The 57,671-nt window shown below is 52.8% G+C and carries 53 protein-coding genes and 1 tRNA gene (1 of these 54 running past the window's edge); 33 read left to right on the forward strand and 21 right to left on the reverse strand.

Features of this window, described 5'->3' with window-relative positions:
• Nucleotides 1-405: 405 nt before the first annotated feature.
• The 5 genes from ACT3R4_RS12100 to ACT3R4_RS12120 form a co-directional block, all read right to left on the reverse strand.
• Entirely contained in the window at nucleotides 406-732 is a 327-nt protein-coding gene (locus ACT3R4_RS12100) for a hypothetical protein (RefSeq protein WP_441679164.1), read from the reverse strand.
• A gap of 379 nt (nucleotides 733-1,111) precedes the next feature.
• Nucleotides 1,112-1,188 (reverse strand) — tRNA-Pro (locus ACT3R4_RS12105).
• 95 nt (nucleotides 1,189-1,283) lie between these two features.
• Entirely contained in the window at nucleotides 1,284-2,093 is an 810-nt protein-coding gene (locus tag ACT3R4_RS12110) for an inositol monophosphatase family protein (protein ID WP_172116560.1), read from the reverse strand.
• Nucleotides 2,094-2,186: 93 nt separating this feature from the next.
• Complete coding sequence (locus ACT3R4_RS12115; RefSeq protein WP_441679165.1) at nucleotides 2,187-2,639, reverse strand: anti-virulence regulator CigR family protein; 453 nt, start codon at nucleotides 2,637-2,639, stop codon at nucleotides 2,187-2,189.
• Between the two features lie 124 nt (nucleotides 2,640-2,763).
• Nucleotides 2,764-3,165 (reverse strand): pilin, encoded by a 402-nt coding sequence (locus tag ACT3R4_RS12120; protein ID WP_441679166.1) that lies wholly within the window; start codon nucleotides 3,163-3,165, stop codon nucleotides 2,764-2,766.
• A 228-nt stretch (nucleotides 3,166-3,393) separates the two neighbouring features.
• Between ACT3R4_RS12120 and pilB the strand changes: the two genes are divergently transcribed.
• The 6 genes from pilB to ACT3R4_RS12150 all read left to right on the forward strand — a co-directional run bounded on the left by pilB (nucleotide 3,394) and on the right by ACT3R4_RS12150 (nucleotide 9,089).
• Nucleotides 3,394-5,088 carry a type IV-A pilus assembly ATPase PilB gene (pilB, locus tag ACT3R4_RS12125; RefSeq protein ID WP_441679167.1) on the forward strand — a complete coding sequence of 565 codons (1,695 nt, stop codon included), beginning with the start codon at nucleotides 3,394-3,396 and terminating at the stop codon, nucleotides 5,086-5,088.
• A gap of 3 nt (nucleotides 5,089-5,091) precedes the next feature.
• A complete protein-coding gene (locus ACT3R4_RS12130; RefSeq protein ID WP_441679168.1) occupies nucleotides 5,092-6,324 on the forward strand; it encodes a type II secretion system F family protein in 1,233 nt (410 codons plus the stop codon).
• Nucleotides 6,325-6,341: 17 nt separating this feature from the next.
• On the forward strand, nucleotides 6,342-7,193 hold the full coding sequence (locus ACT3R4_RS12135) for a prepilin peptidase (RefSeq protein ID WP_441679169.1): 852 nt from the start codon (nucleotides 6,342-6,344) through the stop codon (nucleotides 7,191-7,193).
• A 131-nt stretch (nucleotides 7,194-7,324) separates the two neighbouring features.
• The gene (coaE, locus tag ACT3R4_RS12140) at nucleotides 7,325-7,915 is read left to right on the forward strand and encodes a dephospho-CoA kinase (protein ID WP_441679170.1); all 591 of its coding nucleotides are present in this window, start codon (nucleotides 7,325-7,327) and stop codon (nucleotides 7,913-7,915) included.
• 31 nt (nucleotides 7,916-7,946) lie between these two features.
• Entirely contained in the window at nucleotides 7,947-8,180 is a 234-nt protein-coding gene (gene yacG, locus ACT3R4_RS12145; RefSeq protein ID WP_172116555.1) for a DNA gyrase inhibitor YacG, read from the forward strand.
• A 33-nt stretch (nucleotides 8,181-8,213) separates the two neighbouring features.
• Entirely contained in the window at nucleotides 8,214-9,089 is an 876-nt protein-coding gene (locus tag ACT3R4_RS12150; protein ID WP_441679171.1) for a DNA replication terminus site-binding protein, read from the forward strand.
• Between the two features lie 8 nt (nucleotides 9,090-9,097).
• Here the strand turns inward: ACT3R4_RS12150 and ACT3R4_RS12155 are convergent, their stop codons facing one another.
• The 9 genes from ACT3R4_RS12155 to ACT3R4_RS12195 form a co-directional block, all read right to left on the reverse strand.
• Nucleotides 9,098-9,439, reverse strand: coding sequence for a hypothetical protein (locus tag ACT3R4_RS12155; protein ID WP_441679172.1), 342 nt, complete (start codon nucleotides 9,437-9,439; stop codon nucleotides 9,098-9,100).
• Between the two features lie 1,047 nt (nucleotides 9,440-10,486).
• The gene (locus ACT3R4_RS12160) at nucleotides 10,487-10,864 is read right to left on the reverse strand and encodes a histone-like nucleoid-structuring protein, MvaT/MvaU family (protein ID WP_441679173.1); all 378 of its coding nucleotides are present in this window, start codon (nucleotides 10,862-10,864) and stop codon (nucleotides 10,487-10,489) included.
• Between the two features lie 293 nt (nucleotides 10,865-11,157).
• Complete coding sequence (gene rpsA / locus ACT3R4_RS12165) at nucleotides 11,158-12,834, reverse strand: 30S ribosomal protein S1 (protein ID WP_172116551.1); 1,677 nt, start codon at nucleotides 12,832-12,834, stop codon at nucleotides 11,158-11,160.
• Nucleotides 12,835-13,029: 195 nt separating this feature from the next.
• Nucleotides 13,030-13,719 (reverse strand): (d)CMP kinase, encoded by a 690-nt coding sequence (gene cmk / locus ACT3R4_RS12170; protein WP_441679174.1) that lies wholly within the window; start codon nucleotides 13,717-13,719, stop codon nucleotides 13,030-13,032.
• On the reverse strand, nucleotides 13,712-15,991 hold the full coding sequence (locus ACT3R4_RS12175) for a bifunctional prephenate dehydrogenase/3-phosphoshikimate 1-carboxyvinyltransferase (RefSeq protein ID WP_441679175.1): 2,280 nt from the start codon (nucleotides 15,989-15,991) through the stop codon (nucleotides 13,712-13,714). The genes cmk and ACT3R4_RS12175 overlap by 8 nt, the downstream gene beginning before the upstream one ends.
• A 5-nt stretch (nucleotides 15,992-15,996) precedes the next feature.
• A complete protein-coding gene (gene pheA / locus ACT3R4_RS12180; RefSeq protein ID WP_441679176.1) occupies nucleotides 15,997-17,088 on the reverse strand; it encodes a prephenate dehydratase in 1,092 nt (363 codons plus the stop codon).
• Between the two features lie 5 nt (nucleotides 17,089-17,093).
• Nucleotides 17,094-18,197: a 3-phosphoserine/phosphohydroxythreonine transaminase gene (serC, locus tag ACT3R4_RS12185; protein ID WP_441679177.1), complete on the reverse strand. Its 1,104-nt coding sequence runs from the start codon at nucleotides 18,195-18,197 to the stop codon at nucleotides 17,094-17,096.
• Nucleotides 18,181-20,886, reverse strand: a complete 2,706-nt coding sequence (gene gyrA / locus ACT3R4_RS12190) for a DNA gyrase subunit A (RefSeq protein ID WP_441679178.1) — start codon at nucleotides 20,884-20,886, stop codon at nucleotides 18,181-18,183. The genes serC and gyrA overlap by 17 nt, the downstream gene beginning before the upstream one ends.
• A 145-nt stretch (nucleotides 20,887-21,031) precedes the next feature.
• On the reverse strand, nucleotides 21,032-21,466 hold the full coding sequence (locus ACT3R4_RS12195) for an acyl-CoA thioesterase (RefSeq protein WP_441679179.1): 435 nt from the start codon (nucleotides 21,464-21,466) through the stop codon (nucleotides 21,032-21,034).
• Between the two features lie 166 nt (nucleotides 21,467-21,632).
• Between ACT3R4_RS12195 and ACT3R4_RS12200 the strand changes: the two genes are divergently transcribed.
• From ACT3R4_RS12200 to ACT3R4_RS12260, 13 genes are all read left to right on the forward strand, one after another.
• Nucleotides 21,633-22,571, forward strand: a complete 939-nt coding sequence (locus tag ACT3R4_RS12200; RefSeq protein ID WP_441679180.1) for a recombination-associated protein RdgC — start codon at nucleotides 21,633-21,635, stop codon at nucleotides 22,569-22,571.
• A gap of 56 nt (nucleotides 22,572-22,627) precedes the next feature.
• The gene (locus ACT3R4_RS12205; RefSeq protein ID WP_193053489.1) at nucleotides 22,628-23,812 is read left to right on the forward strand and encodes a 1-acyl-sn-glycerol-3-phosphate acyltransferase; all 1,185 of its coding nucleotides are present in this window, start codon (nucleotides 22,628-22,630) and stop codon (nucleotides 23,810-23,812) included.
• Nucleotides 23,813-23,933: 121 nt separating this feature from the next.
• Complete coding sequence (locus ACT3R4_RS12210) at nucleotides 23,934-24,215, forward strand: hypothetical protein (protein WP_087105533.1); 282 nt, start codon at nucleotides 23,934-23,936, stop codon at nucleotides 24,213-24,215.
• A 128-nt stretch (nucleotides 24,216-24,343) separates the two neighbouring features.
• Entirely contained in the window at nucleotides 24,344-26,380 is a 2,037-nt protein-coding gene (gene metG, locus ACT3R4_RS12215; protein WP_441679181.1) for a methionine--tRNA ligase, read from the forward strand.
• Nucleotides 26,381-26,485: 105 nt separating this feature from the next.
• On the forward strand, nucleotides 26,486-26,692 hold the full coding sequence (locus tag ACT3R4_RS12220; protein ID WP_441679182.1) for a hypothetical protein: 207 nt from the start codon (nucleotides 26,486-26,488) through the stop codon (nucleotides 26,690-26,692).
• Nucleotides 26,689-27,270, forward strand: coding sequence for an electron transport complex subunit RsxA (gene rsxA / locus ACT3R4_RS12225; RefSeq protein WP_087105536.1), 582 nt, complete (start codon nucleotides 26,689-26,691; stop codon nucleotides 27,268-27,270). Before ACT3R4_RS12220 ends, rsxA begins: the two co-directional genes overlap by 4 nt.
• 9 nt (nucleotides 27,271-27,279) lie before the next feature.
• Nucleotides 27,280-27,888 carry an electron transport complex subunit RsxB gene (gene rsxB, locus ACT3R4_RS12230; RefSeq protein ID WP_441679183.1) on the forward strand — a complete coding sequence of 203 codons (609 nt, stop codon included), beginning with the start codon at nucleotides 27,280-27,282 and terminating at the stop codon, nucleotides 27,886-27,888.
• Nucleotides 27,872-29,545, forward strand: a complete 1,674-nt coding sequence (rsxC, locus tag ACT3R4_RS12235) for an electron transport complex subunit RsxC (RefSeq protein ID WP_441679184.1) — start codon at nucleotides 27,872-27,874, stop codon at nucleotides 29,543-29,545. Before rsxB ends, rsxC begins: the two co-directional genes overlap by 17 nt.
• Nucleotides 29,542-30,582: an RnfABCDGE type electron transport complex subunit D gene (locus ACT3R4_RS12240; RefSeq protein WP_441679185.1), complete on the forward strand. Its 1,041-nt coding sequence runs from the start codon at nucleotides 29,542-29,544 to the stop codon at nucleotides 30,580-30,582. The genes rsxC and ACT3R4_RS12240 overlap by 4 nt, the downstream gene beginning before the upstream one ends.
• A complete protein-coding gene (gene rsxG, locus ACT3R4_RS12245; RefSeq protein ID WP_441679186.1) occupies nucleotides 30,579-31,214 on the forward strand; it encodes an electron transport complex subunit RsxG in 636 nt (211 codons plus the stop codon). The genes ACT3R4_RS12240 and rsxG overlap by 4 nt, the downstream gene beginning before the upstream one ends.
• Nucleotides 31,211-31,912, forward strand: coding sequence for an electron transport complex subunit E (locus ACT3R4_RS12250; RefSeq protein ID WP_441679187.1), 702 nt, complete (start codon nucleotides 31,211-31,213; stop codon nucleotides 31,910-31,912). Before rsxG ends, ACT3R4_RS12250 begins: the two co-directional genes overlap by 4 nt.
• A 15-nt stretch (nucleotides 31,913-31,927) precedes the next feature.
• The gene (gene nth / locus ACT3R4_RS12255) at nucleotides 31,928-32,566 is read left to right on the forward strand and encodes an endonuclease III (RefSeq protein ID WP_441679188.1); all 639 of its coding nucleotides are present in this window, start codon (nucleotides 31,928-31,930) and stop codon (nucleotides 32,564-32,566) included.
• A gap of 22 nt (nucleotides 32,567-32,588) precedes the next feature.
• Nucleotides 32,589-33,659 carry a hypothetical protein gene (locus ACT3R4_RS12260; protein WP_441679189.1) on the forward strand — a complete coding sequence of 357 codons (1,071 nt, stop codon included), beginning with the start codon at nucleotides 32,589-32,591 and terminating at the stop codon, nucleotides 33,657-33,659.
• Here the strand turns inward: ACT3R4_RS12260 and ACT3R4_RS12265 are convergent.
• Genes ACT3R4_RS12265 through ACT3R4_RS12280 form a run of 4 tightly spaced genes read right to left on the reverse strand, consistent with a single transcriptional unit; the run spans nucleotide 33,656 to nucleotide 37,769 of the window.
• Nucleotides 33,656-34,729, reverse strand: a complete 1,074-nt coding sequence (locus ACT3R4_RS12265) for a tRNA-queuosine alpha-mannosyltransferase domain-containing protein (RefSeq protein WP_441679190.1) — start codon at nucleotides 34,727-34,729, stop codon at nucleotides 33,656-33,658. The genes ACT3R4_RS12260 and ACT3R4_RS12265 overlap by 4 nt on opposite strands.
• Nucleotides 34,730-34,757: 28 nt before the next feature.
• Complete coding sequence (locus ACT3R4_RS12270; protein ID WP_441679191.1) at nucleotides 34,758-35,765, reverse strand: ArsA family ATPase; 1,008 nt, start codon at nucleotides 35,763-35,765, stop codon at nucleotides 34,758-34,760.
• A gap of 31 nt (nucleotides 35,766-35,796) precedes the next feature.
• Nucleotides 35,797-36,075: a cory-CC-star protein gene (locus tag ACT3R4_RS12275; RefSeq protein ID WP_087105546.1), complete on the reverse strand. Its 279-nt coding sequence runs from the start codon at nucleotides 36,073-36,075 to the stop codon at nucleotides 35,797-35,799.
• Nucleotides 36,076-36,092: 17 nt separating this feature from the next.
• Nucleotides 36,093-37,769, reverse strand: a complete 1,677-nt coding sequence (locus ACT3R4_RS12280) for a carbon starvation CstA family protein (protein ID WP_441679192.1) — start codon at nucleotides 37,767-37,769, stop codon at nucleotides 36,093-36,095.
• 267 nt (nucleotides 37,770-38,036) lie between these two features.
• On the opposite strand from ACT3R4_RS12280, the gene ACT3R4_RS12285 reads away from it, so the two are divergent.
• From ACT3R4_RS12285 to ACT3R4_RS12300, 4 genes are read left to right on the forward strand one after another with little or no spacing between them, the layout of a single operon-like run.
• The gene (locus ACT3R4_RS12285) at nucleotides 38,037-38,411 is read left to right on the forward strand and encodes a response regulator transcription factor (protein ID WP_441679193.1); all 375 of its coding nucleotides are present in this window, start codon (nucleotides 38,037-38,039) and stop codon (nucleotides 38,409-38,411) included.
• Nucleotides 38,408-40,465: a 3'-5' exonuclease gene (locus ACT3R4_RS12290; RefSeq protein WP_441679194.1), complete on the forward strand. Its 2,058-nt coding sequence runs from the start codon at nucleotides 38,408-38,410 to the stop codon at nucleotides 40,463-40,465. The genes ACT3R4_RS12285 and ACT3R4_RS12290 overlap by 4 nt, the downstream gene beginning before the upstream one ends.
• On the forward strand, nucleotides 40,462-40,665 hold the full coding sequence (locus ACT3R4_RS12295) for a hypothetical protein (RefSeq protein WP_172116526.1): 204 nt from the start codon (nucleotides 40,462-40,464) through the stop codon (nucleotides 40,663-40,665). Before ACT3R4_RS12290 ends, ACT3R4_RS12295 begins: the two co-directional genes overlap by 4 nt.
• A gap of 2 nt (nucleotides 40,666-40,667) precedes the next feature.
• Complete coding sequence (locus tag ACT3R4_RS12300; RefSeq protein ID WP_441679195.1) at nucleotides 40,668-43,415, forward strand: ATP-binding protein; 2,748 nt, start codon at nucleotides 40,668-40,670, stop codon at nucleotides 43,413-43,415.
• Here the strand turns inward: ACT3R4_RS12300 and ACT3R4_RS12305 are convergent.
• Both ACT3R4_RS12305 and ACT3R4_RS12310 read right to left on the reverse strand, forming a co-directional pair.
• A complete protein-coding gene (locus ACT3R4_RS12305; RefSeq protein WP_441679196.1) occupies nucleotides 43,412-43,774 on the reverse strand; it encodes an HlyU family transcriptional regulator in 363 nt (120 codons plus the stop codon). The genes ACT3R4_RS12300 and ACT3R4_RS12305 overlap by 4 nt on opposite strands.
• Before the next feature lie 57 nt (nucleotides 43,775-43,831).
• Entirely contained in the window at nucleotides 43,832-45,052 is a 1,221-nt protein-coding gene (locus tag ACT3R4_RS12310) for an argininosuccinate synthase (protein ID WP_172116523.1), read from the reverse strand.
• A gap of 237 nt (nucleotides 45,053-45,289) precedes the next feature.
• Between ACT3R4_RS12310 and rnt the strand changes: the two genes are divergently transcribed.
• Together rnt and ACT3R4_RS12320 are read left to right on the forward strand one after the other, a co-directional pair.
• Nucleotides 45,290-45,958: a ribonuclease T gene (rnt, locus tag ACT3R4_RS12315; RefSeq protein WP_193054355.1), complete on the forward strand. Its 669-nt coding sequence runs from the start codon at nucleotides 45,290-45,292 to the stop codon at nucleotides 45,956-45,958.
• A 128-nt stretch (nucleotides 45,959-46,086) separates the two neighbouring features.
• Nucleotides 46,087-47,346 carry a 6-phosphofructokinase gene (locus tag ACT3R4_RS12320; protein WP_441679197.1) on the forward strand — a complete coding sequence of 420 codons (1,260 nt, stop codon included), beginning with the start codon at nucleotides 46,087-46,089 and terminating at the stop codon, nucleotides 47,344-47,346.
• An 83-nt stretch (nucleotides 47,347-47,429) separates the two neighbouring features.
• Here ACT3R4_RS12320 and ACT3R4_RS12325 read toward each other — a convergent pair whose 3' ends face one another.
• Entirely contained in the window at nucleotides 47,430-49,148 is a 1,719-nt protein-coding gene (locus tag ACT3R4_RS12325) for a bifunctional protein-serine/threonine kinase/phosphatase (RefSeq protein WP_193054357.1), read from the reverse strand.
• 294 nt (nucleotides 49,149-49,442) lie between these two features.
• On the opposite strand from ACT3R4_RS12325, the gene ppa reads away from it, so the two are divergent.
• From ppa to purH, 8 genes are all read left to right on the forward strand, one after another.
• Nucleotides 49,443-49,973 carry an inorganic diphosphatase gene (gene ppa / locus ACT3R4_RS12330; protein WP_087105558.1) on the forward strand — a complete coding sequence of 177 codons (531 nt, stop codon included), beginning with the start codon at nucleotides 49,443-49,445 and terminating at the stop codon, nucleotides 49,971-49,973.
• Nucleotides 49,974-50,159: 186 nt separating this feature from the next.
• On the forward strand, nucleotides 50,160-52,040 hold the full coding sequence (dsbD, locus tag ACT3R4_RS12335) for a protein-disulfide reductase DsbD (protein ID WP_441679198.1): 1,881 nt from the start codon (nucleotides 50,160-50,162) through the stop codon (nucleotides 52,038-52,040).
• A gap of 334 nt (nucleotides 52,041-52,374) precedes the next feature.
• Nucleotides 52,375-52,842: an acetyl-CoA carboxylase biotin carboxyl carrier protein gene (accB, locus tag ACT3R4_RS12340; RefSeq protein ID WP_441679199.1), complete on the forward strand. Its 468-nt coding sequence runs from the start codon at nucleotides 52,375-52,377 to the stop codon at nucleotides 52,840-52,842.
• 30 nt (nucleotides 52,843-52,872) lie between these two features.
• Complete coding sequence (accC, locus tag ACT3R4_RS12345; protein ID WP_172116518.1) at nucleotides 52,873-54,213, forward strand: acetyl-CoA carboxylase biotin carboxylase subunit; 1,341 nt, start codon at nucleotides 52,873-52,875, stop codon at nucleotides 54,211-54,213.
• A gap of 104 nt (nucleotides 54,214-54,317) precedes the next feature.
• Nucleotides 54,318-55,229 carry a 50S ribosomal protein L11 methyltransferase gene (gene prmA / locus ACT3R4_RS12350; RefSeq protein ID WP_441679200.1) on the forward strand — a complete coding sequence of 304 codons (912 nt, stop codon included), beginning with the start codon at nucleotides 54,318-54,320 and terminating at the stop codon, nucleotides 55,227-55,229.
• Between the two features lie 88 nt (nucleotides 55,230-55,317).
• Nucleotides 55,318-56,358 carry a tRNA dihydrouridine synthase DusB gene (gene dusB, locus ACT3R4_RS12355; RefSeq protein WP_441679201.1) on the forward strand — a complete coding sequence of 347 codons (1,041 nt, stop codon included), beginning with the start codon at nucleotides 55,318-55,320 and terminating at the stop codon, nucleotides 56,356-56,358.
• Entirely contained in the window at nucleotides 56,355-56,678 is a 324-nt protein-coding gene (gene fis / locus ACT3R4_RS12360) for a DNA-binding transcriptional regulator Fis (protein ID WP_087105564.1), read from the forward strand. The genes dusB and fis overlap by 4 nt, the downstream gene beginning before the upstream one ends.
• Before the next feature lie 50 nt (nucleotides 56,679-56,728).
• A protein-coding gene (gene purH, locus ACT3R4_RS12365) for a bifunctional phosphoribosylaminoimidazolecarboxamide formyltransferase/IMP cyclohydrolase (protein ID WP_441679202.1) crosses the window boundary here: on the forward strand, nucleotides 56,729-57,671 show its 5' portion. Its footprint extends 638 nt past the window's final position; only the first 943 of its 1,581 coding nucleotides appear in the window; the start codon lies at nucleotides 56,729-56,731; its stop codon lies beyond the right edge, outside the window.

Genomic DNA, 57,671 nt, shown 5'->3' on the forward strand with positions numbered 1-57,671 from the left:
TCGAAAGCTATTCATACACTGGATCTGCGTGATTTAAGATAGAAAATCATTAAATCCAGCAGTGATACGCTCAATCCACCAAGCTCACTTTTGGCCAGTAAAGGGCCAATCCACTTTTCATCTACGAAGCCACGCCGTAAGCGACATGCTGAACGATAGGCACGCTCTTCCAGGCGCTCTCACCAGCTAGTAGCTCAGAAAAAATTGCGGCAACGAAAAAACAGGGCTGGTCTTGTTAGAAAAGGTACTGAGAAGAAGACAGGGTGGAAAGCCTCAGAAGCTATCAAAAGGTTTTCACCATACTTTCATGAGTAGCTTGCCTGAAGCCTTCATGTCGAAAATAATTTGAATTTTCGACATGAAGTAAAACTAGATAAGTCAAATCATAAAGAAACGATTAATCCCTTATTCACTACTGAGATTAAGCGAAGCTTCCAGGCTTTGTTTCGCCATGAAAGCTTCTGCTGTTGAGCGCTGCGGATCTACTTCAGAAAGCCAAGCTAAAACATCAGAGAGTCGGTACCTGACATTACGTCCACGACGCACGAACCGTGGAGCGGGCTCTCCTAACAGCAATCCAGTCACCCTACTTTTACGTGCAGTCGAAGGGGCCGCAGGAATCAAGCTGGGAAAGACGGCGCTTTCAGGCAATTCAATCAGCTCCGGACTGTAGCCTTGATGGTAAAGGCGAAATGCGTTATCCAAGATGTCTTCACTTTTCTTTTTGGTCATGACGGGAGCTCCTAGTAATTTACCCTTGTCATGTTGCCCAATCGAACTCTCAGCTTGTTGGGTGTAACTTACCCATTTTCGCAATTGAACAGCTGTACTTTTTTGGCTGGCTGCGTTGTCTGCATTTCGGGTGATTACTTCTAGTCCATCAAGGTATGCGGCGCGGTTTTACAAAATCATTTTAACCGATCCCTCTTCGTCTCACGCGATTTGCTTCTGCGGTTGCCGATAGGATTGCGGGGGGCGAAAAAGGCAAACTGTTGTTGCCAGCTGCGCCTTCTTGTTTCCGACGCGTGCCACCTATTTGCTACCTAAAATCTAACAAAACAAAAACGGCCACTTTAGCAATTAGCTAAGTGACCGTTTTATATGTCTTTTTTGGTCGGAGTGACAGGATTCGAACCTGCGACCTTTGCAACCCCATTGCAACGCGCTACCAAGCTGCGCCACACTCCGATGTCTTGTGCATTTCCCTCAAGACGGTGCGTATACTATCGCTTTATGCGCCAAATGAAAAGTTCTTTTTGCGCTTTCTTTTCAAGTATTTGGCATTAGGCATGGTCTGCATCTAGCAACAGGCGGTGCATCGCGTCATACACGCCGGGCGCAGTCACCAGCAGTTCATTAGGATACAGATCCTCAGGCACGCCTTCTGGAACGGTACCCAAGTGCCCTACGCTTGCCCCAGCTTCCCGGGCAATAACCCAGCCAGCAACAAAGTCCCAAGGCGAAACGCTTTCATAATAAGCACCCAAGCGTCCGCAGGCCACATCACATAAGTCCAACGCTGCTGCTCCATTGCGTCGTACATCTCGACAATGCGCCAGTACTTCATTCAAGCGTGCTAGTAGTTTTTGGCGGGCCTCTTTTTGATAAGGAAAGCCTGTACCTACCAGGGTTTCAGCTAGCCTCGTTACCTTACTGGCCTGGATAGGTTGCTGATTGCAATAAGCGCCCTGTCCTTCTGCCGCACTGAAAGTTTCATCCAGGAAAGGCGCATAGACCACACCCACCTTGGCTACCCCCTCTTCCATCCACCCAATGGACACCGCAACATGCCGTAACCCTTGCGCAAAGTTGACGGTGCCATCAATGGGGTCTACCACCCAAAGTTTAGAAACATCGGCATTTAACGCATGCGCGGGGGATAGTTCTTCACTGAGGAGCGCTTCATCAGGGAAGTAAGTGTTTAATCGTTCTCTTATTAACTGATCGACGGCCACGTCAACATCCGTAACTAACTCATCACCCGCTTTGAGCCGTTGTGAAAATGACTGGTCTGCGCGTGCCTGACGAATGAGCTCTCCTGCCTCATGGGCGATAGAAACGGCTACATCCAGGCGCTCTTTCAATGTATGCATTGCTCTTCTTTCCTTATACGCATTGCGAGGACGTTGAGCATAGTCACACAATATGACTTTTTAAGTCACGATGATGCAATAAAAGCGAGAAAATTAACGCAGTGCATTCACCAGAATATCTACTACTACACGCGTGGCCGCCTCAATCAACACTACATCAGCGCCTACTCGCTCCCATTCATAGCCAGGATAGCGCGGCAAGTGGTCGGCCAATGGACCGTCAAAGCGTTTTGCGATACCGGGTGGCAGCGGTTTGCCACGCTGAATTTGTCGTTGAATGCCGGGAGGCAGTGATTCAGCAGCGGGTGCATTATACTGGCGTAGCAGGCGCAGTAGCTCGCGTTCATTGACGCGTGGCAAATCCACATATCGCTTATTGTGGCTTTCACGCTTCGAACGTGAGCTTGCTTGCTGATGCCGCTGCTCTTGCCCATTATCGCGTACCCCATGGGCTGGCGCGTGGGCAGGCGGCTGTGCAAACGTGTTGCTGGCACCTATCAATCCTCCCAGACAGCTTACCAACACGGCTAGACTCGTTCGCTTCATTTGAAAACCTCTCACTAAACATATTGGCTAACACGGTTGCTTGTAGTGTAGTGAGGAAATACGCACAGAGTATGGAAATATAAAGATCATACGGGGTCTTTTAACATCCACTCCCTATCGGATACTAAGTGCCCACCACCACGATTTTTCCCGCTTCGATATTAATAATGCCCCCGCGCGTTGAAGTAATTCCTGATACATTCTTATTTACGTCATTACTCGTAAACGCTTCAAACAGCTCTTGTTTATAGCTATCAGTGCTAATATCACAGGCTTGAAAGCTGAAATCATCAGAAATAGCTGAGTCTGATTGAGCTGTTTTGGACAGCGAATAATTTACCAATGCCATACTCCGATAGGAAGCCAGCTCTCCCTCGCAGGCGGTTAAAGACGCTTTATCAAGGTAATTCCCATACTGGGGCACTGCCACTGCCATCAAAACGCCTACGATAGCAATGACGATCATGAGTTCTATCAATGTGAAGCCATCTTCGTCCCCTTTGATCTTGCCGCTATGCTTATCCAAGCTGCCCCCTGTTTATCGACATCACGCACATTTTTATTGAAATTACTAACTAGTCTTACAGCAGTATCACAGATACAATACTAATCATAATTAATCAATTTATTAGCCGAAAAATAGCGTTTTAATTTATGAGAGCAGGCGAATTATTGTTTGTTAGCAATCTTTCATGAGCAACAATTAATACTCTAATATCAAAAGCTTAAGAGATCATCTTTTTCGAGATTATTGATGGAATTTGAAGGATTAGCCAAGCGTTTAATTAACAGCGAGCTGCTAAGCATCGACCAGGCCGAAAAAGCAGAAACAGCGTCACTCGCCTTGGGAGTATCATTATTACGCTATGTAGCTGAACAAAGACTCGTGGACGCTAGCGCCGCCGCTTCTGCAGCTGCCTGGGAATATGGCTTTCCAGTGATTGATTTAGAGACTCTTCAGCTAGAAGCGCTGCCCACAGCTACCAGCTTTCCTGTCCATCTTTTAACATCCTTAAAAGTCCTGCCTCTGGCTCAACGGGGGCGTCATCTCACGGTCGCCATTTTCTGCCCATCAGTCCTGTCTCAACTTGATGAGCTAACATTCTCTCTAGATGTCGTTAGCATTGAAGGAATTTTGGCCCCGTTCGATCAGCTTGAGACCGTATTAAATAGCTACCTCACCCATCATAAATATGCCTCTTTAGGTTCCATCAAGCATCTGCCTGATTATAAATTGGCCTCTGAAGATGACGATTTTCAGCTTGAGGACATGGCCCAAAGCATAGAAGACGGGCCTGTCGTTGAATTCGTTAATAAAGTACTGCTGGACGCTATTGATCGGGGTGCTTCAGACATTCACTTCGAGCCCTATGAGCAACACTACCGTATTCGATTCAGGATTGACGGCGTGCTTATTGAAGTTGCTCAGCCACCACTGACAATGCGAAATCAGATAGCAGCACGCTTGAAGATCATGGCTCGCCTTGATATCTCGGAGCGTCGCCTTCCACAAGATGGAGCCATTAAATTCTCGGCAAAACGCCATCAAACGTTAGATTTGCGTATCAATTCATTGCCGACCGTTTACGGCGAGAAGGTCGTATTACGTCTGCTTGATCCTACCTCTCTTCAGCTTGGCATTGACCAATTGGGCTTTTCAGATACCCAGAGGGGGCTCTATGAAAAAGCACTCAAACAGCCCCAGGGAATGATTTTAGTCACAGGCCCTACTGGCAGTGGTAAAACGGTCTCACTCTATACGGGCATCGCACTACTCAATCAAGTAGAGCGGAATATCTGCACGGCAGAAGATCCTGTTGAAATCAAGGTAGCAGGTATTAATCAAGTGAACGTGCTACCCCACATTGGACTGGATTTTGCCAATGCACTGCGCGCCTTTCTCCGTCAGGATCCTGACGTAGTGATGGTAGGTGAAATACGCGATCTTGAAACGGCAGAGATTTCAATAAAAGCAGCACAAACAGGTCATCTTGTACTTTCAACCGTGCATACCAATTCTGCGGCAGATACCCTGACTCGCTTATGCAACATGGGAGTATCGCCGTTTAACATTGCAAGTTCGGTGAGCCTGATTATTGCACAACGCTTAGCTCGAAAATTATGCAGTCATTGCAAACAGCCTACAAACATCCCCATGGATGCCCTATCCAGCGAAGTTACCAATGAAGATACCCTTCAACAAGCAACCTTTTACCGTGCTGAAGGATGCAAAAAATGCACACATGGATACAAAGGCCGGGTGGGTATCTATGAAGTGGTTCCCGTTTCCGAAACAATTCGGCAGCTCATTATGCACAACGCGTCCGCACTTGAAATTAACGAGCAGATCAAAAAGGAAGGACATGCCAGCCTTCGCCAAAGCGGCTTTTATTACGTTATCCAAGGCATTACCAGCCTGGAGGAAATTAATCGTGTCATTAAGGAGTAACGTTTGACTCGATATGCCGTTAAACGTAAAGCCAAGTCACCCCGCTTGTATCGCTGGAAATGGACAGGGACGGTGGGCCAAACACGTTTACTACATGGTGAAATTATCGGCCACAGCAAGGTCGCCGTTACCGCCGAGCTACGTAAACAAAATATTGACGTGCGGCGTGTCGCTAAAAAAAGCGACCTGAGTAGCCAAGGACGTATAAAGCCTCGCGATATCATGATTTTTTCACGCCAGATGGCAACGATGATTCAAGCGGGCATCCCCCTATTACAGGCTTTTCAGGTAGTGGCTGAAAGCCTGAAAAAACCGTCGATGGTGGCGCTTGTTCATCAGCTAACCAATGACGTAGCATCAGGGACAAGCTTTTCTGACGCCTTACGATACCACCCTCAATATTTTGATCGTTTGTTTATTAATCTGGTTGATGCAGGCGAACAGTCCGGCACACTTGACAAAATGTTAGAGCAAAATGCGGTTTATAAGGAAAAACTAGAGTCCCTAAAGGGGCGTGTCAAAAAGGCGTTGTGGTATCCGACGACCGTTTTGCTGACCGGCATCGCGATTACACTGCTATTACTTATTAAAGTGGTACCTCAGTTTGAAAGCATGTTTCAAAGCTTTGACGCTGAGCTACCGGCGGTGACACAGCTAACCGTCGACTTATCGATGCTGGCCCAACAACTATGGCTACCTTTACTGGGAACAGCCACAACAGTGATTCTATTGCTGCGATGGCTGACGCGCCGCTCTCCAGCGCTTGTCTACCTGCTTCATCGCCTTTTGCTACGCATTCCAGTTATCGGCAACATCATTGATAAAGCAGCTGTTGCACGATTTTCCCGTACCTTGGCCACGACGTATGCATCCGGCATTCCTCTGGTAGAAGGGCTTGCAACTGCGGCTGGCTCAACGGGCAATAAGGTATATGAACAAGCGGCACTCCAGACACAAAAGGAGGTAGCAACAGGTCAGCAGCTGCATTTTTCAATGCGAATGACCAACCGTTTCCCTTCTTTAGCGATCCAGATGGTAAGCATTGGTGAAGAAGCCGGTGCCCTTGATACCATGCTCCACCGTGTAGCCAGTTACTACGAAGAAGACGTCGATAACCAGGTGGATGCGCTGACGTCTTTAATGGAGCCCCTCATTATCATTGTGCTGGGCATTTTGGTGGGGGGAATCGTCGTTTCTATGTATTTACCTATTTTTAATCTGGGTACCGTCATCTAGGTATTCTGAGGAGCATTATGAGTTCTCTTACGCTGAGCACCGGCCTGGTGGTTTGTTTGCTGGGCCTCTGCTTGGGTAGCTTTGCAAACGTTGTTATCACTCGTCTTCCTGTCATGCTAATGCGTCACTGGCGGCTTGAGGCTCGTGCGGCTCTTGAGCTGCCTATGGAACAAGCACCTCGCTTTAATATTGCGACACCTCGCTCACAATGCCCACGCTGCGAGAGTTCCATCGCCTGGCACGATAATATTCCCTTAATCGGCTGGGTTAAACGACGCGGCCGCTGTGCAAACTGCCACACCCGCATTAGCTTGCAGTATCCCCTTGTAGAATTAAGCAGCGGTGTACTGGCCCTAACAGTTGCGCTTCTGCAGGGCATAAACCTCTCCAGCCTGTTTATTTATGCAGCCTGCGTAACCCTTCTCGTACTGGCCGTGATCGATCTTCGCACCTACTTGTTACCGGATATTCTCACCCTTCCCTTGCTGTGGGCTGGCCTTGTCTATCAGCTCTTATTTCAGCCCTACTTATTAACCAATGCCGTCGTTGGTGCAATGGCGGGTTACCTGATCCTTTGGAGTTTTTACTGGCTATTTAAACTAACCACTGGAAAAGAGGGCATGGGGTATGGTGATTTTAAGCTTCTTGCCGCTCTTGGCGCTTGGTTGGGTTGGAGCTTCCTGCCCCTGCTCTTACTGCTCTCAGCCGGGATAGGTGCTGTTGTAGGCGTTGTGGCACAGACACGCTTTCCACACTTACGTGGCGCACCGCTTCCTTTTGGGCCTTTTCTCGCGTTAGCAGGCTGGGCATGCCTCCTGGCAGGACATGACCTTATCGCCCTTTATTTGTCCTTTTTCCCTGGGGTTTAATACAAACCAAGACGGTATATTGCATCTCATGTCCAAAGCGGCGCCTACATGGGCACAATGCACTATAGGTGCCGACTTTCTACGTAAAAACACGTAAAATAGCGTTTTAAAGAACGCAATAAAGGGTAGCTATGATTATTGGCTTAACCGGAGGCATTGGTTCGGGTAAATCAACCGTAGCGCGCGCGTTTGAATCGCTAGGGGCCAGCTGGGTAGATGCAGATATCGTTGCCCGTGAAATTGTGGCACCAGGTGAGCCTGCCTTAAGCGCTATTATTGATTATTTTGGTTCAGATATTGTCAAGCAAGATGGAACGCTTGATAGAGCCGCTTTGCGTTCAATTATCTTTGAAGATCCACCCAAGCGTGAATGGCTAGAGTCGCTTACTCATCCGGTTATCAGAGAACGGTTAGTTGCTCATTTAACCTCTCTATCCCACGATTCACCCTATGTACTTCTCGTTTCACCGTTACTTTTTGAGTCAGGACAAAACATGCTGGTCGCTCGAACAATTGTGGTTGACGTGCCCGCCGATGTTCAACTTTCCAGAACACTCGCTCGTGATGGCGTAAGCCCTAAACAGGTACGTGCCATTCTTGCAGCGCAAATGTCTCGTGAAGAGCGCTTGGCTAACGCCGACGATGTGATAGATAACAGCGGAGATTATGACTTTATGATGCGTCAGGTTGAGCGTCTGGACAGTATTTATCGCACTCGTTAATTCAATTTTATCTATATATTTCAGGATTGTTATGACTCACCCTGCTAATGATACTCCCATGGAAGTTAACTGCCCCCACTGCGGCCAAAAAGTGGCTTGGGCACCAGAGAGCACCTACCGCCCTTTTTGCAGCAAGCGCTGTCAATTAATTGATTTTGGCGCATGGGCTGAAGAGTCCCACCGTATCGCAGGCGAGCCAGCCATGGATGAGGCCGACCTGGATACCCTCCTGGCCCAAGCGGATAAAGATGCGCCTCTTTCTTAACGAATGGTTTTCACGGTGAGGTAAGTATTGGTCATGCAAGAGCCCGATGTAACCGCTTATCACTTATTGCATGAGCTTGATAAACGATTTGATAATCTGGTTTGCGCTATTGAAGCGGCGCTGGTGCTTTATGAAAGGCAACGCCCGGCGGCGTGGGTCATGCATCAGCCGTCCGTCGAATTAAACTGGCTGCGAAATGCACTGCTGGATATGTGGCACCTGGAAGGCCAGGACGGTCGTGAAACGCGTAATTACATAGGAGTGATTGCCGCTGGCACTCCCCTTATTGAGGCAGTTGGCACTATTAACCATGCTAAAACAGCAATTAGCGAGTTAATCCATAGGATAAAAGAGCTCTCTCCAAAAGCATTCGGAGAAATCAAGCAACGCCTGCCACAACGCCACCCTCAAGTAGATAATGTATTGCGCCGTACCGGGCTTGCCAAACTCCACCTGAAACAGTGTTGGCGACAAATACCGATTGCTGAAGCTCCGGTTTCGCGTATACGGCTTGCCTGGTACAGCAGCGGGCGCTCTATCAAGCGTCTCAGCGTGCAGGAAGCGGAGAAAAAGCTAATGCAACTGGATACCGAAGCGCCGCATATACGTATTCAACTGCGCAAGCTGGCTAGCCTTCCTGGCGACGAAGCGTTGGCACAAGTACAAGCGCAGGCGCCTTTGATGCGGGCGAACCTTTTTTTTACTGAGCCTTTACTCGACGGGCACTCACGGCGGGCGCTCAATATTGCCATGCCGCTGTTTGTGCCCGCTCCTGACCAACGCCTGCCCCATATCAACTTGCCGCCGCTACACCCCCCTACGGAACGCACACGGGCAAGAAGGCGCGATGAAAAGCTTGAGCACGAAGCGTTTTTACCCAGCTTGCGTATTTATCGCTACCGATCCTGATCAAAGGCCTAGCCACCAGAGAGCTCAGGCGGCGCTTGATGTTGTGGCCAGAGCTCATAAAACAACAGCGTTGAAATGAGTTCGTGCAGCTCCTGGTCCGATTGGTTGTACTCATCCATTAACGCTTTCAAGCGCTCTCCAAACAAGCGCTCTCGTTCTTGTGAGCGTTTTACTGCGTCATCTTCTTCTAACGCTGCCAATGAGCGTACCGGTGGCCCGGTTGGAATATCGAAGTCACTCTTAGGATCTTCCAACTGGCGCAAAGCTTGCGCAAATGCATCATCCAACTCACGAAACTTACGCAGCTTGTCACGTTCATCCGACTGTTTTGGAGTTTTGTGATATTTCATTGATGTTTCATTCATACCTTACTTGAAATGGTCGAAGTACCGCCACAACAGGTATTTCCACAAGAGATACCCAATGCCGCACAGCCAGCCTGGAAGTCTGCCGTGCATCTCGGTGCAGTGGAATTACCACCAAGCGGTGACAACAGGTTATCGGCCAATGCCAATAGCCTTACGAGAAAAGGTTCAACGTATCATTCACTAAAAACGTATAGGGCGTAAACGACAAAGCCTATATGCCGGCTAACTCACATCCCCGGAAACGCTATTAAAGGCACAGCTATCCAATAGCGTTTTAAAGGCAAGACGAGCAGCCACAGAACCGTACACAAAAAAAATCAAACAATAGTCAACACGATACGATGGGGCAAGCTATATGCACAAGCAACCCATGTATGCCAGACAGCAACTCGATATTCCCGGACAGCGCCCGCCTTTCAATAGCGATATCAAATCAGGCCAAGCCTGTTTTTAATAAACCATAAAAGAGCGTAGTGTACAAACAGAATACTCTCCACCCCTTTGCTCTTACCAGCATAAAACAGCAGCGAGACCGGTCTACTGCCGAGCCGATAGAAGCAGTTGAATATGCCACGGAGCTAGACAAGGAACGACTACAGGCTACTTAGCATGTTCATACAAAACCGTATTGCCAGAAAGGCGACGCGATGGGCTCAACAGATAGCCAGTATTGGGCGCATACCCGGAAATAGCAATGGTACTCACCGTATGCTGCATCAAATAGCCCATGAAGGCACGCCAACCGTCTAGCCTAGCTCGCAAGCGCCATGCATGCCTATGGCGACGCTATCCTTCCTGCAAGCTATGTCACAGCAACGACACGGCCATATCAGCGACACGATTACCAAACACGCTAAATAATTTCAAGCTGGCAAAGAGTGCAGCACTAACTTTTGCGGCGCTAAGCTAACGGGAGATATTTTTTTAATATTGAATAGCTATCGGGCCTATTGTGAGCCGCGCACCGGAAATCTGCCTCTTGTTAAAGCAAAACCGGCATTTCTTAAGAGAAGTGCCGGTAGTTGCTAATTAATCTTCCATGCTTTCCAGCCAGGACTCAACAGTTTCGTTACCGTATTCATCCTTCCAGCTACGCAAACCTTTATGGTTACCACCACGGGTTTCGATAATTTCGCCCGTATTGGGGTTTTTATACGTTTTTAGGCGACGCTTACGGCGACTAGCATTATTGCTGCCAGAAGCCTTGGTGCCACGTTGATCGTTTGTCGGATCCAGCAGGGCGATAACATCTGCAGGACGCTTACCAAATTCATTCATTAGCGCTTCAAGCTTAGCCTTGAATTCCAACTCGCTTTTTAAACGCTGGTCTCCTTCAAGACGCTGCAAGTCTTCTTGCAACTGCTTAAGTTGCTGCTCTTTTTGGATATATTCGTTTAGAAGTGACATGGGGAGTCCTTATACTTCAGATTTATCTTCTGGATATTGAATTGACACTCATCATATCCATTAGTTCAGAATGCGCGCTCATTATTACTTTAAAAGCACTAATTGACAATAGTCTAGTGTACTTTCATTCAATTACTAAGAGGTTTTTTAAGCGAATAGCGTAGATTTAAAAGTTTTTAAGCAGGTTGGTAAATCTAATTTAATACAACTAACTGGCTTAGAAAACAGCTTGTTAATAAGCAAAAAAGCGCCGCCCATAGGGCGACGCTTCTTAGAACCAGCGACTAAATAGCTTAGTCTTGGCCCATCTGCTGCTTGATCAGATCACCGATGGTGGTCGGGCCACCAGCTTCGGGTTCCTGGTCACGCAGTTTCTTCAGGTTCTGACGAGTATCGTCCTGCTCTTTCGCTTTGATCGACAGATTAATCTGACGGCTCTTGCGATCGACATTGATGATACGCGCTTCAACACTGTCGCCTTCATTCAGCACATTGCGCGCGTCTTCAACGCGGTCAGCACTGATTTCAGAGGCTTTGAGGATGGCAATAACATCGGTTGCCAGCTCAACGTGTGCTTCTTTTGCGTCTACTTCAACAATACGGCCAGTCACCATGCTGCCCTTATCGTTAACAGACAGGTATTCAGCAACAGGATCGGAATCCATTTGCTTGATACCTAAAGAGATGCGCTCACGCTCAGGATCGATAGACAGAATAACGGCTTCGGCTTCATCACCTTTCTTGAAGTTACGAACCGCTTCTTCGCCAGTTTCTGTCCAGGAAATGTCGGACAGGTGAACCAGACCATCGATACCACCTTCAAGGCCGATGAAGATACCGAAGTCAGTGATTGACTTAATGGTACCTGAAACACGGTCGCCCTTGTTGTATTCAGCGTTGAACGTTTCCCACGGGTTAGCAGTACACTGCTTGATACCCAGAGAAATACGACGACGCTCTTCGTCGATATCCAGCACCATGACGTCAACATCGTCGCCCACTTGGACAACTTTAGACGGATGGATATTTTTGTTGGTCCAGTCCATTTCAGAAACGTGAACCAGGCCTTCAACGCCCTCCTCCAGCTCAGCAAAGCAGCCGTAATCGGTCAGGTTAGTGACCACAGCGTGTACTTTGGTGCCTTCCGGGTAACGCTGCTTAATGTTGACCCACGGATCTTCGCCCAATTGCTTCAGACCCAGTGAAACGCGGTTGCGCTCACGGTCAAACTTAAGCACTTTAACGTTGATTTCATCGCCAACAGCAACGATTTCAGACGGGTGCTTAATACGCTTCCACGCCATATCGGTAATGTGCAGCAGGCCGTCAACACCACCCAGATCTACGAACGCGCCGTAGTCTGTCAGGTTCTTAACGATACCTTTGATCTGCTGGCCTTCTTGCAGCGTTGCCAGCAGCGCTTCGCGCTCGGCACTGTTTTCAGCTTCAAGTACAGCACGACGAGAAACAACAACGTTATTACGCTTCGGATCAAGCTTGATGACTTTAAAGTCCAGCTCTTTATTTTCCAAATGCGCAGTATCGCGAACCGGACGTACGTCGACCAAAGAACCCGGCAGGAAGGCACGGATAGAGTCGACATCGACAGTGAAGCCGCCTTTGACTTTACCGTTGATCACGCCTTTGATGATTTCGTCTTTCTCGAAGGCGGCTTCCAGAATCTTCCAAGCTTCTGCGCGCTTGGCTTTTTCACGGGACAGACGCGTTTCACCGAAGCCATCTTCTACGGCTTCTAGTGCAACGTGAACGTCGTCACCGATAGCGATGTTTAACTCGCCATTTTCATCGCGGAATTGTGCCGCCGGGATCTGGCCTTCAGATTTCAGACCAGCATTGACGGTAACCCAGTCGCCATCGATGTCGACAACTTGAGCCGCGACGATAGCGCCTGGCTCCATGTTAATGTCGTTAAGGGACTGTTCAAACAGTTCAGCAAAGCTTTCGCTCATGGTTTTCCTACGTGATCAACGTTGTTGAGGCATAAATGCCTTCTCCGTACCACCAGCGAGTACGGGCCTAATGTCACTCTGCCTTTGGAGGTGTTAACGCTGGTTAGACCTGACCGGGCTCTCTGATATGAACGATCATATGAACTGCCGCCCTGCCATGTCATGACACCTTTCCAAAAACGCCGCAAGGGAGAATCAGGTGCCGGATGCTAACCCTTTTTGGGCAAGCAATTCCGCCAACCGTTCAACCACTTCCGGTATGCTCAGACGCGTGGTATCAAGCGTAATGGCATCATCTGCCAGCTTGAGAGGTGCCACGCTGCGCTGCGTGTCGCGTGCATCGCGTGCCTGAATCTCCTTCAAAAGACTCGAAAGACTAGCATTCATACCCGCTTCCTGCAACTGAAGATGGCGGCGACGCGCTCGTTCCTCAGCACTAGCAGTTAGAAATATCTTTAGCGGCGCGTCTACAAATACGACGGTGCCCATATCACGGCCATCTGCGACAAGGCCTGGCGCCTTCTGAAAATCTCTTTGCCGCTGAAGCAGAGCCGCGCGCACAGCGGGAAGCGCAGCCACCTGGGAAGCCAACTCGCCAGTGTGCTCGGTCCGGATTGCCTGGCTTACCTCATCACCTTCAAGCAGCGTGCGGGGCTTACCATTTTCGATGGGAAATGCCACATCCAGCGATTCGGCTAATGCAGCAACAGCCGCTTCATCATCAAGCGCAATACCATGCTTAACCGCCGCGGTGGCGGTTAGCCTGTATAACGCTCCGCTGTCGAGCAAATGCCAGCCTAAACGCTCGGCAACCAAACTGCTGATGGTTCCCTTGCCTGCCCCACCTGGCCCGTCAATGGTCAGAACAGGGATAGGCTTAGTCATTCTCGCCCTCCACGTTAACCCCCATGCCGATTTTATTGGCAAGCTCAACGAAGGTTGGGAACGACGTAGCGACATTGGCGCAGTCATCAATAATAATGTCATCACTTGCGCGTAGTGCGGCAATGGCAAAGGCCATAGCGATACGATGGTCACCTAAACTATTAACGCGCCCACCACCGTAGCTTGCAACCTCGGCATTGGCGTTACCGATAATATCGATTCCGTCGTCAACCACGGTATGTTCAACGCCCAAAATCGCCAACCCGTCAGCCATGGCCTGAATACGGTCAGACTCTTTGACACGTAGCTCTTCTGCACCACGAAGACGCGTGGTGCCAGCAGCATTTGCCGCCGCAATAAACAGCGCAGGGAACTCGTCAATCGCCAAGGGCACTTGATCCACCGGGATATCAATACCTTTCAAGGGTGCATAGCGGATACGAATATCAGCAACCGGCTCGCCACCCACTTCAGCTTCGTTAAGAAGTTCAAGGTTGGCGCCCATTAACGTAAGAATATTAATAACACCGATGCGAGTCGGGTTGATACCGACATGCTCCAGGGTGATATCAGCACCCGGCGTTATTGCAGCCGCCACCATAAAGAACGTTGCCGATGAAATATCAGAAGGAACGTCAATGGGGCCAGCGCTCAAGGCACCGCCACCTTGCAACCAACAGGTGTCCCCTTCGCGTGACACAGAATAACCAAAACCATTAAGCATACGCTCGGTATGGTCACGCGTTGGTGCCGGCTCACGCACCCGCGTCTCACCTTCAGCATAAAGCCCAGCCAACAGCAGGCATGATTTCACTTGAGCACTTGCCATAGGCATATCGTAGAAAATACCTTTGAGCGCCGCGCCACCTTTAATTTTAAGCGGCGGCCGACCACCTTCAGCCGTCTCAATGGAGGCACCCATCAACCGCAACGGGTCCGCCACGCGCCCCATGGGGCGTTTGGTTAGCGACTCATCGCCGGTAAGCTCGCTATCAAATGCCTGCCCGGCTAAAAGCCCCGAGAACAGGCGCATCGCCGTTCCTGAGTTACCCACATAGAGCGGCCCGGCCGGAGCCTTAAGCCCCTTCATTCCCACGCCATGGATAGTGACACACCCATGGTGAGGCCCCTCAATCGCAACGCCCATCTCACGAAACGCTTGCAGCGTCGCCAGGCTATCTTCACCTTCAAGAAACCCTTTGACCTCGGTGACGCCTTGAGCCAGCGCTCCTAGCATAATAGAGCGGTGTGACATCGATTTGTCACCCGGCACGCGCAAATGGCCTTTCGCCTGGCCGCCGGGCCGAACTCGGTAGGTTACCTTGCCTTGTGGTTGCATATTGTATTCCGCTTGGTAGCTGGTTTTATTCAATAACGTATCAAAGTAATGGCGTGCGTGGCTGGCACGATCAAAGGTCGCAATAAGGGCATCGCTATCGCCTCGCTCAATCGCGTGACGTAACTGAGCCAGGCCTTCTTCAAAATCATCTAAAGATGCCAGAACCGCCTCACGGTTAGCCGTAAAAATATCCCGCCACATGACCGGGTCGCTGCCTGCGATGCGCGTAAAGTCGCGAAAACCACCGGCGGCATAACGGAAAATCTCAAGCCGCTCATCCTGACGGGCTAGCGTATCCACCAGAGAAAAAGCCAGTAAGTGGGGTAAATGACTAGTGCGTGCAAGGACCTGATCATGGCGCTCAACGTCCATCTCCAACACATTCGCGCCGCAGGCCTGCCACAACGCACGCACGCGCGCCAACGCATCACAATCGACCCCTGGCTCAGGCGTCAAAATAACGTTGTGATCAGCAAAAAGCCGCGGATTAGCTGCCGCCACACCACTCTTTTCTGACCCCGCAATAGGATGCCCCAACACCATATTGGCTGGCACCGCACCAAACACACGCTCGGCGCAGTCACGAATAGTGGCTTTGGTACTGCCCACATCGGTTAGCACCACATTGGCCGCCGCTTGCGAAAGCACGCCTGCCAACGATGCCATCACCGGCTCCATGGCAAGCACGGGCACCGCGAGGACGATCATGGTCGCGCCTGCCACCTGGTCAGCGAGAGTGACGCCCCCCGTATCGATTAACCCCATCTCGACACCGCGAGCGATTTCATCTTCGCTGGGATCGCAAGCCACAATCACGCCATTAAACCCTGAGGCGCGCAGCGCTGCTGCGAGTGACCCACCAATCAAGCCGAGACCAACGATCAATAGCCGCTGTTCATTACAGGAAGGTGCTTCAACGACCGATGATGCCATAGCGGTCACAGCACGCCCTGCGGATAGGAACCTAAAACGCGAAGTTCCGAGGCGCGCAACCTTACCTCTTCCAACACGGCAGCAACGCGCGGTTCGTCAGCGTGGCCCTTAAAATCGATAAAGAAAACATAGTTCCATACGCCCGTACGTGATGGGCGCGTCTCGATGCGCGTTAAATCAATATTATGCCGATGGAAAGGCTCAAGCAGGTCGTGCAGTGCACCAGGTTGGTTACGCATGGCCACGACAATGGAGGTTTTATCATCCCCTGCCATTGGCACACGCTCACTACCAATAATCAAAAACCGGGTCGAGTTATCCGGGCGGTCTTCAATTTTGTCAGCTACGCGCTCAAGCCCATACAGTTTGGCCGCCATATCACCTGCAATGGCCGCACTGTGCCATTCAGTTTTGACCAGCTTGGCAGCCTCTGCATTCGAGGAAACAGGAACCCGTTCGGCGTGTGGGTAATGTGCATCCAGCCACTTTCGGCATTGACCAAACGACTGGGGATGCGAATAAATGCGGGAGATTTTATCGCGACGCGTCGTATCACTGATCAGCAGGTGATGGTGAATGCGTAGCACCACCTCGCCACAAATATGGATAGACGAATCCATAAACGTATCGAGGGTATGATTTACAACGCCTTCTGTTGAATTTTCAACAGGCACTACGCCATAGTTAACGGCACCCGCTTCTACTTCACGAAACACTTCATCGATAGCTGCCATGGGTAGGCTAATGGCGCTTTCGCCAAAGTGCTTTAGTGCCGCCTGCTGAGTAAACGTCCCTTCAGGACCCAGATAAGCGACTTTGATCGGCTGCTCAAGTGCCAAGCAAGCCGACATGATTTCTCGAAACAGCCGCGCCATTTCTTCAGAATCCAGCGGCCCCTTGTTAAGCGACATAATCCGTCGCAGCACTTGCGCTTCACGCTCAGGACGATAAAACACCGCATCCTTATCGTGAGCCAGCTTTACATGCGCCACTTTTTGAGCACAGTCAGCGCGCTCACTGATCAGGCGTAGTATATCGCCATCAAGTTGATCGATACGTTGGCGCAGGTCGTCCAGATTGATCGACGAGTCGGACATGATTATTAGCCTCTTCGCTGTTCAAAATCAGCCATAAAAGCAACCAGCGCATCAACGGCTTCTTCGGGTACTGCGTTATACAAGCTGGCACGCATACCGCCCACGCTACGGTGCCCCTTTAGATTCAGTAGCCCCGCTTGGTCGGCCTCTTGCAAGAACGCTTTATCGAGGGCTGAATCAGCCAGCACAAACGGCACGTTCATACGCGAGCGATTAGCCACTGCAATGGGGTTGCTATAGAAATCGCTGGCATCAATCGCGCCATAAAGCTTTGCTGCTTTACGCTGATTAATGGCATCCATAGCCACCAGGCCACCGACATCATCACGTAACCACTGGAATACAAGCCCTGCCAGGTACCACGCATAGGTTGGCGGCGTATTCACCATTGACCCAGCGTCTGCGAGCATTTGGTAATCAAACAGCGACGGAGTATTGGGGACCGCCCGGCCGAGCAAATCATCACGCACTACGGCAAGGGTTAGACCTGCCGGCCCAATATTTTTTTGGGCCCCAGCAAAGATAACGCCAAAGTCTGCAACATTAATGGGCTTGGACAAAATATTGGAGGACATATCACAGACCAACGGCACATGCTGGCCATCTTCACGTACAACCTGCGGCGTATAGTCAAATTCAAGCCCGCCAATCGTCTCATTGGAGGTGTAGTGCAGATAGGCCGCATCCGCACTTAGCGTCAACGCATCCTGGGAAGGTACAGCCACATGCCCACCCGCCTCACTGTTTCCAGCCAAGTGGCATGCATAGCCAAGTCGCTTGACTTCGCTAATCGCTTTTTTGCCCCAAATGCCCGTTTGGATAAAGTTGGCACTACCGCCCTGGCCCAGCAGGTTCATTGGCAGCATGGCAAACTGCATGCTGGCGCCCCCCTGCAGGAACAGCACCTTATAGTTGTCGGGCACACTTAGCAGCTGACGGAAATCGGCTTCCGCCTGCTCAGCAATGGCTATAAATTCATCGCTGCGATGGCTCATCTCCATAACGGATAAGCCACGCCCTTGGTAATCTACCAGCTCGTTGCGGGCTCTTTCGAGCACCGCAACAGGCAGGGCCGCTGGCCCTGCACAAAAGTTATAGTGACGTGTCATCAGTCGCCGTATCCTGTGCGCTGTCGCCCGCGTTGTCTGGCTCACCCTCTTCATCCAGTGCTTCAAGCTCACTGTCACCAGGCTCATCAACACGAACTGTTTTAACCAGTTTTTCTTCTTTACCCAGACGGATCAGCATAACGCCCTGGGTGTTGCGTGAGGTGGTAGACACCTCTTCCACACGCGTACGTACCATCGTCCCGCGGTCTGTAATCAGCATCATCTCATCGCTGTCATAAACCTGCATGGCCGCCACAAGGGCACCGTTACGCTCGCTGGTCTGCATGGCGATAACCCCTTGGCCACCACGACCGCGCAGCGGGAACTCTTCCAGGCGTGTGCGCTTGCCATAACCATTTTCGCTGGCCGTTAGAATGTAGATCTGGCCTTCTGCCTGGGTGCTTTCAGCAACGGTTTCTTCTGCCACATCAACATCCGTATCAGCCTCAGCATCAATCTGCTGACTCTTGGGAATGATCAGACTGATAACCTCAGCACCCTCTGCCAAGCGCATGCCACGCACACCGCGAGCGGTACGGCCCATTGCGCGAACATTGCCCTCTTCAAAACGGATCGCCTTACCGTTAGAAGAGAGCATCATGGCGTGGTCAGCGCCTGACGTAATAGCAGCACCCACCAGGCGGTCGCCCTCTTCAAGGTCAATGGCAATCAGGCCAACGCTGCGCGGACGCGAGAACTGCTCCAGGCTGGTGCGTTTCACCGTACCATTGGCGGTCGCGAAGAAAATATAGTGCTCAGGGTCGTAGTCACGCACCGGCAAGATGGCGTTAACCGACTCACCCTCTTCAAGCGGCAGCATATTGACCAGCGGTTTACCGCGCGAACCACGGCTCGCTGAAGGCATCTCGTAAACTTTCAGCCAGTACACTTTACCGCGGTTGGAGAACAGCAGAACGGTGTCATGGGTCGACGCGACGAGCAGATGCTCAATCACATCCTCATCTTTCATCGATGTTGCCGACTTACCGCGCCCACCACGCCGCTGTGCCTGGTAATCCGAAAGCGGCTGAGTTTTGGCATAGCCGGAACGCGACACGGTCACCACCATGTCTTCTTCGGCGATCAAATCTTCAATTGAGAGATCCAGATGGCTTGCCTGAATCTCTGTACGCCGGTCATTACCATACTGGTCGCGCACGGCATGCAGCTCTTCACGAATCACTTCCATTAGCCGGTCGGCCGAGGCAAGAATTTCGGTGAGTTCTGCAATTTTCTCAAGAATAGAGAGGTACTCATTGAGCAGCTTCTCAGTCTCAAGACCGGTCAGACGATGTAGGCGCAGCTCAAGGATAGCTTGCGCTTGAGCAGGCGATAGGCGGTATTCGGTCGCGGAAGGATTAAGGCCAAAGCTTTCATCCAGCTCTTCGGGCTTGCACGAGGTAGCGCCTGCACGCTCAAGCATGCCGGTAACCTGCCCCGGTTGCCATGTTTTCGCCAGCAGCTTCTCTTTCGCCTCGGCTGCGCTGGGCGAGGCTTTGATCATCTCGATGATGTCGTCAATGTTCGAGATAGCCACCGCCAGACCTTCAAGAAGGTGACCACGCTCACGGGCTTTTTTAAGCTCAAAGAGCGTCCGGCGCGTCACTACCTCACGGCGGTGACGGATAAACGCCTCTAACATCTCTTTTAGGTTCAACGTGCGGGGCTGGCCATTCTCCAACGCCACCATGTTGATACCAAACACATTTTGAAGCTGTGTCTGAGCAAAGAGATTATTAACGACGACTTCACCCGATTCGCCACGTTTAATCTCAATAACCACGCGCAAGCCGTCCTTGTCCGACTCGTCGCGCAGTTCGGCAATGCCTTCGATCTTTTTCTCTTTAACCAGCTCGGCGATTTTTTCAATCAAGCGCGCCTTGTTCACCTGATAAGGCAGCTCGGTAATGATGATGTGGTCACGGCCGGTTTTATCATGGTGCTCAATTGTATGGCTAGCGCGCACATGGATGCGGCCACGCCCGGTGCGATACGCATCTAAAATGCCAGCGCGGCCGTTGATAATCCCCGCCGTGGGGAAATCAGGGCCAGGAATGTACGCCATCAAGTCATCCACCGACAGCGTGTAGTCATCAATCAGCGCTAAACAGCCGTCAATCACTTCGCGCATATTATGCGGCGGAATATTGGTTGCCATGCCCACGGCAATGCCCGACGAGCCGTTAATCAGCAGGTTGGGAACTTTAGTAGGCAAAACGGCAGGGATGCGTTCGGTGCCGTCGTAGTTATCGACCCAATCGACGGTATCTTTCTCAAGATCGGCAAGAAGCTCGTGCGACAGACGCGACATGCGCACTTCGGTATAACGCATGGCAGCAGCGTTATCACCATCGATAGAACCGAAGTTACCCTGGCCATCGACCAGAACGTGGCGCATTGAGAAGTGCTGCGCCATACGTACGATAGTGTCGTAAACCGCACTATCACCATGCGGGTGATATTTACCGATGACATCGCCGACAACACGCGCCGATTTCTTGTACGGTTTATTCCAGTCATTCCCCAGTTCATGCATGGCGAAGAGCACACGCCTATGAACAGGTTTCAAACCGTCACGCACATCGGGTAGCGCGCGGCCGATAATGACACTCATCGCATAGTCGAGATACGACTGTTTGAGCTCGTCTTCAATATTGACGGGCAAGATTTCTCTGGCGATGTCACCCATGAAAGTCAGATCCTTTGCACTGCATTGGCACTGCGAGAGTTGAAAGCGCTAAAAGTACCGCCTTTAAAAAAAGACGATGCGCAGATACTGCTACATCATACCACTGCATCCGCACCAAGGGCAGCCAGGACACTCCCCTTGATTATTAAGGCGTAAACTGCTCTTTGGTAAGTAGTAATGCATTCAGCCGCTCGGCAAGCTCATTTTCAATCACCGAGGCTTTATTCGCCCGCATATCGAGAAGCACAAACGTAAGATCGGCCTGTGCAACTAATACGCCATCGCTGCGATAGATGCGGTGATGACACAGCGCACGGCGTTCTCCTACCTCGACGATCCCCGTCAGAACAGTCAGGTCATCGCCCTGAACGGCGGCGGCGCGGTAGTCAATATTCAGGTTCACCACCACAAATGCCCGCCCCGCCTGATGGAGCTCACTAATCATCGCTGGGTGCTCATCAAAAAACGCCCAGCGCCCCTCCTCCATAAACTCAAGATAGCGTGCATTATTGACATGCCCGTAGCCGTCCAAGTGGTAGCCACGTACACGCAGCTGAACGCGAGAAGGTAATACCGTCATCACAACTCCTTTTAATAAACACAAGCGCAAGCCAACAGGCTCATTAGCCACTACCTCAATCAAACACAGGTTTAAAACACATACAACTTATACCTAAGCGGCAAGGTGCTGGCAGGAACGCCCCGCTTTCGACATAATGTGCCACCTTTTGGATAGGACTGGTGACATGTGGTTTAAGCACCTGCATTTATATCGCCTACATGGCGCCCCTGAGCTCGACAGTTCAACGCTTGCCGACGCATTGCAAGCACATGCGGCCAAACCGCTCGGCAATGCGGATGCTCGCCGACTAGGCTGGACAGCACCAGCAGGCCGCCTTGGCGGCGGTCAACTGCTACACGAAATTCAGGGCCACCGGCTGTTATCCGTACTGCGTCAAGAACGCCTGCTACCTGCCTCTGTTGTCAAAGAGGAAGTCGACGAGCAGGTCGCTGATATAGAAGCACGCGAAGGTCGCAAGGTGACTCGCAAAGAGAAAACCGCGCTTAAAGAGCAGGTGACGGAAGCGCTTCTGCCTCGTGCCTTTGTACGCAGCCAAAAAATTGACCTTTGGTGGGACACACGACGCCACTTGATCGGCATCAATGCCAGCTCTCGTACCCGTGCTGAAGACTTGCTAGACCTGTTACGAGAAACCTTAGGCAGCCTCAAGGCAACGCCCTTGTCATCCCAAACACTGCCTATTCGTGCGATGACGACATGGCTTGGCGACCCCGCAAGCCGCCCGGCAGATTTACAGCTGGGTGACCAGGTGGAACTTAAAGCCAAAGGCGACGATGGCGTACTCCGCGCTCGCCAAGTCGACCTGGATAGCGATGAGATACAGCAGCTACTTGAGAGCGGACGCCAGGCAAGCAAGCTCGCCATGAGCCTTGAAGGCCGATTGAGCTTCGTTTTGCATGATGACCTGGCTCTGAAATCGTTGCGTTTTGGTGATGCCTTGATTGAAGAGGCCGACCATGCTGACGACGGCGATGACGCTCTGGCCCGGCTTGAAACCGACTTTATTTTGATGGCCCAAGCGTTATCCAATGACATTGTTCGTCTGATAGAGTGGCTGGGTGGTGAAAACAAGCAGGAACCTGCTGCCCCGTTAGGTAACTAAAGGGTTGATCGCGCTGCTATGAATTGTTCTTTATTGTTTATCATCCAACGGATCGCATGACTCATCACAACGACGCACCCAACGCACTGAACGCCGCTGACCCATGGGCGGATATACGCCCTTATACAGACAACGAAGTGGCCGATGTTCTCGCGCACCTGGCCCGCGATAGCGAGCTTCTTGATGCGCTTACTCGTTTTCGCCTTCCCCGCATGGCGCGCTGGGTTCCGCCGCTTGCCCGAAAGCTTGCAAGCCACGCGATACAGCGTGAAGTAAAAGGTGTGGCAACGGTGCGCGATTTTCAAATGCGCATCGCAAGCTACATGGATCGCATGATCCGCACCACTACCGACGCGTTTGAAGTGGCAGGCTTGGACAAGCTCGACCCAAATAGTGCTTATCTGTTTATTGGTAACCACCGGGATATTTCGCTCGACCCCGCGTTCGTTAACTACGCACTCTACCAGGCGGGCCGCGATACGGTGCGCATTGCCATTGGCGACAACCTGCTTAAAAAGCCCTATGTCACCGATCTAATGCGGCTCAATAAAAGCTTTATCGTCCCCAGAAGTGCGCGCGGAAAGCGTGCAATGCTGGCAGCGTACCAACAGCTTTCTGCTTATATTCGTTACTCAATTACCGATGACCAGCACTCCATCTGGATGGCTCAGCGTGAAGGCCGCGCCAAAAACGGCATTGACCGCACCGACCCCGCTATTATCAAGATGCTGACCATGGCCAAGCGTAATGCCGAGCGAGACATGATGTTTGGTGAAGCGGTAGCCGAACTCAAGCTGGTGCCTGTCTCGATTAGCTATGAATATGACCCTTGCGACGTGCAAAAAGCGCAGGAGCTACACGACGTGGCAACAGAAGGTAGCTATGCTAAAAGTGAATTTGAAGATATTCGCTCTATCGTTGCTGGCATTACCGGTGATAAAGGCAGAGTACAGCTGCGTTTTGGCTCCCCGGTAGGCGCCGACATGGCGACTCCCGATGAAGTAGCCGCAGAGATTGATCGTCAGGTTATCGGTGGTTACCGCCTCTTCCCAAGCCACTATTTAGCCCTGGAAGCACTCGGTGAAGCGCCGGAGTTAGTTGCCCGTAAAACCATCACTCGCCAGGACCGCGAACGCTTCCAGGCGCGAATGGCGGCGGTGCCGGAGAATCTGCGTCCTTACTGGCTGGCTCAGTATGCCAATCCGGTAAAACACAAAGCAGGCCGTTTAACGTTAACGTAGTAGGCTAAATCACTGGTCTAAACGTAGACAAGCCATACTCGCTGCACTAAAAATGCTATGGTCAATGCATGGACTGGCTTCGCTTGATAATCAGCTCAAGCGCCGCGTTAAGGAGACTCTTATGTCTGCATCAGAAATTCAAAAAACACGTATTATTAATGAACTGCGCGGTTTCATACGCAAACTGCTTCAAGATCCTGACATTCTTGGTCAGTCGCTGGTAATCGCGCGTCAGCAATTAAGCGAAGGCAGCAGCCCGGCTGTAATGGCGCGAATCGCCAATGAGATATCTGGCACTACCAGTGTCCACATTCCGGAAGATCCTGCCGAGCATTCAGAGGCTGACAAACTGTTTTTAGAGCTTTTAAAAGAGGTCGTGCAAGAAGAGCAAGCACTTTACTAACCACCCGACATCAAGACTGCACGCGCTTTAACGTCAATTTAAACGCCTGCATCGTACCTTGTTACCGGCCATCTGCCGGCTAACTTCGCCGTTTTATTGTTATCGTCTAACCGGAATTATCATTCACCATGTCTAACTCTGCCACGCGCAATATTCTGGTGACCAGCGCGCTCCCCTACGCTAACGGAGCGATCCACCTCGGTCACTTACTTGAATATATCCAAACCGATATCTGGGTACGTTTTCAGAAAAGCCGTGGCCAGCAGTGCTACTACGTTTGCGCCGACGACGCTCATGGTACGGCCATCATGCTGCGTGCCGAGCAGGAAGGTATTACGCCTGAAGCTTTGATTGACCGCGTCTCACGCGATCACCAGGAAGACTTCGCTCGCTTCAACGTTGACTTTGACAACTACCATTCCACGCATTCGGAAGAGAACCGGCACCTCAGTGAGGTTATCTATAAGCGTCTGCGTGATAAAGGCCATATCGCCACCCGCGATATAGAGCAGATGTACGACCCGCAAAAAGGCCTGTTCCTGGCGGACCGTTTCATCAAAGGCACCTGCCCGAAATGCGGCACCGACGACCAGTACGGTGATAATTGCGAAAAGTGTGGTGCCACTTACACCCCCGCTGACTTGATCAATCCGGTATCCGCCATTTCCGGCGCAATCCCGGAAGTACGCTCTTCAACCCATTACTTCTTTAAATTGCCGGACTTTGCCGAGTTCCTGCAGCGTTGGATCAACGATGGCCACGTGCAGCCACAGATTCGTAACAAGCTGATGGAGTGGTTTGAATCAGGCTTTAACGAATGGGATATCTCCCGTGATGCGCCCTATTTCGGGTTTGAAATCCCCGATGCGCCGGGCAAATACTTTTATGTATGGCTTGATGCCCCTATCGGTTACTTAGCCAGCTTCAAGAATTTGTGTGATCGTGACGGCATTGATTTCGATAGCTACTGGAATAAAGACTCCAACGCCGAGGTCTACCACTTTATTGGGAAAGACATTGTCTATTTCCACGCGCTTTTCTGGCCAGCCATGCTGCATGGCGCTGATTTACGCACGCCCACCGCGGTAAATTGCCACGGCTTTTTGACCGTAGATGGCGCCAAAATGTCGAAGTCGCGCGGCACCTTTATCAAAGCTGCGACCTATGCCGATTACTTGAATCCCGAGTACTTGCGCTATTACTTCGCTGCAAAGCTGACGTCCAAAGTGGACGACCTGGACCTCAACCTGGATGATTTTGCCGCACGGGTTAATTCAGACCTCGTGGGTAAAGTGGTTAACATTGCCAGCCGCTGCGCCGGGTTCGTTAAAAAGTTAGGTGGCGGCACCCTTTCAGCGCACTGCGCCGAACCGCAGATGGTCGCCCGATTTATTGCCGCGGGCGATGACATTGCCGATGATTTTGAAGCACGCGAATTTAGCCGTGCCATGCGTAAAATCATGGAGCTGGCGGATGAAGCCAATACCTACATTGCTGAGAAAGAGCCTTGGGCGCTCGCTAAGCAAGATGGCCGTGACCAAGAAGTGCTTGAGATTTGTTCCGTCGGCATCAACCTCTTCCGCCAGCTGATGGTGTACTTAGCCCCCGTGGTACCCACCATGGCCGCTCAGGCACAAGTCTTCTTGAAGCTTGATTCGCTTAACTGGGAAAGCCGTCATAATGTGCTGGTTAATCATGAGGTGGAGAAATTCAAACCTCTTATGACCCGCGTAGAGCGTGACAAAATTGACGCCATGATTGAAGCCTCCAAGGAGGACCTGGTGGAAGAGCAAAAGCTTAAAGAAGCTCCCAAAGGGGCTCTAGCAGATGACCCCATTGCCGCTGAAATTAGCTTTGACGACTTTGCCAAGGTAGATCTGCGCATTGCCCGGATTACTAAGGCGCAGTACGTAGAGGGCGCGGACAAGCTGCTGCAATTAACGCTGGATTTAGGCGGTGAAACCCGCAATGTTTTCTCCGGCATTCGCAGCGCCTATGCGCCTGAGGCGCTTGAGGGACGTCTTACCGTCATGGCAGCCAACCTTGCGCCGCGTAAAATGCGTTTTGGTCTTTCCGAAGGCATGGTGCTTGCCTCCGCCAATAAAGACGGCATTTATCTGCTTTCACCTGACGCTGGTGCCGAACCCGGCCAACGTGTAATGTAGCCGACCTTCAAGCACTTCCGGGGGGATAGAGACGACCAAGCTCTACCCCTTCTTACGTGTATTGCTTAATAAACCTTTTAAAAGACTCTCCGTTTAGGCCTGATTATGCGCCGGCACTTCTCTCAATCACTGCGTTTCCAATTGTTAGTAGCGTTGAGTGATGTGCTATTGCTCACCCCATGCTCGTTAGTCATGATGAGCATCGCCGATCAAGTGCTTTCTAATGCCAAAACGGCAGGACATCATCAGGTCAAGATATTCACACCGCCTAACGCTGGTTTTTCTGTTGTCAGTCACGATACGTCGCTATGAGTGAGTTATTCATCATTTTGATCAGCACCGCGCTGGTCAATAATTTTGTCTTGGTGCAGTTTTTGGGGCTCTGTCCGTTTATGGGGGTTTCCAATAAACTGGAATCTGCCATGGGCATGTCGCTGGCAACCACCTTCGTGTTAACACTCGCCTCTGCTGCCAGCTACGTTGTCTATTACGGCTTGTTGGTGCCGCTGGATGTAACCTATTTGCGCACCATCAGCTTTATTGTAGTGATTGCTGCGGTTGTCCAGTTCACCGAGATTATGGTGCGCCATTTAAGCCCGCTGCTGCATCAAGTGCTGGGCATCTTTCTGCCCTTGATCACGACCAACTGTGCGGTGTTGGGTGTTGCCCTGCTCTCGCTCAACCGCGAGTTAAGCTTTTTCCATACTACGCTTTATGGGCTTGGGGCGGCACTCGGTTTTTCATTGATTCTGGTGCTGTTTGCCGCCATGCGTGAGCGTTTGGCCGGGGCGGATATTCCCAAACCGTTCAAGGGTGCGGCTATTGCCATGATCACTGCCAGCTTGATGTCACTCGCCTTTCTCGGTTTTTCCGGTTTAACCCAAGGGTAATTCAATACCATGAGCGATACGTTTTCTCTCTGGGGTATTGTCAGCGCCATTGGCATACTCACTGGCCTGGGGGTCGGCTTCGGCGCCCTTTTAGGGGCTGTTAGCGAGCGTTTCAAGGGCGATGAGCACCCGCTTGTCGATCAGATTGATGCGCTGCTCCCCCAAACTCAGTGCGGCCAATGCGGTTACCCAGGCTGCCGCCCTTACGCCGAAGCGGTTAATGAGGGCGACGCACTCAACAAGTGCCCGCCCGGTGGCGAGGCAACCATTCATGCCTTGGCAGATCTACTAGGCCGTGAGCCTGAGCCACTTGATGGCGAGGTGCCCAGCGAAGCCAATGTGGCATATATCCGCGAGGCAGAGTGCATTGGCTGCACCAAGTGCATTCAGGCGTGTCCAGTGGATGCCATTATTGGCGCGGCCAAGCAGATGCACACCGTGATTGAGGATGAGTGCACAGGCTGTGACTTATGCGTTGACCCATGCCCGGTAGACTGTATCGACATGCTGCCCCGGAGCACGCCGCTTGGCCAGTGGCAGCCCGTTGTTTTACCCACTGGCGTCATTGCAAGCGACCGTACACCAGCAACAAGGGGGCCAGATGGCACACCCATTTGATTTCCCAGGCGGCATCTACCCACCGGAGCGAAAGGACCGTTCAACGCTATCACCGTTGCAACGTGCCCCGTTACCGTCGCAGGTCATCCTTCCTCTGTGCCAGCATAGCGGCCGCCCCGCCACCCCCTGCGTGGCCCGGGGCGATCATGTTCGCGTTGGCAGCCTGATCGCCAAGCGCGATGGTTTGATATCCGCAGATGTTCACGCGACAGTGAGTGGCACGGTTGGTCATGTTGATAGCGACGCTATTCACATAGACAGCGATGGTCAGGATACCCGGCAATACCTGCCCCCGCTTGATTGGCGCACGACGGATACGGCTACGCTGCTTATGCGGCTGGATGAGAGCGGTGTGGTCGGGTTAGGTGGTGCTGGGTTCCCGACCCATATCAAGGCTCGCGTGATTGAGCGCCATGCTATCAACACGCTGGTGATTAACGCCGCCGAATGCGAGCCTTACATTACGGCCGATGACCTCACATTACGGAATTATCCAAGCGACGTGCTGGAAGGCGCACAGCTCATCGCTGCCTTATGCGGTGCCCAGCAGATCATCATCGGCATTGAAGATAATAAGCCCGAGGCCATTGCCGCCTTGGAGCATGCTCTTCCAGACAGCCAGCCCGCCCGCGTGACGCTGACCGTTATCCCTACTCGCTACCCAAGTGGCAGCGAGCGACAGTTAATTAACAAGCTATTGAACCGAACGGTACCCAGCCAAGGCCTACCGGCAGATGTTGGGGTGCTTTGCCACAACCCCGGCACGCTACTGGCAGCACTTTACGCGGTGCGTGATGGCCAACCGCTGGTTGAGCGGATGGTGACGCTAACCGGGGAAGCCATTACTCAACCGGGTAACTACTGGGTGCGTTTGGGGACGTCTATTGAGACGCTTTTATCCCATGCAAGGCTTGATAGCACCCGGCTCAGCCGCGTAATCCTGGGTGGACCGATGATGGGCACCTCACTTGAAACGCTTAATACGCCCGTCACAAAGACCACCAACTGCCTGATTGCGGCAACGCCTGACGAACTGCCGCCTGCGCCGATGGAATCACCCTGTATTCGCTGCGGGGCGTGTGAAAGTGTATGCCCCGCCCAGCTTCTTCCTCAGCAGTTGCACTGGTACGCCCGCGCCCAGGACGACGACAAGCTAACGAGCCATCACCTTTTTGACTGCATCGAATGTGGCGCCTGCAGCTATGTTTGCCCCAGCCATATTCCGCTGGTCGATGATTACCGCGACGCCAAACGTCGCCTTCGCTACCAACAAATTGAAGCAGCCAAGGCTGAACATGCCAAGCATCGCTTCGAGTTTCGCCAGGCACGCTTGGCCCGGGAAGAAGCAGAAAAACAGGCGCGCCGCCAGGCTCGGCTAGCGCACAACAAGCCCACCGACGGCAACGCCAGTAACGAAAGCACCAGCGCGCCTCCAGCCGACTTGCGTAGCCTTCGCATAGCCCAAACGGCGGCCAAGGCAGCGGTTAGAAAAGCCGAAAAAGTGCTCGCGCGGGCAGCCCAGCAAGAGCCACAGCAACCTCATGAAGACCTGGAAACGCTGCTGGCAACCGCTCAGGAAAACCTTAAGGCCGCCGATTTTCAGCTGGCGCAAGCGCGTGAAAGTGCTAAAGCACCGACCACGGAGGACACCCCATGAGCATGTTTCACGCATCACAAGTAAGCGCCTCCTCTGCCAAGTCAACAACACCAGCAACGGCGTCATTAATGCGCTGGGTGGTGATTGGCACGCTGCCTGGCGTGTTGGCCATGACGTATTACTTTGGCTTGGGCGTGCTCAGCAATATCACCCTGGCGGCCATTATGGGAGCTCTTCTGGAGGCGGGCATGCTGCGTCTTCGCAACCGCCCCATCGCACCAGCCTTAACGGATACCAGCGCTCTACTTACCGGCGTACTGCTGGGTGCCTCGCTCCCCCCGGCAAGCCCTTGGTGGCTAATTGGGGTCGGCATGATAGCCGCGGTAGTGATTGCCAAGCAGCTGTATGGTGGCTTGGGGCATAATCCATTTAATCCGGCCATGGCAGGCTATGCGCTATTGCTGGTCTCATTCCCTACGTACATGACGCTATGGGCGCCACCTCAGCCACTCATTAGCGATACGCTTTGGACCCAAATTCTCGGAACACTGCCTACTTCACAGCTTGATGCGCTTAGCGGTGCAACGCCATTGGATGCGTTCAAACATAAAACCGAAGGGCTCTCTGCCCAGCAGTTCTGGTTAAGCGCTCCGCTACCCGATCAAACGCTCACTGCCTGGTACAGCATCAGCCTAGCCTGGCTTGTAGGCGGGGTGCTGCTGCTGTTTAAACGGATTATTAGCTGGCACATCCCCATCGCCCTGTTAGGTAGCGTGTTAGCGCTGGCAGCGCTGTTTCATCTGATTGACCCTAACCGTTTTGCATCGCCTCTTTTTCACCTGCTAACCGGTGCGGCGCTGTTTGGGGCTTTCTTTATTGCCACCGATCCGGTATCCGCGGCGACCAGCCAGCGCGGCAAATTGCTGTATGGCATGGGCATTGGGGTGCTGATAATTGTGATTCGTAATCTAGGGGGCTACCCAGATGCGGTGGCCTTTGCCGTTTTGTTGATGAATCTGTGCGTCCCATTGATTGATCTGTACACCATGCCACGTCCTGCAGGCCACTCAAAAGGCGCGCCAGGAGCATTACGATGACGCCCATTATCGCCATGCGGCGTGGCGCTTTAACGCTGGGTATCTTCGCGCTCGTGACGGCAGGCAGCGTCGCGGTAACCCGTGCTTTAACGGCTGATCGTATTACTGAGCATCAGCAGGCTTACCAGCTCCGCCAGCTGCAAGCGGTACTGCCCCAAGCATTAGCCAATACACCGACGGATCAAGTGCTAAACAGTACCTTCAACTTGCCCAATGCCGCCGCCCTGGGACACCGAACACCAGTGACAGGCTGGCAAATCAGCCGTGGGGATCACCGCGCTACTATTCTGCCAGTGGTGACGCGCCAGGGTTACAGTGGAGAAATTGGTTTACTGGTAGGGATAGATGAGCAGCAGCGTATTAGCGGTGTACGCGTGACCTACCATCAGGAAACCCCTGGCCTCGGTGATAAGATTGAGCGCCAGCGCAGCGACTGGATTACCCACTTTAACGGATTAAGCCTTGATGAACTGCCACCAAATGCCTGGGCCGTTAAAAAAGAGGGCGGCCAGTTTGATGGTTTTACCGGTGCAACCATTACGCCTCGCGCCGTTATTGAGGCTGTTCATAACGCTTTAGAGTACGTCGCCAATACGCCACTACCAGGTAACATTGAGGAGCCTATTCAATGAGCCAATGGCAAACGCTGACCCGTGAAGGACTTTGGACCAATAACCCGGCATTAGTACAATTGCTGGGGCTGTGTCCACTGCTGGCCGTCAGCACAGCCGTGGTTAACTCGCTAGGGTTAGCTATCGCCACACTGTTTGTCATGGTAGGCGCCAATACCGCCGTATCGCTGGTACGTCACCGGGTTCCGAATGCCGTTCGGCTACCGGCCTTTGTCATGATCATCGCGGCGTTTGTTACCTGTGCTGAGCTATTGATGGCCGCCTATGCCTATCCGCTCTATCAACTGCTGGGTATTTTTATTCCGCTAATCGTCACCAACTGCGCCATTTTAGGGCGTGCCGATGCGTTTGCCTCCCGCCAACCGGTAGGGCTTGCAGCGCTTGATGGCCTGATGATGGGCGTTGGTTTCGGTAGCGTTTTAGTGCTACTTGGCGGGCTGCGTGAGCTATTGGGCCAAGGCACGCTATTTAGTGATATGGCGTTGCTGCTTGGTCCTATCGCGGCCAATTGGCAACTTACCCTGGTAGACGACTATCAATTTCTGTTTTTCGTGCTGCCACCTGGCGCATTTTTTGTGGCCGGGATGCTGATCGCGCTAAAAAACGTGATAGACCAACGACGCGCCGCACGCGCCTTGTCTTCAGCGGCCACCCCACGAACAGAGCGCCGCGTCCGGGTCACCGGCATCATCAAGTAACCGTAGAGACACGCTATGAATGCCCAAAAGCGTCATGAAATTTTTGCTCGCCTTCAGGCAGCAGACCCGCACCCGACAACAGAGCTCAACTGGACTACCTCTTTTGAGCTGCTTGCGGCGGTTTTACTTTCCGCACAAGCCACCGATGTCGGCGTCAATAAAGCCACCGCACGGCTCTACCCCGTTGCCAATACGCCCCAGGCTATTATTGACTTGGGGATTGATCAGCTTAGAGCGCATATCAAGACCATCGGCCTGTATAACACCAAAGCAGAGAACTTGATGAAGACCTGCCATATTCTGGTCAACCAGCACGGCGGCGTCGTGCCCGACACGCGCAGTGCGTTAGAAGCACTGCCAGGGGTTGGGCGTAAAACCGCCAATGTGATTCTGAATACGGCGTTCGGGCAGCCAACCATTGCCGTCGATACACATATCTTTCGTGTATCGAACCGTACCGGCATCGCCAAAGGTAAAAATGTCGTTGAAGTCGAGCAGAAGTTAATACGCCATGTGCCCAAGGAGTTTAAGCAGGATGCTCACCACTGGTTGATTCTCCACGGTCGATACACCTGCATTGCGCGCAAACCTCGTTGCGGAAGCTGTATTATAGAAGACCTGTGCGAGTACCCCGACAAAATCGAACTCGCCTAGCTTACGTTAACAGGAGACTCCTATGCCGATGCCTGCCACTTTGCTACATGACCAACCCATTGAGCAGCGTATTGACGCACTATTTGCGCTCTCCCGCCAGCACGCTGACCACTTTGGCAGTGCAGGCGCCTGGCTTTCACGCCAACGCTACCTGGCGCAACACCCTACGTCGATTGTGGTTATGAAATGTATGGATGGACGTATTCATATCCCACACGCCACCCGCACACCGCTCGGCATTATTACCCCATTTCGCAACCTTGGGGGGATTTTCGATTTGGGTTGGCCGTATTTGGGTGAGCTACTTACCGACACCGTTATTGAAGCCGCCAACGCGGGGCGAGCCACGCTTTTATTGATTACTTACCACTTTTCCGAGGGTAATCCGGCGCGAGGATGCGCCGGATTCGCTTGCGACACCCAAGCCGCCAAAGCACACGCGCATACGATTGCCCACCAGGCCGGTCAGCTATTTGGTGAAGACCATCAGCAGGTGTACCCGTTAGTGTGTGGCTTTGAAACGGATAGCGACGCTCTCATCCTTCACGGTCAGGACGACGCAGTATTGGATGTGCGCGAATGGATTGGGCAGCCCACAGAAGCACTTACCGCGCATCTACAGGCTATTTTCCCTGATATGCCTGCGGACATACGCCGGGATTTACTGCCTTTATTGAAAGGTAACCTAGCGCATGTCAATGATCTTCAGGGCGTTGAACGCGAACTGGATATCGAGCATCGTGAGTGGGCAATTTGTATTGGGCGTGGGTTCGACTTTTTGCACTTGCCTAATACAGCACTGATTATTGGGCCTTACGGGCCTGACCTGGCTGAACCGATTGGTACTGCCGCCACGATTATTGAAGCCAATATGCAGGCTGGCAAGATCCCCGATGATGGTTTTATGCTGCTTGCCTCAACACCGTATCAGCATAGCGGTGTTGATCGTGCCCGGGCGATGCTGAAGTCGCGTTTTTTATCCGAGTTCGCCGAGCACGTCATTCGGCGGGAGCATCCGCACCTTGCCCAAAAAATGCGCCGCCATACGGCTGTCGTTCACTGGCCAACCCGACGGCTAGATTCCCTGGACTAGCGCGGTAGCGATAAGCCTGGCTGTAATAGTGCGCGGTACGCATCACGCCAGGCGGGCCATTCCCAAGCCTGCGTATTTATCTCCCCAGGCCGTGAATCGGGTGTGCTAAGCCACGCATGCAAACGCTTATAAAGACCGTCTGGCGTACCATCATAACGGTAAGCATCCGGATATAGCTCAGGAAAACAGAGCCTATCGGGCACTAGCGGTAATGCTCCACGCTGGGCAGCTTCCATAATGGCCAAGCCCTGAAACTCATGCCAGGTCGTCGAGACTACAATCCCGGCGGTCGCCAACAGCTCGCGGTATTGCGGTTCCGGCTGCGGGCCCCAGGCCACACTATGCGCTGCTAGTTTCTCTTGGGCGATATCAAAAATAGGTGGTGTTTGCCGAAAACGCTGACCCAATACGGCTAACTCAAAATCAATGCCCTGCTCGCTTAGCGCTATTAACGTATTGAAAAAGTCATCCGGGTTTTTGTCATACTCCCAGCGATGGTTCCACACAATACGCCGTGAAACCCGGCCATCAGCATGCGTTTCGGCCAGCGGTGAAATCGGTACGGGCAGCACGTGAGCACGTGAGCGTAAGGCCTCAAGCGGCTTGGCCGCGGGCAGGTTTTCGGGCATTTTCTTTAAGAATTCCCGCACGCCGGTAAAAAACGAGTCGCGGTTATAGGCGGTGTTAAAAACAACGGTATCGGCAGCAAGCGCTGCATAGAGATTGACCATTTTTGCTTCTACCTGAGGCATCTGATCACTCGATTCCGGGTAGGCGAACTGGTTTTCGTGAAAATAGACAATTTTTCTGGCCTGACCCAAATGAGGGAAAAGCCCCAGAAGCGTCGCCAAATCCACCATCGACGTTGCCAATACAACGTCATAGGCTTGGCTAAGTGTGTCATGCTCTTTTAGCCACCAGCTAAGCGGGTTTCCGCGAATTCGCCAGGCAAAATGACGCGGCGGTAAATTTAATGTTTTCCATGTTATCTCAGGGAGATGGGCCATTAAACTGTCTGCCCAGTAACGGTGGCTCACCGCTTCGTACGCTGAAAGTAATAAAACGCGCATTAAAACCCTTGTTTTAAAAGCTCTGACATTAAAAACCCTGGTACTCCAGCTTATCAGCCAGCGATTCTAACACGTCGACCCCTTGTACATCGGTCGCTAACCACGGCAGCGTGGGTCGGGGAAATTGCTTAAATAACGTATCAATGCGTTCAAGATAAGTGGCCTCCTGCACACGTCGTGCCTGCAAAAAGGCACCGTCCGCTTCTTTAGGTATCACCCGGTTAACCAGTACGCCCGCCACGTTGATATTAACCTCTTCCAAGGCGCTGACGGCTCGCTGCGTCTCAAGGATAGGCAGTCGCTCCGGCGTCATGACGAATAAAAAGCTGCACGCCTTGGCATCCTCTATACGACGCCGTGCCTGGTGAAACAGCCGCCGACGGTTGATCAGCGTTTCCGCTACCTCGCGGGTACGCTCATCCAGACCGGAAAGCGCATCTTCTGTGGGGTTATCAAAGGGAGTAGCCACATCCTGCCCACGTGATGGAGTGAGATGCTTAAGCACACCGCTCAATTCAGCCGATTTGCGATTATGTGTCAGCAGTCCATCCGTCCAGGCCGCCATGGCTTCGGGCAGGGTTAAAAGGCGCAGCGTATGTCCAGTGGGCGCCGTATCGATAATCACCAAGTCATAAGGCGCATCGTCATCCAGAATCAGCCGCGCCAACCGCTCAAGCAGGGCCGCTTCCTGAGTGCCGGGGGATTGACGCGTCAGGCGCATTTGCCGCTCTAGCTCCTGCATCATTTCAGGCGCGGCGAAGCGGCGCATTTGCTGGGTAACTCTATTTAAATGCGCTTCAACCTCACTATCAGGATCAATCTCCATGGCATCCAGATTAGGCAGCAAGCGACGCGGTGTATCGCCTAACGTTTGATCAAACACATCACCCAGGCTATGGGCGGGGTCAGTTGAAACCACCAGCACGCGCTTGTTACGCCTGGCCGCAAGAATTGCCAAAGAGGCCGCGACGGTTGTTTTACCCACACCGCCTTTACCGCCTACCCACAGCAGGCGGCGGTTGAGAACTGATTGCATAGGTTACCTGTTCATGGGCTTATTTAGCGGGCTAGCAACAGCGAAAATGGTCCAGCGGCGAATGCTCCATGCCCATTCGCGTATGCCAGTCATGAAAACGCTCAAGCAGCAGCGGCTGCAATTCCAGTGTGTAGTAGGCGGCGGGGTTGGGTACACCCATCATTTCTGAAAAAACCAGCAGCATGAACAGGTCATCTTCATCACGGCGCGCCCGCGCAATCGCCCCTCGATAGCGAGCGCTATAGACCTCTTCGGTAAAAAAGCGGGCCTGCCCCAGCCAGGCCCGCAACGTATCACGTTTGGATGACATTATGATGCCCTCTTTATTTAGTCACCTTGGGCTGCCATTTCGGCACGCGAGCGTTTAAGCGCTGCGGCACACTCCATCGCAACGAGAATGGCCGCCATCAGCACCACAATATCCATCACCAGCAGGAACATGTTGCCTTGGTCCCAGAAAGTGCGAAGCTGAATGAGTAATGCCAATATGGTCATTACCAGCAAAAAGCACAGGGGCGCCAAGGTGTACCACATGGGCCGCCGCAGACGTACCAGCATGACGGTAATAATCAGCAGCGTTAACCCGGCAAGCAACTGGTTGGTAGTGCCAAAAAGCGGCCAGATAATCAAACCGCCAGAACCATCCGCGCCGCCAGCCCCGAATGCCAACAACAAGCAGGTTCCCACCGCCAGCCCTGTCGCAAGTGCCGGTTTTTTCATCCACGGCTGGTTATAAATATCCCCCCACTCCTGGAAAATATAGCGCTGCAAGCGTAAGCCAGTATCCATGGTGGTACCTGCAAAAAGAGCGGCCATTACCGTTAGCAGCGTCGCGGCAGTAGCCTCAGGCAGCCCAATACCGTTATGAATAATAAATGCGCCCCCTTCCACAAAGGCGTTAACGCCGCCCTGGCCAAAGGCGCTGTACATGGCCTGCCAATCGCCAAATGTCGCAAACCCTGCCGTCGCGGCCAAAATAGCCGCTAGTGCTAGCATCCCCTCGCCTACCGCCCCAAAGTAGCCCACGAACCGCGCATCGGTTTCTTTATTAAGCTGTTTGGACGTTGTACCTGAAGATACCAGCCCGTGGAAACCCGATATTGCCCCGCAGGCAATCGTTACAAAAAGCAGCGGAATCATCGAAGGCGTGCCGGCAGGCACATTGCTGTTAAAGGCAGGCGCAACCAGCGTTGGGTTAAGCAGCACCAGCGCTCCATAAAGAATCAGCAGGCCGATAAATAGCTGCAAACCATTGATATAGTCTCGTGGCTGCAGCAGCATCCATACGGGCAATAGCGAAGCAATGGCTGCATAGCCAAACAAAATCACAATCCAGATAGCGTTACCCGACAGCCCAGCGACTTCAGCAGGCATTTGAACAGGCACCATCGGGCCAATACCAATAAGCGCATAAAGCGCGATGACGCCTAATACCGATACCACAGCTAGGCTCAGTATCCGCCGGTAGATCAGTTGGCCAATGATCAGTGCCACAAAAATCGCCCCCCAAACCGGTACCACTGCACTAGGAAAGTTCATCATTAATCCGGCAATCACCACGGCAAACACGGCATTAACCATGAGCAGCACAAGGAAAATAACGATCATAAAAATGCTGCGTGCCCGTTTGCCGACTACATCGCCCGTTAAGGCGCCTACCGATTTGGCCTTATTGCGTACGCTGGCCCATATAGCGCCAAAATCGTGTACACCTGCAAAAAAGATGGTGCCGAACACCACCCATAAAAAAGCAGGTGCCCAGCCCCATATCACCGCAATGGCAGGGCCTACTATGGGTGCCGCTCCCGCTACTGAGGTAAAGTGATGCCCCCAGAGCACAAAACGGTTGGTCGGCACATAGTCGATGCCATCCTCAAATTCATGGGCAGGGGTTTTGAAATCAGGGTCTAACTGATAGATCTTTTGAGCAATAAATTTAGAGTACAACACGTATCCTAACGCCATTGCCCCAAGTCCGATTAACAGCAAGATAACAGCACTCATATGCGCGGCTCCTTTGGCAAGATTGTTCTTTATTATTAAAACCAAGGCACGTATAGGTTAGGTGTTTCTGTTTATATGTTGGTACGGCTTCTTGATTACGTCTATGTCTAAATCTCTTTAACACCGATTATTCACCCTAAAGTTGTAAACTGGTACCCGCACTCGCTTTCTATTCGGCCAAGGTCGTCTTGGCCTGCCTTGCATCGCTACCTACACTCGTAGTGAGTGAGATAAACGTTTTTAAATAACAACCAGTCGGTGGGCTCCATGACAAAAGTGCTAGTGGTCGATGATGAACCGAACATCGTCCTGTCGATTGAATTTTTAATGGAGCAGGCAGGGTTTGATGTCATCAGCGCGCTGGATGGCGAACAAGCCCTTGAGTGTGTGGCGGCCAACGAACCAGATGTAGTGTTACTGGATATTAGCCTTCCCGGGATTAGCGGGTTTGATGTATTGGAAGCACTACGCAGCCATACCGCTACGGCACAGCTGCCGGTGATTATGCTCACCGCCCATGGCCGTGAAGCGGAGCGTGAAAAGGGCTTTGCGCTGGGCGCTAACGCCTATATTACCAAGCCATTTTCAACACAGGCGCTGGTTGAGAAAGTGCAAATCCTGCTGGGTGAGGAAACCTCATGACACCAAAGACACTGCCTAAACGGCAGCGTTTGGTGGGTGCCTGGCTACTGCTTAGCGGCTTGAGCCTCTTGGGAGGGGCTTTATTTGCTGCTTGGCTGGAAAGCCAGTTGAACGTGCGTGGTGGCTACCGGCTTATCCTCTGGGCAGGTTGCTTTTCAGGCGGCATCACACTTTTCTTAGTGGGCTTGCTGCTTGAACGTCTGCTTTTTACGCCGCTACGCAATCTGCAAGCACAGCTTGCCCGATTGGCCGCCAACCCTGATACCGAAGACACTTGGCCCCTGCAAGGCTGGCTGAAGGGCCTGGCACCTGATCTACGCCGGGTACAAGAGAGCTGGCACTCGGACCGTCATTCATTGCATAAAGCCCGTGCCGAGGGCGCCCAAAGCGCAACCCGTACCCGTAAAGCGCTTGAGGCGCTGCTGCAGGTACTGGAAACGCCTCTTCTGCTTTACGATAAGCACCGCCGTTTAATGCTGTTCAACCAAGCGGCTGAGCACTTTTTTGTGAATACGCAAGGCCTGGGCTTAGGTAAGCGTCTGGAAGCCCTATTGCCGCTTGCAAGTTTGCAACAACTCCTTGAGCAACTGCCCGCTAATGGCACTCCGCGTGAGCTTTTGGTGCCGTGTGATCAGCGCTGGTTAAAAGTCATTATCCGTCGGGTGCCTGAAATCCAAGGTGAAACACTAATAACCTGCAGCGATGCCACGGCGGCCTGGGCCAGTGAACGGGGTGAGCGGGCTGATCTTGCACGTATGCTCACACCTCTGCGCCAACATACGGCAAGCCTGGTAACGGCGACGGATGCACTCAGCCAACTGCGTCAATCAGCGCATGAAAGTGGCTCGCTTGCTCAGCGGCTAGAGCAAGTAGTGCGCGAAGAGAGTAGCGCCCTTGGTGAAACAGTCGCCAACGTCAGTGAACTTGTTGAAGCCATGCAGCAGCAGGGTGAGCGGCTTACCTCAATATGGTCCAATGACTTTTGGCAGATGCTGGATGATTACCTGGACCCTGCCCACCGCCTGATCACCCCCATTGGAATGCCAGTCTGGTTTAAAGGCGATGCCCCTGCGTTGATGGCTCTTTTTGGATCGCTGGTTAAACACCTGAGTGATTACATCACGGGTAGTGTGTTTGAAGGCGAAGTGTCGCTTAGCCCGAAACACACCTACCTCGACCTTGTATGGAAGGGCAAACCAATACCCGAGAGCGAGCTTACCAAGTGGCTAATGCACCCCTTGAACACGCTCCCCTTGAGCCCAAGTGCGGCGGATGTATTACGCCAGCACGCAAGCGATGCCTGGAGCACGCAAGACACCGACGGCCAGCACGCACGCTTGCGACTACCACTTCTTGGCGTGGCGCAAAATGCGGCTCCGCGCTCTGCACCACCTCGGCCAGAATTTCATGATTTTGGTATCGCAGACTTGCCCTCTCCCGATACCACGCTCGCTAATTGCGCTCTGCGTAGCCTGGAACTGGTGATTTTTGATACCGAAACAACCGGGCTTGAGCTGCGCAGAGGCGATACGGTGATCAGCCTCGGTGCCTGTCGTATTGTGAATGGGCGCTTATTAGCCAGCGATGTGTTCGATCACTACGTTAACCCACACAAGCCGATTCCTGCCGCCAGTACCGCGATTCATGGCATCACAGATAGCGACGTTAACGAAGCCCCGCGCCTGGAACAGGTGCTACCACACTTTCGTGATTATATTGGAGAGGCTGTCCTGCTCGCCCATAACGCTTCGTTTGATATGCTCGCGATCAGCCAAAAAGGTGTGCTGTTCGACATGCCCGTACTGGATACATTATTAATCTCCCGTGCGCTTGATGAAGGGCTCGATGGCCATGACCTGGACAGCCTGGTGCAGCGGTATGGTTTGACACTGCCACCTGGCCTTCGCCATACGGCGCTGGGCGATGCTCGCGTAACCGGCGAGCTCTGGCTTGCATTACTGCCGCGTTTGGAAGCACGCGGAATTACCACTCTTGAGCAGCTACTCGCCTTACAAGCCAGTGCGTTTGATAAAGAGGATGCCAGCGCCTCATGATGCCTTCAAATTCACGCTACCGAGAACGCTTACTTGGGCTAGTCACTCTGGCACTGATGCTTTTCTGTCCGCCACTGCTTCTAGTGATTGATCGCCTGCCCTCGGTAGGTATCGGTTGGCTCCCCCTTTATCTTTTCTGCAGTTGGGCGTTCATCATTGGCCTAAGCGCATGGCTGATGGAACCTACTAAAAGGCGATAATCATGCGAACGGATGCGCTGATACTAAGTGCGGTGTTCGGCTATTTAGGCCTGCTTTTTCTAGTAGCGGCCTGGGGCGACCGCCGGGCGGTGCAAGGCCGTTCGATTATTAACTCACCAACGGTGTATGCGCTTTCCATTGCCGTTTACTGTACGGCATGGACGTTCTACGGCAGTGTCGGGCGCGCGGCGCAGTTTGGCCCAAGTTTTTTACTTATCTATTTAGGGCCAACGCTTGCGATGATGCTATCGCCTTTTATCATCCGCAAAATGGTGCGCATTGCCGCACGCCAACGGCTCACCTCCATTGCTGACTTTATTAGTGCCCGCTATGGCAAAAGTGCCAGTCTTGGCGCGCTAGTGGCGCTCATATCGCTAATTACCATTACGCCGTATATAGCCCTACAGCTAAAGGCCATTACGGTGAGCCATGCGGTACTCATTAGCTACCCACAAAGCGCTGAGTCGATTCTCTATAATGAGCGTTTCTGGATGGACCGCTCCTTGTGGGTTGCTTTGGTACTGGCCGTTTTTATTATTTTATTCGGCACACGCCATCTGGATGCCAGCGAGCGTCATGAAGGCATGGTAGCGGCTATTGCGCTGGAGTCTATTGTCAAACTGGTGGCTTTTCTAGCGGTGGGGATTTTTGTTGTCTTTATCCTGTTTGAGGGGGCAGGTTCGCTGTTTACTCAGGTCGCCCAAACGCCTGCTTTAAGCCAATTAATGCACCTGGAAAGCGTTCCAGGTGGAGCAACCGGCTGGGTAGGCATGTTGGTCCTTGCCTTTCTGGCGTTCCTAACCCTGCCACGTCAGTTCCAGGTGCTGGTGGTTGAAAATATCGATGAGCGCCATCTTGCCAGGGCCAGTTGGCTATTCCCCCTGTATTTACTCCTGATCAACCTATTTGTGATCCCTATTGCACTGGCCGGTTTACTACTCGACGCGGGAGACCCAGACAGCTTTGTGCTGACCCTGCCGCTTTCCGCGGGGCTTGAAGGGCTTCCCCTTCTGGTCTTTATTGGCGGGCTTTCTGCGGCAACGGGCATGGTTATTGTTGAAACCATTGCGCTCTCCACTATGGTCAGCAACCAACTGATCATGCCGCTCTTGCTACGTTTTAAGGCGCTGCATACAGACAGTAAAGGCGGGCTTGCCCGGTGGCTTTTAAGAATACGCCGGGTCGCCATCGTACTTATCTTGCTACTCGGCTATCTCTACCACGCGCTCATCGGCGACTCCTACAGTTTAGTCACCATCGGCCTGGTATCTTTCGTCGGCGCGGCACAGTTCGCACCGGCCCTGCTAATTGGCCTTTATTGGCGTGGCGCCACCCGGCTTGGGGCAGTGTATGGCCTAATCGGTGGATTCTTCATGTGGAGCTACACCCTGCTCCTGCCTGGGTTTGCTCAGTCCGGATGGCTGGATAGCGCACTACTCACCGAAGGCCCTTGGGGTATTAGCTGGCTGACGCCCTATGCGCTTTTTGGGTTGGAAGAATGGGACATTTATACGCACTCCCTTCTCTGGAGCATGTTTGTCAACGCAGGTCTGTTAGTGAGTATTTCACTGTTTACGCGCTCCACCCCGCTTGAACAAACCCAGGCCGCCCTGTTTACCGAGGCGCTGCACCCCAACCTGCCCACCACTTCGCTTCAACGTGGCCAAACAACGCAAGGTGCTCTGCATGAGCTATTGGTGCGCTACTTAGGGCTTAAAGCGGCGCAGCAGGTTTTTTCAACGCACACCCAAACCCTTAGCACATTGCAAAAAGACCAGCCTGCCGCTGATGAACTTATCATGCGCGCAGAACAGGCCTTGGCAGGCTCACTGGGTAATGCGTCAGCGCGCGTATTGATCAACTCGGTGGTTCGCGGTGAAGCACTCGATATTGAGTCATTGCTCAGCATGCTGGACATCACCACGCAAACGCTGGAGTACAACCGTCGTTTAAAACAAAAATCGGATGAGCTGACGCGAATCGGCAAGGATTTACAAAGCGCCAATGATCGACTCCGTGAACTGGACCGTTTAAAGGATGAGTTTGTAGCGATGGTGAGTCATGAGCTGCGCACCCCGCTCACCTCCATTCGCGCATTTGCAGAAATCCTGTCAGGTTCTCAGGCCGTTCCCGAGGAAAAGCGACAGCACTTTTTGCACGTCATGGTACTTGAGAGCCAACGCCTTTCACGGCTGATTGATGAAATTCTGGATCTTGCTCGCCTGGAGAGCGGCCGTATGACGTTTGATGCAAAAACGCTGGATCTAGCAGCGCTTACCGACCATAGCCTTGAAGCGATTGCGCGACTACAAGAGCAACGTAATGTCCACCTTGAAATCACTATTTTAGAACGACCCGCCAACGTTATTGGCGACCCGGACCGGCTGGAGCAAATTATTATCAATCTGCTGGATAACGCGAGCAAATTTGCCGACCCGGCAGACCCACACGTCTTGCTGCGCTTGTATAAACAGAATCAACACGTTTATTTATGCGTCGAAGATAATGGCGCAGGCATTGAGCCAAGCGCACGTGAACATGTATTCGAGAAATTCCACCAGCTACAGCCGGGCGATACGTCCACCGGTGGTCGCCCTAAAGGCAGTGGTTTAGGCTTACCTATCAGCCGGGCAATTGCTGTTCACATGGGTGGCAGGCTTTGGGTAGAGGATGCCCAAGTACTCAAGGGCGCCTGCTTTGTATTGACACTACCAGAAGCAGAGCCTAACAAAGGCACGCCTGCGCCTTAGGCGCTTGGCGTTTGCTGGTTATCCGCCATTGTTGGCTCACTGCCCGCATGACGAGGGTCAGGCTTAAACATTTCATCGCCCACTTCATCAATAAAACGTTGTGCCTTGGTCACCATCATGGCGTCGCAAGCATCGCGACCAGGCAGCATATCGGAACGCTCAAAGCGAAGTTCACGCGGCTCACCATTGCTATCAGCCTTACTAATCCAACCACTGACGCGGTATTGACCGCTTTGTTGATCGGGCTGAGAAACGATCGAATAGCCTTTGTATTCCACCGGTTCCGCGGCATTGGTGACCGCCTTAGTGGCCGACTTACTGTCGCCACCCAACAGTCCTGAAAAGAGCTTTTTAAACATACGGGCTCCTCGCGTTAGAAAAAAGCGGCAGGAAAACCCTGCCGCTTTTGATCGGAATTAGCTCTGCTGACGGCCTTTGCCAGCGGCGATCCGTAAACGTAATGCATTCAGCTTGATAAAGCCTTCCGCGTCTTTCTGGTCGTAAGCACCGGCGTCATCTTCAAACGTTGCGATGGACTCGTCGAACAACGACTGCTCGGACTTACGTCCTACTACGGTGGCGTTACCTTTATAGAGCTTCATGCGCACAACGCCCGAGACGTTTGCCTGCGTCTCATCAATAGCGGCTTGCAGCATGCGGCGCTCGGGGCTCCACCAGTAGCCGTTGTAGATCACTTCTGCGTATTTCGGCATTAGCTGATCTTTGAGGTGGGCTTCTTCACGATCAAGCGTCAGCGATTCAATGGCACGGTGGGCGCGAAGCATGATGGTGCCGCCAGGTGTTTCGTAGCAGCCACGCGACTTCATGCCCACGTAACGGTTCTCTACGATATCCAGACGGCCAATGCCGTTATCGCCACCTACCTTATTGAGCTTCTCAAGCACTTCGTGCGGCTTGTGCGCTTCGCCGTCGATGGCAACGATATCGCCTTTCTCGAACGTCAACTCAACATACGTAGGCTGATCCGGGGCGGCTTCAGGCGATACGCTCCAACGCCACATATCGTCCTCAGCTTCGGCCCACGGATCTTCCAAAATGCCGCCTTCGTAGGAGATATGCAGCAGGTTGGCGTCCATGGAGTACGGCGATTTCTTCTTCTTGCTGGAGAAGTCGACCGGGATATTGTGCTCTTCGCAGTAAGCCATCAGCTTTTCACGAGACGTTAGATCCCACTCGCGCCACGGCGCAATCACTTTAACGCCAGGTTTCAGTGCGTAACCGCCCAGCTCAAAGCGCACCTGGTCGTTACCTTTACCGGTTGCACCGTGAGAGATAGCGTCGGCGCCGGTTTCATTGGCGATTTCGATCAACCGCTTGGCGATTAGCGGGCGTGCAATGGAGGTGCCCAGCAAATACTCGCCTTCATAAACGGTATTGGCACGGAACATGGGGAAGACATAGTCGCGTACAAACTCTTCGCGCAAATCTTCAATGTAAATTTCTTTAACACCTAGTGCCTGTGCCTTCGCGCGTGCCGGCTCGACTTCTTCGCCTTGACCGATGTCGGCAGTAAAGGTCACTACCTCGCAGTTGTAAGTTTCTTGCAACCACTTAACGATTACAGAGGTGTCCAGGCCGCCTGAATATGCCAGCACAACCTTTTTGACATCGGACATTCTTTGCTCCTTGTTTATAAAACTGTTTATAAAACCACGTGTGTGAAACGACGCTCACCAGCGAATACGGCGCCTTTAAGCGCACAACATATCAAAGTAAACGCCAAGTATAGCGTTCTCTATGGCTAGCGAATACCGTCAGCGACGCCTTATACAGAAAGCTGCTAGAATCACACCATCCAGGAGGCGGCTTACCGCCCATTTTTGACGATTACTCGCTGTACTAAGGAGAGCTGCATGAGCGAGGCAATTGCCCGCGAATTAATGGCCCAACGTTTTCGCAGTTATCTGCCGGTTGTCATTGATTTAGAAACGGGCGGCTTCAATGCCCACAGTGATGCCGTGCTTGAAATTGCAGCCGTCACGCTCACCATGGACCCGGAAGGAAATCTGCTGCCTGATGCGACCTACGCTTATCACATTCAACCTTTTGAAGGGGCCAATGTCGAACAGTCAGCGCTGGACTTTACCGGTATCAATCTGGATGACCCACTACGCCGCCAGGTAGCGCTCAGCGAAACAGAAGCGCTGGGTGAAATTTTCCGCCCTATACGCAAATCTATAAAAGCCCACGGATGTTCGCGCGCCATTTTAGTCGGCCATAATGCTGCTTTTGATCAGGGGTTTCTTAACGCTGCCGCTAATCGCTGCAACGTTAAACGCAATCCGTTCCACCCTTTCTCAAGTTTTGACACCGCGACGCTAGCAGGCCTTGTTTACGGCCAAACCGTACTGGCCCGAGCCTGCCGTGCGGCCGGTATCGAATTTGACAATAAAGCAGCACACTCAGCACGCTACGATACCGAACGCACGGCGGAGTTATTCTGCGCCATGGTTAACCGTTATAAAGACCTGGGTGGATGGCGCCTGGCCCAACGAGAGCAGGACATGGACGACGGTGAATAACCCGTTGGCTGGATGCAGTGACGTGGGCTTTACGCTAAACTTCGCCACTTTACATGCACTGTTGATGAAGGCGTTCAACGCTTTCTGTGTGCTTTATTTTTTCGCTTTTCAAAAGATGAGACGTTTCAATGGCTCAGTATAATGCCTTTTACGCCCAGTCAGGCGGCGTTACCGCCGTTATTAACGCCAGCGCCTGCGGCGTTATCGAAGCATGCCGACAAGCTCCCGAACAAATTGGCAAGGTATACGCGGGCCATAACGGCATTATTGGCGCATTAACCGAAGACCTCATTGATGTTACTCAGGAAAGCGACGAAGCGATTGCCGCATTACGCTATACGCCCGGCGGTGCATTCGGTTCTTGCCGCTATAAGCTAAAAGATATAGATACCCATCGCACTCAGTACGAGCGGTTAATTGAGGTATTTAAGGCACATAATATTCGCTACTTCTTCTATAACGGTGGTGGCGACAGTGCCGACACTTGCCTGAAGATCTCTCAACTTTCAGAAAAGCTGGGCTACCCGCTAACCGCTATTCACGTGCCTAAAACCGTGGATAACGACCTGCCGATTACCGATAACAGCCCGGGTTTTGGTAGCGTTGCCAAATATATTGCCACCTCTACTCGTGAAACCTCTCTCGATATCGCCTCCATGTGCGCAACATCTACCAAAGTCTTCGTACTTGAAGTGATGGGGCGCCATGCCGGCTGGATTGCAGCGGCTGGCGGATTAGCCGGTGAAGGCGAAGGTGAACCGCCTCACTTGATTATTTTCCCCGAGATCGCCTTCAACCGTAAAGCCGTCATGGCGCGGGTCGAGGAAAGCGTGAAACAGAACGGCTACTGCGTCATCGTGGTATCAGAAGGCGCTCGTTATGAAGACGGCACCTTCCTGGCCGATGCAGGCAATACCGATGCCTTTGGTCATCGCCAGTTGGGTGGTGTTGCGCCTACGCTTGCCGGCATGATCAAGCAAGACCTGGGCTACAAGTATCACTGGGCCGTCGCTGACTACTTACAGCGTGCAGCTCGCCACCTGGCCTCGAAAACAGACGTTGAACAAGCCTACGCGGTTGGCCGTGAAGCCGTGACGCTCGCGCTGGCAGGCAAGAACTCGATGATGCCCGCGATTCGCCGTATTTCTCAATCACCCTATCAGTGGGATGTCATTTCCGCGCCGTTGGCCCAGATTGCCAACCAGGAAAAGTTCATGCCGCGCGATTTTATCAGCGAAAGCGGCTTTGCGATTACCCAGGCATGCCGTGATTACCTCTCACCGTTGATTCAAGGCGAAGACTTCCCGCCCTTTGAGAACGGCTTGCCCAAAGTGGCTAAGCTGAAACTTGCCAAAGTGGACCAAAAACTCCCCACGTTTACGCTATAAGGTGCCACCCCTTTCGGGGTTGCCAACGGCGGTAACCAAAACGGGCGATGATTATCTCATCGCCCGTTTTTTTAGCTAGCACATCACCTTAATAGCCACGAAAGTACCAATAGCAGCAGCAACACACCGGCGACGCCTTGCCAGAAATGACGACGTGGCTCCTGGCGAGTGTCCTCTTGAACAGGCAAACGGCCTAGCGGAACTCGCAGTGCATGCAGAAACTCTGACTGACGCCTAAAGCGCAGCGCACGCTGTGGGTCCAATGCACGCCGTAAGGCATCATCCAGCTCTTGGGTAATTTCCGGGTTATGAGTTCGCGAGCTGCGATAGCTAAGTTCTTCTAAATCCGTATGACTGCGCAACTTGTTCGGGGTAAGTTGGTAAGGTAGCTCTCCGGTTAACAGCCAGTAGACGGTTGAAGCGAGGGAGTACTGATCGCTGCGACGGCCAATGCTATCTTCCAATGCATACTCAGGTGCGGTGTGTTCGTTAAAACCAATTTGGCGCAACAACTCACCTGAATGCCGGTGACCGTCGACCTCACGCATATGGCACGCGCTAAAATCGTTGAGCATCAGCTTACCGTGGCTATCAATTAAAATATTATCCGGCGTAATCTGCTGATGAATAATGTCGCGGTGGTGCAGCGCCTGCACGGCCTTACCCAGCTGGTTTGCGATATCCAAGCGCTGGACAAGGCTGGCCTGAGGATGCCGCTCGGCCCACTGGCGCAACGTGTCCCCTTCAACATGCTGCATCAAGTAGTAAAGATAGCGGCGTGGTCTTGAGGGCTTTACGACCTTAGCGATAAAAGGCGAATTAACCCGCTCAACGATCCACTGCTGAAGCAGGAAATGCTCCAGATAGGCATTACGGAGCGATAGCTCAGGGCTTGGCGCCTTCATTGCCATTTCACGCTCGGTATGCACGTCTCTTACCCGATAGACACGAGACTGCGCATTACGCGACAGTACTTCTATTACTTCCAACCCATCAAGCCGCTCGCCTGGCGCAAGTTCAGGCGGAATCGGCAAATCACCGTAAATCAGCCCCGGGTCGTCCGGTGACTCTTCCGGCAACTCATCAATACGCACCAATTGAAAGCAAAATTGATCCCCTCCGTAGCCTCGCTCTTGAGCGCGCTGCTTAGCTTCACTGGCCAGGCGTTCGCAAGCGGCATCAAGGTCACTGGCATCCTGGCGAATCAAGCGTACGTAGTCAGAAGGCAACAGCGTACCGCGCACGCCACGCGTGGTGAACAGAAAAATATCGCCCTGTTTAAGGCCCAAATGGGTATAGTCGATGTCCACACTGCCATCCATTCCCAGCGCCCGGGACGGATAGTGGTAGCCGCCAATATCGGTCACATGGTCTCGCGTTAGCTGTTCAAACTCAGCGCCTCGCAAGCGAAACACCAGCGTGTCCCCCATATGAAACAGGTGCGCTTCGCACTTACGAAAGACAACCACCGACATTGAGGAAACAAAGCCACCCTCTTTTACATGCTGGCTTTGGCTGTAACACCAGCTATTGAGTGCACGTAGCACGCGTGTTGCTGACGTTTTAGTGTCCCAATGGTCAGGCGTAGAAAAGTAATCCGCTAAAAAGCCACGCACACTTAAATCACCCGCCTGTTTGGCCAGCGTATTGCGCGACACAGAGTCGCTGATAACGGCGCAGCCCCCTTTGACCTTTAATAGCGGTGCATCAGGGAAACGCACCGACATGGAGCTGCGATGCAAACGTCGGTCAGGCGCAACAAACGCTTGACCATAACTGATCAGCAACTGGGCATGCCCCACTCATCCTCCTTGGCGAACCGCTCAACAGAATTTCATGACAAAACTTCATGACAGAATTTCATGACAAAACTTCATGGTCGCTATAATACACGCAACGGCTTTACTGCGATGCCCACCAAACGTCGCGACCACTGCGATAAAAGCAAATTACCGCTACCATTAAGCGATAGCGTCGGCGCTGCGCCCATGTTGCATTGGCAATCGCCCAGCCATCTTCGTATAATTCCCGACTATTCGTGCAACGCATCAATTGCTTAGCCACTGCAACACCCAAGAACTTCTAAGGACTCAACGATGAACTTCGATAACATCCCAGCTGGAAAGGATTTGCCGAACGATATTTACGTGGCGATCGAGATTCCTGCGAACCACTCGCCTATCAAATACGAAATTGATAAGGATATGGGCGCACTCTTGGTTGATCGTTTTATGGCGACCCCGATGTTCTACCCCGCCAACTACGGCTTTATTCCCCATACGCTGGCTGATGATGGCGATGCACTCGACGCCTTAGTAGTAACACCGCACCCGGTAGCGCCTGGCAGCATTATTCGTGCGCGCCCCATCGGCATCCTGAACATGACCGATGAAGCAGGTGAAGATGCCAAGCTGGTATGCGTACCGCACCCCAAACTCAGCACGCTTTATGATGACGTACAGGAAGTTACCGACCTGCCCGAGCTTCTGCGTCAACAAATCGCCCACTTCTTTGAAAACTACAAAGACCTTGAAAAAGGCAAGTGGGTAAAAGTTGAGTCCTGGGAAGGCGTTGAAGCAGCGCGTAAAGCTATTGAAAAATCAGCGGCCGCTTACCAAAAGGCGTAAGTGAACTAAACGCGCTGTTTTGTCTCTATTAAGAAGGCCGCCAATAGGCGGCCTTCTTATTACACTCACTAGCCATTTTTTATCACTGCGCGCGGATCTTTCACAAGTGCTACCAAGCGCTCGTTCCATATTATGCGCCATGTTAATGCGGGTGCTTTTCAGCCATATCGCCGTTAAGGATGTATCGTGTTATCCGTCAAACGATTAGGTTTATTCTGGCTACTCTGCTGGCTACCGTTATTCGCCCACGCACAATGGTTTTCATCCAGCAGCAACGATCAGTTTCTGCCCGTAATGGAGGCATTTCAGCCTACCGCTTGGCACGATGGCGAAACACTTTATATCGGCATTCAAAGTGCTGAAGGCTATTACCTTTACCGACATCAGTTTGACGTTAAAAGCCAAACGCCTTCTGTGGCACTGGGTAGCCCTGCTCTACCCGAAGGCACCTTTACCAATGACGAATTTATGGGCGATGTCTACACCTTTCGCGACATACTGGTGTTTGAGACACCGCTTGAACACGTTTATTCAGGCCCCATCGACATTGAGCTTACCTTTCAAGGCTGCGCCGATGCCGGGCTTTGCTACCCACCTGAACAGGTACCTCTACAGGCCGCTGAGTCACAGCCGCCTGCTCAATATACCCAATGGTTAGCCGAAAACAGCCACCCATCAACTGGCGTTGCCGCGCCTGCCCAAGCGGCGAGCAGCGCTGAGCCGGAAAACCTCAACACTTCTCGTCAAGCGCTGAACACACCGCAAAGTGCCGACAGCCGCTTTAGCGCCTTACTAAGCGAGGCAAGCCTGCCGCTGGCCTTGGGTCTTTTCTTTATTGCCGGGCTGGGTTTAACATTTACGCCCTGCGTTTTACCCATGATTCCCATTCTTTCCTCGATCATCGTTGGTCAAAATCCAACTAAACCGCGTGCGTTTGTTCTTTCGGCAAGCTATGTGTTGGGCATGGCGACGACCTACGCCGTTGTCGGTGTCTTAATGGGACTCTTTGGGGCAGGCCTAAACTTGCAGGCCCGCCTTCAGTCGGCGCCTGTATTAATAGCGTTTGGGTTACTTTTCACGCTGTTTGCGCTCGCCATGTTTGGCGCCTTCGAGTTACGTTTCTCGTCACGCATGACCCACCGCATCGAGGCGTGGCAAGCTCGGGCGCAACGCAGTGGCCCGGGAGGGCTCGCCTTGGCAGGCGCGCTTTCGGTACTGGTGGTATCGCCCTGCGTTACCGCGCCGCTTGCCGGTGCGTTGGTCTTTATTTCCTCTACCGGCGACGCTGCTATTGGGGGCGCGGTTCTTTTTGCGCTGGGTCTTGGCATGGGGTTGCCGCTGCTACTGGTCGGCACGCTGGGCGTTACCCTACTGCCGCGAACAGGCGCCTGGATGAACGGCGTTAAAACCGGCTTTGGTTTATTGCTGCTGGGTGTGGCCATTTGGATGATCGAGCGTCTTGTAGCCGGGCCTGTAGGACTCTTGCTCTGGGCAGCACTGGCGATAGGCAGCGCGCTGGCGCTGGGCGCGTTACGTCTGAACCCACCGTTAGGTTGGTCGCGTGCGCGACAAACGCTGGGATTGATGCTGCTTGCCTGGGGGGTTGCCCTCGTTTTGGGCGCAGCTCAGGGCAATAATAACCCGCTTCAACCGCTGCACTTTTCCCATAGCGCTACAGCCACTCAAGAAACGGCACTTGATTTTGTAACCGTGGATAGCCTGGATGAACTACGCTCAGCTCTTGCTCAGGCAGACAGTGCCCATCAACCCGCCTTTGTCCACTTCACCGCTGACTGGTGTATTTCATGCAAAGTGATGGAGCGTGAAGTTTATCCAGACCCACGTGTTATTGAGGCGTTGGAAGGCTTCACGCTAATTGCCGTCGATGTCACCGATACGACCCCTGAAAGTAGACAGCTACTTAACCAGTACCAGCTTTTTGGGCCGCCCAGCCTGCTGTTCTTTGATCAAGGCGCAGAAATACGCCCAGCGCGGATCCAAGGGGAGGTCACCGCCAATGCGCTTGCAGAGCATCTTTCATCCTTAAAACAGTGGCTATTAAGCTAAAAGCCTGAACTTTATTTGTACCTTGGGGGCAATTGTTGAGTACCGATAACAGCATGCTCTTCGCTAAACGGTAAAGATAGCCATCAAGGCATACCGCGTTTTATGCCTCGGCTCTGCACTGGACTAGCGCTGGACATGTTCCGCTTTTTTCGGCAAACTCCGCCTCCACATTAGTTAAATGCTCGATTTTTAAGCTGTTAGAGGGGTAACGTTCGCCATCATGCTGCGTTCTCTTCTTTTCTTAACTTGGTTTACTGCGCGCTAAATATTGCGATACTTAAGCGTTATCACTAGCGTGTTAGGCAGCAACCTTCATCTATCTACGGGGCCCAATATGGATATTCGCAAAGTAAAAAAACTGATCGAACTGCTCGAAGAATCCAACATTAGCGAAATTGAAATTCAGGAAGGCGAAGAGTCAGTACGCATCAGCCGTCATCCTAACGGTGCTACCTGGCAGCCCCAGCCAATGCCCCAGTATTCCCAACCTTTTGCAGCGCCTGCACCGGCTCCCGCAGCACCTACAACGCCAAGCGTTGACGCGGAGCCTGCCAGCGCAAGCTTCCGCGGTGAAGCCGTTAACTCTCCGATGGTCGGCACCTTCTACCGCAGCCCGGCACCGGGTGCAAAATCGTTTGTTGAAGTAGGCGACACCGTTAAGCAAGGCGACACGGTATGTATCGTTGAAGCGATGAAAATGATGAATCAGATTGAAGCTGATCGCGACGGCGTGGTTGAAGCCATCCTGGTGGAAGATGGTGAGCCGGTGGAATTTGATCAACCCATGATCGTCCTCGCTTAATCTTTCACATCAACACGGGTGGACTCTCCCATGCTGGACAAGGTACTTATCGCGAACCGCGGCGAGATAGCCCTACGTATTCTACGGGCATGTAAAGAGCTGGGCATCAAAACCGTCGCCGTACACTCCAAGGCTGACCGCGAGCTGATGCACGTACGCTTGGCGGATGAGGCAGTGTGCATTGGCCCGGCCTCTTCGGCCCAGTCGTACTTGAATATTCCCGCGCTGATTAGCGCTGCCGAAGTGACCGACTCAAGCGCCATTCATCCCGGCTATGGCTTTTTGTCTGAAAATGCCAATTTTGCCGAGCAAGTTGAGCGCTCCGGCTTTACCTTTATTGGTCCGCGCGCTGAAACCATTCGCTTAATGGGCGACAAAGTGAGTGCCATTGAAGCCATGAAGAAGGCGGGCGTACCTACCGTACCTGGCTCTGATGGCCCCCTGGGCGATGATGAGGCCGCAAGCCTGGCGGCTGGCGTGCGTATAGGCTATCCCGTTATTATCAAGGCAGCGGCTGGTGGCGGTGGTCGTGGCATGCGGGTCGTGCATTCAGAAGACCAGTTACTGTCCGCCATTAGCATTACCCAAAACGAAGCCCAGGCAGCGTTTGGCGATGGCACGGTTTACATGGAAAAATTCCTTGAGAAACCGCGCCATGTGGAAGTACAAGTTCTGGCCGATGGTCAGGGCAATGCGATCCACCTCTATGACCGCGACTGCTCTTTGCAACGCCGCCATCAAAAAGTACTTGAAGAAGCGCCTGCCCCCGGCCTCGACCCGAAAGCACGTGCCGACGTACTGGAAGCGTGCCGCCAGGCCTGTATTGAAATTAACTACCGCGGCGCCGGTACGTTCGAGTTCCTGTACGAAGATGGCAAGTTCTTCTTTATCGAGATGAACACACGTGTTCAGGTTGAGCATCCGGTAACGGAAATGGTCACCGGCGTGGATATCGTCAAAGAACAGCTGCGTATTGCGTCAGGCTTGCCACTGTCGATTCGCCAGGAAGACGTTAAGCTTAACGGCCACGCGTTTGAATGTCGGATCAACGCGGAAGACTCACGCACGTTCATGCCATCACCAGGCAAAGTGACGCTGTATCACGCCCCAGGCGGCTTGGGCGTGCGCATGGATTCTCACCTGTATACAGGCTATACCGTTCCGCCACACTACGACTCACTGATTGGCAAGCTGATCACCTGGGGCGAGGATCGTGAGATCGCGTTAACGCGCATGCGTAATGCGCTGGATGAGCTGCTGGTCGAAGGTATCAAAACCAATATTGACCTACAGAAAGACCTGGTGCGCGATAGCCAATTCCGCCAGGGCGGTGTCAACATTCACTATCTAGAAAAGAAACTTGCCGGCTAAACGCTCCATGTGCCAAGCAAGCATTTCATAGTGTTGCCGAGTAATACCCAACGGGGTGGCCAAGCCCACCCCGTTATCGATTATGCCTACCGCGGAGACTCCCCATGCCTTGGCTGCAACTCAAAGCCCACGTAGCACCTGAACAGGCTGAACTTCTGGAAGAGCTACTGCTTGAAGAGGGAGCTACCGCCATTGGGCTTCAGGATGCCCATGATGACCCCGTCTTTGAGCCAGAACGCGGCACCACGCCGCTTTGGCAGGACACCATTCTGACCGGCCTGTACGATGACCTGGAGGGCGTGGAAAGCATGCTGGCCCGCATCGAAAGCGCTTGGGCGCAACAAATGCCCGATGAATCCTGCCCCACCATTGAGTATGAGCTGCTGGCCGACCGCGACTGGGAACGCGAGTGGATGGATGACTTCAAACCGCTCCAGATGGGCCAGCGCTTATGGATTGTTCCTAGCTGGCATACGCCGCCTGAAGCAGGCGCAGTCAATCTAATTTTAGACCCAGGCTTAGCCTTCGGCACTGGCACTCATCCCACGACTGCGCTGTGCCTTGAATGGCTTGATCAGTTAGCGGTTGATGGCACACTTGGCGACAAGAACGTGCTGGATATTGGCTGTGGCTCGGGCATTCTCGCCATTGCCGCGCTTAAGCTAGGTGCTCAGCACGCCGATGGCACGGATATTGACCCTCAGGCGCTGCAGGCTAGCCGCGATAACGCCGAACGCAATCATATTGCAGAGCAAAATCTCGCGCTCTATTATCCGGAGCAGTTAACAGGCGGCCCTTACCCGATTGTCACTGCGAATATTTTAGCCGGCCCCCTGGTGGAGTTAGCGCCAACGATTGCGGGACATGTCGCGCCGAAGGGGCTTCTTGCGCTGTCAGGCATTCTTGCCAACCAGGCCCAGGACGTGCTTAAGGCCTACGAAGCAGAAGGCATAATGATGGATGAACCTGTCATTCGTGAAGGCTGGGTGAGACTAACAGGCCATCGACCCGGTTAATCTTCAAAACAGCCTTCATTCCGCTTCCGAGTAGGCGTATCATACGCCCCCCTGAACGCCTACTCGCTTATCCAGCAGCGCAAACTCTATGACATTAGCCACGCAACAATCGACATCTATCGGCCCTTACAGCTTGCCCAATCAGGTCATACTGGCGCCGATGGCAGGCGTGACCGACCGCCCTTTTCGCCAGCTTTGCCGGCGGCTGGGCGCTGGCTGGGTAGTAGGCGAAATGGTCACCTCAGACCCCAGCCTGTGGCATACCCGAAAGTCCCAACTACGGATGGACCATACGGGTGAGCCCGACCCACGGGTCGTGCAAATTGCCGGTGGCGACGCCCAGATGCTTGCTCAGGCGGCACGCCTTAACGTCGAACTGGGCGCTCAGATTATCGATATCAATATGGGCTGCCCGGCAAAGAAGGTCTGCAACAAGGCGGCTGGCTCAGCGCTACTGCGCGATGAGGCCTTGGTAGCCGATATTTTAGATGCGGTGGTCAAGGCGGTGGATGTGCCGGTTACCTTGAAAATCCGTACCGGTTGGTGCGCCGAATCCAACAATGGCGTGAGAATTGCTCGGTTGGCAGAAGATGCAGGCATTCAGGCGCTCGCCGTTCATGGCCGACATCGCGAACAGCGCTATACTGGTTGGGCAGAGTACGACACGATCGCCGATATCAAATCGTGTCTGTCCATCCCAGTGATTGCCAATGGTGATATTACAAGTCCTGAAAAAGCAGCCGATGTCCTACGCTATACCGGCGCGAATGCGGTAATGATTGGACGTGGCGCCCAGGGTAATCCTTGGATTTTCAAGCAAATAACCCATTATCTACAGCATGGCGAGCAGTTGGCTTTGCCAAGCCTGGAGGAGCGTCGTCACGTGCTGGCCGGGCATGTAGCGGCGCTGCACGCCTTTTATGGCGACACGATGGGTGTACGCATTGCGCGCAAGCATATTGGCTGGTATCTCGAAAGTGATCTGCGCTTTTGCGATACAAAGCGCCGCGAGCTAAAACAGCAATTCAATGCGTTGGCATCACCTGAAACACAATTTGATTGGATTAACGACGCCATGGCGTTTGACGCAGACAAGCGTCTATTAGCCAAAGGAACCCATGCTGCATGAACGAACGCGATCTTCTTTCTAGCGAGTTACCCTCGCGACTAGCGGGTACGCTCGCTGACCCAGCGGCAAGCGCCCCGCCGCAGCCGTTAAGAGAGGCCGTGGAGTCTGCCATGCGCCGCTACTTCGAGCATCTCGATGGCAGTCAGGCCACCGACCTGTACGCCATGGTGATGGCCGAAGTAGAAGCGCCGCTGCTGGCCTGCGTGCTGGAGCATACCGAAGGCAACCAGACACGCGCCGCTGATGTACTGGGATTAAACCGCGGTACACTGCGCAAGAAACTCAAGATTTACGGTCTTATCGAAGGTGACGCCCCATAACCATGGGGCGTTGTTGTTTTTATTGTTCCACTCTGCACACGAGCTTATTCATGGTTGATAGTACCGCTACTCCTGTTCGCCGCGCGCTGTTAAGCGTGTCCGATAAAACGGGTATTGTTGAGTTTGCCCGCAGCCTTACCGAGCGCGGCATTGAGCTACTGTCCACGGGCGGCACCTTCCGCTTGTTACAGGAAAATGCCATCCCGGTCACCGAAGTGTCCGAACATACGGGCTTCCCTGAGATCATGGATGGCCGAGTGAAAACGCTGCATCCTAAAATTCACGGCGGTATTCTGGCGCGCCGTGGTCAGGATGACGCGGTAATGGCTGACAACGATATCACCCCGATTGACATGGTCGTGGTTAATCTCTACCCGTTTGCAGCCACCGTTGCCAAACCTGACTGCAGCCTGGAAGACGCCATCGAAAATATCGATATCGGCGGCCCTACGATGGTCCGTGCCTGCGCTAAAAACCACGCGTACACCACTATTGTAGTTAACGCCGACGACTACACGCGCGTGCTTGAAGAACTGGCCGCCAATGATGGCCAGGTGAGCACCGCTACACGCTTTGACCTTGCGGTTAAAGCGTTTGAGCACACCGCGGGCTACGACGGCGCTATTGCCGAGTACTTGGGCCGTAAAGTCAGCGAGAGTGATGCCACCTTCGCGCGTACCTTTAATCTTCAGTTGCATAAAAAGCAGGACATGCGCTACGGCGAAAATCCGCATCAGCAGGCTGCCTTTTACGTTGACCCTACAGCGTCTGAACCCAGTGTTGCGACAGCTACCATGCTGCAAGGCAAACCGCTTTCATTTAACAATGTTGCCGATACCGATGCGGCTTTTGAGTGCGTCAAGGCGTTTGATGAAAGGGCGTGCGTGATTGTTAAACACGCTAACCCCTGTGGCGTTGCCATCGGCGCTACGGCGCTTGAGGCTTATGACAAAGCGTTTGCAACTGACCCTACCAGTGCTTTCGGCGGCATTA

Source organism: Halomonas sp. AOP7-E1-9, from assembly GCF_052376035.1.
Classification (GTDB): domain Bacteria; phylum Pseudomonadota; class Gammaproteobacteria; order Pseudomonadales; family Halomonadaceae; genus Vreelandella; species Vreelandella citrativorans.

Excerpts from the sequence above, each read along its gene's own strand:
- coaE (WP_441679170.1), top strand. The coding sequence starts at position 7,325 with ATGATTATTGGCTTAACCGGAGGCATTGGTTCGGGTAAATCAACCGTA.
- ACT3R4_RS12305 (WP_441679196.1), bottom strand. The coding sequence starts at position 43,774 with ATGTTTAAAAAGCTCTTTTCAGGACTGTTGGGTGGCGACAGTAAGTCG.
- serC (WP_441679177.1), bottom strand. The coding sequence starts at position 18,197 with ATGACACGTCACTATAACTTTTGTGCAGGGCCAGCGGCCCTGCCTGTT.
- ACT3R4_RS12320 (WP_441679197.1), top strand. The coding sequence starts at position 46,087 with ATGGCTCAGTATAATGCCTTTTACGCCCAGTCAGGCGGCGTTACCGCC.
- ACT3R4_RS12195 (WP_441679179.1), bottom strand. The coding sequence starts at position 21,466 with ATGACGGTATTACCTTCTCGCGTTCAGCTGCGTGTACGTGGCTACCAC.
- ACT3R4_RS12210 (WP_087105533.1), top strand. The coding sequence starts at position 23,934 with ATGTCTGCATCAGAAATTCAAAAAACACGTATTATTAATGAACTGCGC.
- cmk (WP_441679174.1), bottom strand. The coding sequence starts at position 13,719 with ATGACTAAGCCTATCCCTGTTCTGACCATTGACGGGCCAGGTGGGGCA.
- ACT3R4_RS12115 (WP_441679165.1), bottom strand. The coding sequence starts at position 2,639 with ATGAAGCGAACGAGTCTAGCCGTGTTGGTAAGCTGTCTGGGAGGATTG.
- ACT3R4_RS12160 (WP_441679173.1), bottom strand. The coding sequence starts at position 10,864 with ATGTCACTTCTAAACGAATATATCCAAAAAGAGCAGCAACTTAAGCAG.
- prmA (WP_441679200.1), top strand. The coding sequence starts at position 54,318 with ATGCCTTGGCTGCAACTCAAAGCCCACGTAGCACCTGAACAGGCTGAA.
- gyrA (WP_441679178.1), bottom strand. The coding sequence starts at position 20,886 with ATGGGTGACATCGCCAGAGAAATCTTGCCCGTCAATATTGAAGACGAG.
- ACT3R4_RS12205 (WP_193053489.1), top strand. The coding sequence starts at position 22,628 with ATGACTCATCACAACGACGCACCCAACGCACTGAACGCCGCTGACCCA.
- yacG (WP_172116555.1), top strand. The coding sequence starts at position 7,947 with ATGACTCACCCTGCTAATGATACTCCCATGGAAGTTAACTGCCCCCAC.
- rnt (WP_193054355.1), top strand. The coding sequence starts at position 45,290 with ATGAGCGAGGCAATTGCCCGCGAATTAATGGCCCAACGTTTTCGCAGT.
- metG (WP_441679181.1), top strand. The coding sequence starts at position 24,344 with ATGTCTAACTCTGCCACGCGCAATATTCTGGTGACCAGCGCGCTCCCC.
- ACT3R4_RS12300 (WP_441679195.1), top strand. The coding sequence starts at position 40,668 with ATGCGAACGGATGCGCTGATACTAAGTGCGGTGTTCGGCTATTTAGGC.
- ACT3R4_RS12155 (WP_441679172.1), bottom strand. The coding sequence starts at position 9,439 with ATGAAATATCACAAAACTCCAAAACAGTCGGATGAACGTGACAAGCTG.
- ACT3R4_RS12250 (WP_441679187.1), top strand. The coding sequence starts at position 31,211 with ATGAGCCAATGGCAAACGCTGACCCGTGAAGGACTTTGGACCAATAAC.
- ACT3R4_RS12175 (WP_441679175.1), bottom strand. The coding sequence starts at position 15,991 with ATGGCATCATCGGTCGTTGAAGCACCTTCCTGTAATGAACAGCGGCTA.
- rsxG (WP_441679186.1), top strand. The coding sequence starts at position 30,579 with ATGACGCCCATTATCGCCATGCGGCGTGGCGCTTTAACGCTGGGTATC.
- ACT3R4_RS12220 (WP_441679182.1), top strand. The coding sequence starts at position 26,486 with ATGCGCCGGCACTTCTCTCAATCACTGCGTTTCCAATTGTTAGTAGCG.
- ACT3R4_RS12270 (WP_441679191.1), bottom strand. The coding sequence starts at position 35,765 with ATGCAATCAGTTCTCAACCGCCGCCTGCTGTGGGTAGGCGGTAAAGGC.
- accC (WP_172116518.1), top strand. The coding sequence starts at position 52,873 with ATGCTGGACAAGGTACTTATCGCGAACCGCGGCGAGATAGCCCTACGT.
- ACT3R4_RS12285 (WP_441679193.1), top strand. The coding sequence starts at position 38,037 with ATGACAAAAGTGCTAGTGGTCGATGATGAACCGAACATCGTCCTGTCG.
- ACT3R4_RS12260 (WP_441679189.1), top strand. The coding sequence starts at position 32,589 with ATGCCGATGCCTGCCACTTTGCTACATGACCAACCCATTGAGCAGCGT.
- accB (WP_441679199.1), top strand. The coding sequence starts at position 52,375 with ATGGATATTCGCAAAGTAAAAAAACTGATCGAACTGCTCGAAGAATCC.
- ACT3R4_RS12290 (WP_441679194.1), top strand. The coding sequence starts at position 38,408 with ATGACACCAAAGACACTGCCTAAACGGCAGCGTTTGGTGGGTGCCTGG.
- ppa (WP_087105558.1), top strand. The coding sequence starts at position 49,443 with ATGAACTTCGATAACATCCCAGCTGGAAAGGATTTGCCGAACGATATT.
- ACT3R4_RS12265 (WP_441679190.1), bottom strand. The coding sequence starts at position 34,729 with ATGCGCGTTTTATTACTTTCAGCGTACGAAGCGGTGAGCCACCGTTAC.
- ACT3R4_RS12280 (WP_441679192.1), bottom strand. The coding sequence starts at position 37,769 with ATGAGTGCTGTTATCTTGCTGTTAATCGGACTTGGGGCAATGGCGTTA.
- ACT3R4_RS12275 (WP_087105546.1), bottom strand. The coding sequence starts at position 36,075 with ATGTCATCCAAACGTGATACGTTGCGGGCCTGGCTGGGGCAGGCCCGC.
- pilB (WP_441679167.1), top strand. The coding sequence starts at position 3,394 with ATGGAATTTGAAGGATTAGCCAAGCGTTTAATTAACAGCGAGCTGCTA.
- nth (WP_441679188.1), top strand. The coding sequence starts at position 31,928 with ATGAATGCCCAAAAGCGTCATGAAATTTTTGCTCGCCTTCAGGCAGCA.
- rpsA (WP_172116551.1), bottom strand. The coding sequence starts at position 12,834 with ATGAGCGAAAGCTTTGCTGAACTGTTTGAACAGTCCCTTAACGACATT.
- ACT3R4_RS12295 (WP_172116526.1), top strand. The coding sequence starts at position 40,462 with ATGATGCCTTCAAATTCACGCTACCGAGAACGCTTACTTGGGCTAGTC.
- fis (WP_087105564.1), top strand. The coding sequence starts at position 56,355 with ATGAACGAACGCGATCTTCTTTCTAGCGAGTTACCCTCGCGACTAGCG.
- pheA (WP_441679176.1), bottom strand. The coding sequence starts at position 17,088 with ATGTCCGACTCGTCGATCAATCTGGACGACCTGCGCCAACGTATCGAT.
- dusB (WP_441679201.1), top strand. The coding sequence starts at position 55,318 with ATGACATTAGCCACGCAACAATCGACATCTATCGGCCCTTACAGCTTG.
- ACT3R4_RS12200 (WP_441679180.1), top strand. The coding sequence starts at position 21,633 with ATGTGGTTTAAGCACCTGCATTTATATCGCCTACATGGCGCCCCTGAG.
- ACT3R4_RS12100 (WP_441679164.1), bottom strand. The coding sequence starts at position 732 with ATGACCAAAAAGAAAAGTGAAGACATCTTGGATAACGCATTTCGCCTT.
- ACT3R4_RS12110 (WP_172116560.1), bottom strand. The coding sequence starts at position 2,093 with ATGCATACATTGAAAGAGCGCCTGGATGTAGCCGTTTCTATCGCCCAT.
- rsxB (WP_441679183.1), top strand. The coding sequence starts at position 27,280 with ATGAGCGATACGTTTTCTCTCTGGGGTATTGTCAGCGCCATTGGCATA.
- rsxA (WP_087105536.1), top strand. The coding sequence starts at position 26,689 with ATGAGTGAGTTATTCATCATTTTGATCAGCACCGCGCTGGTCAATAAT.
- rsxC (WP_441679184.1), top strand. The coding sequence starts at position 27,872 with ATGGCACACCCATTTGATTTCCCAGGCGGCATCTACCCACCGGAGCGA.
- ACT3R4_RS12150 (WP_441679171.1), top strand. The coding sequence starts at position 8,214 with ATGCAAGAGCCCGATGTAACCGCTTATCACTTATTGCATGAGCTTGAT.
- ACT3R4_RS12310 (WP_172116523.1), bottom strand. The coding sequence starts at position 45,052 with ATGTCCGATGTCAAAAAGGTTGTGCTGGCATATTCAGGCGGCCTGGAC.
- ACT3R4_RS12240 (WP_441679185.1), top strand. The coding sequence starts at position 29,542 with ATGAGCATGTTTCACGCATCACAAGTAAGCGCCTCCTCTGCCAAGTCA.
- ACT3R4_RS12135 (WP_441679169.1), top strand. The coding sequence starts at position 6,342 with ATGAGTTCTCTTACGCTGAGCACCGGCCTGGTGGTTTGTTTGCTGGGC.